Genomic DNA, 57,377 nt, shown 5'->3' on the forward strand with positions numbered 1-57,377 from the left:
GACCACCACCAAGCTCAAGACACCGGTCAAGACGGACGACGGCACCATCACCGACGCCGTCTCCGAGATCACCTGGACCGGCGGCCGCATCCGGCCCAGCGGAAGGGCCGATCGGCCGCAGCTCCGCCTCCGGCGGCTACCGCCGCTTCGCCTGGACGCCCGTCGACGGTGAATGCCGGGCCTGGTTCGAGGAGCAGGCCCGCAGCCGGGGGCTCGGCTACGAGGTCGACCGCAACGGGAACCAGTGGGCCTGGCTCGGCGATCCCGCCGCGGGGGACGCCGTGGTCACCGGGTCGCATCTGGACTCCGTACCCGACGGCGGCGCCTTCGACGGGCCCCTCGGGGTGGTGTCCTCCTTCGCGGCCCACGACGAACTGCGCGACCGGGGCGTCGAGTTCACGAGGCCGCTCGCCATCGTCAACTTCGGGGACGAGGAGGGCGCCCGGTTCGGGCTCGCCTGTGTCGGGTCGCGGCTGGCCGCCGGGCAGCTCACCCGGGAGCAGGCGCACCGGCTGACCGACGGCGACGGCGTCACGCTGCCGAGGGCCATGGAGGCCGCCGGACACGACCCCGACGCCATCGGGCCGGACCCGGAGCGGCTCGGCCGCATCGGCGCGTTCGTCGAACTGCACGTCGAGCAGGGCCGCGCCCTCGACCTGAGCGGCGACCGGGTGGGCGTGGCCAGCGCCATCTGGCCGCACGGCCGGTGGCGGTTCGACTTCCGTGGCGAGGCCAACCACGCGGGGACGACCCGGCTCGTCGACCGCCGCGACCCCATGCTGCCGTACGCCGAGACCGTCCTCGCCGCCCGCCGCGAGGCCGCGCTCGCCGGTGCCGTCGCCACCTTCGGCAAGATCGCCGTCGAGCCCAACGGTGTCAACGCCATCCCCTCGCTGGTCCGTGGCTGGCTCGACTCCCGCGCCGCCGACCAGGAGAGCCTCGACATCGTCGTCGGCGGCATCGAGAAGGCGGCCCGTGAGCACGCCGACGCCCACGGGGTCGACCTCGACGTCGTCCGTGAGTCCTTCACGCCCGTCGTCGAGTTCGACCACGCCCTGCGCGACGAACTCGCGCGCATCCTCGGCAAGGACGCCGGCCTGACCGTTCCCGTCCTGGGTACCGGGGCCGGACACGACGCCGGGATCCTCTCCACGAGCATCCCGACCGCGATGCTGTTCGTGCGCAACCCCACCGGTGTGTCGCACTCCCCGGCCGAGTACGCCGCCGAGGACGACTGCCTGGCCGGGGTGACCGCACTCGCCGACGTACTGGAAGGGCTGATGTCCAGGTGACACGGACGTACTGGCTGGAGCACGCCTGGCTCGACCCGGTCGTCGAGCAGGGTGTGGCCCTCGATGTGGCGGACGGCCGCATCACCGCCGTCCACACTGACGTCGGCACGCCGCCCGCCGGCGCCGAGATCCTGCGCGGACTCACCCTCCCCGGGCTCGCCAACGCCCACTCGCACGCCTTCCACCGCGCCCTGCGCAGCACGGTCCAGGTCGGCTCCGGCACCTTCTGGACCTGGCGGGAGGGCATGTACGCGGTCGCCGACCGGCTGACCCCCGAGACGTACCACGCGCTCGCCCGCGCCGTGTACGCGGAGATGGCGCTGGCCGGGGTCACCGCCGTCGGCGAGTTCCACTATGTGCACCATGCCCCGGGCGGCACCCGGTACGCCGACCCCAACGCCATGGGCGAGGCCCTCATCGACGCCGCCGCCGAGGCCGGCATCCGCATCACCCTCCTGGACACCGCCTATCTGTCCTCCGGCTTCGGACAGCCGCCAAACGCCCACCAGATCCGCTTCTCCGACGGCACCGCGGACGCCTGGGCCGAACGCTGTTCAGTTCTCAAGGAACGGGATCACGCGCGGATCGGTGCGGCCATCCACTCCGTACGGGCCGTGCCCGCGGGGGAGTTGGCCACGGTGGCGCGCTGGGTCGAGGAGCGGCGGGCCCCGCTGCATGTGCACCTGTCCGAGCAGACGGCGGAGAACGACGCCTGCCTGGAGGCCCACGGCTGCACCCCCACGCGCCTCCTGGCCGACCACGGTGTCCTCGGGCCGCGCACCACCGGCGTCCACAACACGCATCTCACCGACGAGGACATCCGGCTGATCGGCTCCACCGGCACGGGCACCTGTATGTGCCCGACCACCGAACGCGACCTCGCCGACGGCATCGGCCCGGCCAAGGCCCTGCAGGCGGCCGGCTCCCCGCTCTCCCTGGGCTCCGACAGCCACGCCGTGATCGACCTCCTGGAGGAGGCGCGCGCGATGGAGCTGAACGAGCGGCTGCGCACCCGTACGCGCGGGCACTGGACGGCCGCGGCCCTGCTGCGCGCCGCCTCCGAGGACGGGCACGCGGCACTCGGCTGGCAGGACGCGGGCGTCCTGGAGCCCGGCGCACTCGCCGACTTCACGACGATCGCGCTCGACTCGGTCAGGACCGCGGGGCCGCTGCCCCGGCAGGGCGCCGAGACGGCCGTATTCGCCGCGACGGCAGCGGATGTGCGCCATACGGTCGTGGGCGGGCGCCATGTCGTACGCGACGGGGTGCACACGCTCGTACCGGATGTGCCGCGGGCGCTGGCGGACGCCGTCGAAGCCCTGCGTGCCTGACGCCCACCACCGGCCCGGCCACCCACGAGGAAACCATGAGCAGCACGGTCATCACGAACATCGCCAGCCTGGTCACCAACGATCCCTCCCTCGGACGGGGGTCCCCCGGCTCGGGCACATCCGAGAACGGGGGAGCCTCCCCCCTCGGACTGATCCAGGACGCGGCCGTCGTCGTCGACGGCGACCGCGTCGCCTGGATCGGTGAGTCAAGCCAAGCACCCGCCACTGACAACCGGGTCGACGCGGGCGGCCGGGCGGTGATCCCGGGCTTCGTGGACTCCCACTCGCACCTCGTCTTCGCGGGCGACCGCACGCAGGAGTTCAACGCCCGTATGTCGGGCCGCAGCTACTCGGCGGGCGGCATCCGGACCACGGTGGCCGCGACCCGGGCGGCGACGGACGCGGACCTCGAGGCCAATCTCGTCCGCTACCTCGCCGAGGCCCTCCGCCAGGGCACCACCACCTTCGAGACCAAGTCCGGCTACGGCCTGACGGTCGAGGACGAGGCGCGCGCCCTGCGCATCGCCTCCGCGCACACGGACGAGGTCACCTATCTCGGCGCCCATGTCGTCTCCCCGGACCACGCCGACGACCCGGCCGCGTACGTGGCACTGGTCACCGGCGAGATGCTCGACGCGTGCGCCCCGTACGCCCGGTGGATCGACGTCTTCTGCGAGAAGGGCGCCTTCGACGGCGACCAGGCCCGCGCGATCCTGACCGCCGGCAAGGAGAAGGGCCTGCACCCGCGCATCCACGCCAACCAGCTCTCGTACGGTCCCGGAGTGCAGCTCGCCGTCGAACTCGACGCGGCCAGCGCCGATCACTGCACGCATCTGACGGACGCCGACGTGGACGCGCTCGCCAACGGCCGGACGGTCGCCACGCTTCTGCCCGGCGCCGAGTTCTCGACCCGCGCGCAGTGGCCCGACGCCCGTCGTCTGCTGGACGCGGGGGTGACGGTGGCCCTGTCGACGGACTGCAACCCGGGTTCGTCCTTCACGTCCTCAGTGCCGTTCTGCATCGCACTGGCCGTCCGGGACATGCACATGACCCCCGACGAGGCGGTCTGGTCGGCCACGGCGGGAGGAGCCGAGGCCCTGCGCCGCACGGACATCGGCCGTCTCACCCCGGGGGCGTACGCGGACCTGGCGATCCTTGACGCCCCGAGCCATGTCCACCTGGCGTACCGGCCGGGGGTACCGCTGGTCACCGAGGTGTGGCGGCGCGGCAGGCGCGTGGTCTGACCGGGCGCGCGCCCCGGCCGCGGTCGCCGTCGGTCAGGGGGCGCCCGCCCGCCAGCGCTGGTCCGCGCCTCCGGTCAGCGGGTCCAGCGACAGGCTGTCGTCGTCGTGCGCGGTGAGCGCCGTCTCGACGGCGATGGCCGGGCGGATGACACCGTCGCTGCCCACGGCGAACTTGAGGTTCTGGCCGTTGGAGCCGTAGACCGAGTGGCAGGTCCAGATGCCGACGCCGTTGTAGACGGAGCCGCGGCTGTCCAGGCAGTAGTCGGGGTCAGCCGCGGACTGCACGACACCGCGTTCCGAGTCGACGCGCCACCGCTGGCTGGGGGAGGACGTGCAGCGGACCATGACCACGTCCGTGCCGTTGTCGAAGTCTCCGGCGACCTCCAGGCACAGACCCGAGGCGGTATTCACCATCTGGGCGAAGGAGCCGTTCGGCGCGTGCGCCGTCGGGGTCGGCTTCGGCGACGGCTTCGGCGGCTTCGAAGTCCGCGAGGGAGAAGGTGACTTGGGGGTCGGCGTGGGTGTGGGGGTGGGGGAGGCCGTCGGCGACGTGGAAGGGTGCACCGAGACCGTCGCGGTGACCGTCACCGCCGGTGGGACGGCCGGAGGGCTGACGGAGGCGCCGGCCGCACTCTGGTCCGGTGAGCCACCCGAGGACAGCAGGAAGATCACCAGCGGCGCCAGTGCCAGTCCGAGAGCCGTGGAGGCCAGGGCGAGCCGGCGGTTCTGCGGCCAGGCGGGCCGCCCTGTCGCGGCCGTGACGCCGAGCGGCTCGCTCGTGCCGTTCCCGATGTACGCCGTGCCGCCCCATGGCAACAGGCCATCGGCCAGCGTGCCACGTGGGTTCTCCCGCAGAGCGGTGAGTTCTTCGTAGGCGGCCGTGCAGTACGCGCAGTGCGCCATATGGGCGTACAGATCGGCGCTGTAACGGGGGCTGTCCGGCCGTACCGACTCCTCGATCAGCCGCCGGAAGTCGCCGCAGCGCGGATCGTCGGATGCGGCGAGGCGCATTCTCAGACAGGCCTGCACCATGGATTGGAGGGCCTGTCCGACGCCGTACTCGACGTCCTGGACCCGGAGGCCGAGGAAACCCGCCGTCCTCGCCGCGGGCTCCTGTTCCACGAGGCCGTACCAGATCAGGCCCTGGGTGCGGGACGGAAGGGACTGGAACGCCGCGAGCATCGGCGGGACGGGACTCTTCGGCCCGGCTGTGTTCAGCACCAGGAGCAAACCGGGGTCGAGGCCCGCGGCCCGCTCGTCGGCGGCCCAGGCCAGCGCCAGCCTGGCGGTCAGCAGCAGGAGCCGGTGCCGCCAGGGGACGCCCGGGTCGACGCCGCGCGCTGTTTCGCGGGTCGCCGCGGTGAAGGCCTGTCCGGCCAGCTGCCGCGCGACCGTTTCGCTTGTGGTGCACAGCCGTGCGTAGGCGAGGACCGGGGCCCGGTGGCGGGCGCGCAGTTCCTGCAGTGCCGTGTACGAGGTCGCGGTGTCCGCCCGCAGCAACTCGGTGAGCCGTGTGTCGGACGGACCCGTGGGTGTCTCACCCCTGTCGTCCGCCGCGGATGTCCCGCCCGCGGCTTCGGCCTCGTTGCCCGTCCCGTCGGACCGAGCCATCCACCTGCCTCCTCGCACCCGCGCGGCGCAGTTCGCCGCTCCGCTGACTTACCGGCCAGTTTGGGGGTGACCCATAGTGGAGGACTGTGGCCCGCGGGGAAAGAGGTTTCCCCTGGTAACCAAGAGGTGGAAGTGAGTCCGTGACGTGCGTCGGGGATGTCCTGGCGGGTCCTCAACATGCGTCCGTCCGGCGCCGATTGGGGCGCCGGACGGAGACATCACGTCAGGTGGGCCGTCACTCCTCGACCGTGAGACCCTTCCGCAGCCGTCCCAGAGTGCGGGTCAGCAGGCGGGACACATGCATCTGCGAGATGCCGAGTTCCTCGCCGATCTCCGACTGCGTCATGTTGGCGACGAAGCGCAGAGACAGGATCTTGCGGTCGCGCGGCGTGAGTTCGGCGATCAGCGGCTTCAGCGACTCGATGTACTCGATGCCCTCGAGCCCGTTGTCCTCGTAGCCGATGCGGTCCGAGAGCGCGCCCTCGGAGTCGTCCTCCTCGGGCTGGGCGTCGAGGGAGCTCGCGGTGTAGGCGTTGGAGGCCGCCATGCCCTCGACGACCTCGTCGTTCGAGATACCGAGGCGCTCCGCCAGCTCGGTCACCGTGGGTGCGCGATCGAGCTTCTGGGCGAGTTCGTCGCCGGCCTTGGCCAGGTCGAGCCGGAGTTCCTGGAGCCGGCGCGGGACCCGCACCGACCACGAGGTGTCGCGGAAGAAGCGCTTGATCTCGCCGATGATCGTCGGCATCGCGAAGGTGGGGAACTCCACACCGCGGCTGAGTTCGAAGCGGTCGATGGCCTTGATCAGGCCGATCGTGCCGACCTGGATGATGTCCTCCATCGGCTCGCTGCGCGTGCGGAAGCGGGAGGCGGCGAACTTCACCAGGGCCAGGTTCAGTTCCACGAGCGTGTTGCGTACGTACGAATATTCGTGCGTGCCTTCTTCGAGCGACTCCAGCCGTTCGAAGAGCGTCTTGGAGAGGGCCCGCGCGTCCACCGCTCCCACCTCGTCGTACGGGGGGATCTCCGGGAGGCCGTACAGGCCGTCGGGCTCGGAGAGACCGTCGAAGCGGGCGAGGTCATGGGTGCCGTCGTGATCCGGTCGTTCCAGGGGGGTTGTCGACGTCGCCCTCTGGGTCTGCGATGCGTCGAGCCGGGGTGACATGATGTCCTCCATCGTTCTCGGCATATGGCTGCCGATGCCAACTACTGCACTGCGGTGTGCGGCGCCTCCGAAGCCGGCCGTGTCGAATGGCTGTCCCTCTAGCCCTACCTGCTTTCGCGAGTCGACCGCAAGTGCTTTCTGTGATGAAATGTCCGAATTGGAAGGGTTGTTCGGGTGTTGAGAGCCGTTTGGAAGGCGTAGTGTTCGAGAGCGTCCACCAACAGGCACGAAGGTCGGGAGAGAGACGGCATGGACCGCGGGACGGTCGGCAGCGCACAGTCGGGCCGGCTTCTGGTCGAGGTGCGGCAGGAGGGCACGAGCGCCGTCGTGACCCCGGCGGGTGAGCTGGATCACCACACCGCCGATCTGCTGCGCGAGCCACTCGAGGACTGCCTCGAGAAGGGGTTCGCGCGCCTTGTCGTGGACTGTTCACGGCTGGAGTTCTGTGACTCCACCGGGCTGAACGTGCTGCTCGCCGCCCGGCTGAAGGCCGAGGCCGCGGGCGGCGGTGTCCATCTGGCGGGAATGCTGCCCGTCGTGGCCCGGGTCTTCGAGATCACCGGGGCGGACGCCGTCTTCGCCGTCCACGACACGCTGGACGCGGCTCTGGCCGAGTAGAGCGGGCGGGGGCTCAGATGTCACTGTGTGACCGGTGCGTTACGCGCGTCACAGTTTCCCGGCCGAATCCATGGGTGTTCCAGCGGCCCGGTCGGGCAGGAGACATGCTGAATATGTCGGCAGCCAGGGCGAAAGCCGCACACGGAGAGCCCCGTACGAACAGCGCAAGCAACTACCGACGGTGACCCCCGTCGGCCCCGTACTGAGTCTTGAATCGTGAACTGGTGAATCGGTGAGGTGAAGCGCTGATGAGCACCACCCGGCCCTACTCGCCGGGCGACCGCGGCCCCGAGCCCAGCGGCGCTTCCGGAACCCCCGCGCAGGGTCCGTCCGCCGGGGGTGCCTCCTCGGGCACACCCGAGGAGGGGGCGCCACCCCCGGGCCGGCAGATGCGCAGGATGAGCTTCGAGGGAGAGAGCGGCGTCGTCCCGCTCGCCCGCGACTTCACCCGCCAGGCGCTCTACGCATGGGGCTGGCTGCCCGCCGGCAGCGCCGACCAGCGTGCCGCGGCCGAGGATGTGCTGCTCGTCGTCTCCGAGCTCGTCACCAACGCGTGTCTGCACGCCGAGGGGCCGGAGGAGCTGTGGATCTCGTGTGACAGGAAGGTGCTTCGCGTCGAGGTCTCCGACCGCGGTGCGGGCCAGCCCACACCGCGCACCCCGCACCGCGCCGGCCGCCCCGGAGGGCACGGGATGTTCATCGTGCAGCGGCTCTGCCTCGACTGGGGGGTCGTGCGCTCACCGGGGGTCGCGGGCAAGAGAGTGTGGGCGGAGCTCGGCGCTCCCGCCTAGCGCTTACCGTCGGTCACCGCAGTTCGAACCCTCCTTCGCACGTCACTCCCGACATCACTTCTCGCCCACCGGATCGCCATGGATCCGGTGCGCACTGTGTCTTCCCTCTGCAGGGCCCCGGGCGTACCTTGACGGCCGATCTGATGTGCCGTCAGGAATGAGGGGACCGTGTCGTACCACAAGCGAACCGTCGCGGTCGCGTCCGCCGCTGCCCTGGCCGGCTCGGCGGTGCTGCTGACCGCCCCCGTGGCCCGGGCCGAGGTCGTCGACGTCAACTACCAGTGCAAGACGCCGATCGGCGCCAAGAGCGCCGTCTCGCCCATCGACATCAAGGCCGTCAAGAACGGCAGCGCCTACAGGATCACGATGTCCTGGCAGAAGGGCGTCTCCTCCAGCCCGGTCGAACTGGGCAAGGGCGCGATGAACCCGAGCGCGACCATCGATCTGGGCGGCGCCGAGAGCGGCACCATGTCGGTGGCGGGCCCGGCCAACCAGGCGGCCATCCCGGCCAACACCCCGATCAAGATCAACGACTTGAGCGGGACGTACACCCCGAAGAAGACCGGCAAGGTCACCTTCACCGCCGGTGTGCTCACCATCAAGGCGCTCGGCACGACGACCACGTGCACGCCCGCCGGCCATCCGGGGCCGTCGCTGACCCTCGACGTCACGGCGGCGGGCGGTGGCTCCGCGGGCTCGGCCCCGAGTGGGGACTCCGCCGGACAGCTTCCGCAGACCGGCCCCGAGGACTCCGCGATCGCTCTGGGCACCTTCGGCGGGACGGTCCTGCTCGCGGGTGCGGCCGGGGTGCTTTGGCTGACACGCCGGAACCAGGCGGTACGCCGCTGAGGCGTACCCCGGTCCCGTACCCGCCGCCCACCGTCCCTGCGAAGCGCTGCGCGCACCTCCCCCCTTTCGCCCCGGGAGCCGCCGATGCCGTACCTCCGCCACGTCCTCCGCCTCTCCGTCGCCGCCCTGGCACTGCTGGGTCTCGCACCCGGCGCGAGCGCCGACGGCGGGTGGTCCGTCGCGCCCGCGACGGGCGGCGCGGGCGGGCGGCCGTACGTCTACGCGGAGGGGGAACCGGGATCGGTCCTGCAGGACGCGGTGTCGGTGCTCAATCCGGGCCGCGGGCCGCTGACCGTCCGGCTGAGCGGGGCCGACGCCGGCGACACCGCGCAGGCCGGCTCCACGGCGCGTACGAGGCCCGTGGAGGCCGGAGCGTGGCTCAGGTTCGCGCGTACGACAGGAGGGCGCAGGGTCGCCGCGCACACGGTCTCGGTCACGGTCCCCGCCCGCACCCGTGCCGACGTGCCGTTCTCGGTGACGGTGCCCACGGACGCAGCCCCCGGCGACCACGCGGCCGCGATCCTGGCGACCGCGGACGGCCGCACGTCCGCGGTCCGTCTCCGGCTCCGCGTGCGGGGACCCGTGTTGTCCGCGGTGACCGTCGAGCACGTGCGGGTGCACGGCGGACGCATCGCGTACGCGTTGGTCAACCGCGGCACCACCGTGCTCGCCCCGAGGCTTGCGGTACATGCCGACGGGATCCTCGGCCCGGTCCTCGACCGCGCCCCGCGCGCGCTGCCTCTCGAACTGCCTCCGGGCCACCGGGTCCGGCTCACCGAACCCTGGCCGCACCACCCGGTGTTCGACTTCGTGAAGGTGCGACTCACCGTCACGGCGGCGGGCGCGGCGTCCGGTTCGGCGTCCGCGTCGGCATGGTTCGTGCCCTGGGGGGCGATGGCCTGGACGGCCGGCGGGCTGCTCGCGGCCCTGGGCGCCGGTGTGGCCGTACGACATCGCGGGCGCCGCCGGGCGGACCGCGAGACGGATGACCGGACGTGTACGGACGCCGAGTTGACGGGAGCGGTGACGTGAAGGGGCGGATCCCGGCGCTGATGGCGGCCCTCGTGCTCGTCCTTGCGCCCCTGTCGGCTCCCGCCTGGGACGCGGACAAACCGGCTGTCGAACTGTCCGCGTCCCAAGCCGGGACGGGGGGTTCGATCACCGTGAGCGGCAGCGGGTGGCGGCCCAGGACCCTGCTGATGATCCTGATCTGCGGGCGGTCCGTGCCCTCCCGGGGGGTGATCGGCGGCACCAACTCCTGCGCCAACGCGGACGGAAAGGCCGTCACGACCGACCCCCAGGGCGCCTTCCGCAGACAGCTGCCGGTGGCCGAGCCACCTGTGCCGTGCCCCTGCGTGGTGCACGTCGCCACCGTCACCGGGGCGAAGGCGGACGTCGACGCGATCTTCCAGGTCGCGGGCCACCCCGTGGAGCCGTTGCCCGCCGAGCCCGCCACCGGGCGCCTCGCGGTGCTGACGGACACCCGCCTGGACGGCACCGGCGGCCTGCTGACCTGGTTCGGGGCACCGCCCGCCCGCACGCTCGTCTTCACCGTGGGCAACGTCGGCTCCTCGCCGGTCAAGGACCCCGTCTTCCGGGTCGGCACCGCCCACGGCGTGTTCGCCCCGCAGTGGGACGAACAGCAGTGGCACGGCGCCGTCGCGCCGGGGCACAAAGCGCGGATCGAGCTGCCGGTGGAGCTGTCGGCGGGGGCCCACGGCGACTACACGGTCTCGCTGGAGTACGGCGGCAAGGTCCTCGCCGAACAACCGTGGGGCGTCGGCCGCCCCTGGGGCGTGACCCTCTTCTGGATCCTGCTCTGCGTGGTCGTCCCGGCCGCCTTCTTCCGCATCGGCATGGCCGTCGTGGACCGGGTGAGGCCGCGCGGAACGGCGAGGCAGACGGCGGGCCCACGGACCCTGCGGCTGCCCCAATTCACCCTGCGCAAGCCGGGGCCGGACGTCTCCTCGCCCGCCCCGGCCACCTCCGTCACTTCGGCCCTGCCGTGGTTCACCCCGGACACCGGTCCGGGTACCGCGGTGAACGGTCGGCTCTCCGCACCGCAACAGAACAGTCCGACGACCCCGACGAAGGGAAACACGTGAGCGCGCAACGGAGAGCCCTTGCGGCAGGGGGCAGGAACAGGAGGGCGGGCGCGGCCGGTCTGGCGCTGATGCTGGGCGGGGCAGGTGTCCTGCTCGGTGTGGCGGCCGCACCCGCACAGGCCGCCGAGGTGGCCTACAAGACCGAGTGCATCCCGCCCGCGATCTCGGGCCTGCCGCCGGTCGAGGGCACCACCAAGGTGCAGATCACGGCGCCCGCCGAGGCGAAGGTGGGCGACGAGGTGACCGTCACCTGGAAGTTCGTGCAGGCCGCCGCCAGGAACCCCGATGTGCTCGACCTGGGCCAGGACACCGTCAAGCCCACGGGGACGCTGAAGGCGGGCGGCGCACAGACCGCGGACATCGCGATGGAGGGCCCGCGGTCGAACCCCGCGATCCCGAAGAACAGCGACATGAAGCTGTCCGACATGACGGGCAAGGTGAAGCTGACCGCGGCCGGAGAGGTGACGCTCACACCGGACGCGTACAACGTCAACGTCAACAAGCCCATCTCGACCGACACCAAGTGCACGCCGAAGGAGATGGTGCAGCCGGCGGCGACCATCAAGGTGACCGACGGCGGCGGCTCGGGCGGCCAGCCGACGATCAACCCCACCTTGCCGACGGGGCTGCCGACGCTGCCGACGAACCTGCCGACCGGCCTGCCCACCGGCTCCTCCCCGTCCACATCCACACCGACGGCGAGCGCGAGCGAGACCGGCGGGAACGGCGGTGACTCCGGCACCGGCGGGCAGAGTGACTTCACCGGCAAGGAGGTCCAGGTCCCGTACGCCTGCAAGACGCCCATCGGCGACAAGAACGCCACGTCACCGGTGCAGATCAACGCCAAGAAGGACGGCGGGAACTTCGCTCTCACGGTCCAGTTCAAGAAGTCGGTGATGAACAGCCCGGCGGACATTCCCAAGGGCTCGGTCAAACCGTCGATGGAGGTCGTGCTGGGCGGCGCGGACAAAGGCACCGTCCATGTCGAGGGCCCGGTGAACGCGAACGACATCAAGTCGGGCGACCCGATCGAGATCCCGGACCTGACGGGCACCTACAAGCCGGGGGCGAGCGGGCAGTCGACGCTGTCGCCCGGTGTGCTGACCATCAAGGCCCTCGGTACGACCACGACCTGCACGCCGACGAAGACCGAGGTGTCGCTGACCCTCGACACCTCGCAGCAGCCGGGCGGGGCGTCCGGCGGCACGTCGACATCGGGAGGAACCTCCGCGGGAACCTCGGGCGGCCTGGCACAGACGGGCGCGGAGGACCACGGCGCCCTGAAGGCGCTGGGCCTGGTGGCCGGGACGGCGATCCTGCTGGGCGGGGCGGTCTTCACGTTCCTGCCCCGGCGCGCCCGCTGACCCGGGTGAACGGCGGAGGGCCGCCGCACCCCCATGGGTGCGGCGGCCCTCCGGAAGCCGGGACCGACGTCAGTGCACGTCGCCCATGAGCTCCTTGACCTTCTTGCGGTACATCACCACCGCGACACCCGCGACCACGGCGATCGCGGCCTCCAGGGTCACGATGCCCGTCGTGTTCAGGTCGACACCCGCGATGGAGAGCAGACCGGTCGTGGCGTCACCGGCGGTGACGGCCAGGAACCAGACACCCATCATCTGGGAGGCGTACTTCGCCGGAGCCATCTTCGTGGTGACGGAGAGGCCGACCGGGGACAGCGTCAGCTCACCGACGGTCTGCACGAAGTAGATCGCGACCAGCCACAGCGCCGCGGCCTTGTGGCCGCCGTCGGCGATCCCCAGCGGGGCGAGGAACAGGAAGAAGGACGCACCGATCAGGACCAGACCCGAGGCGAACTTCACCGCCGTGCTCGGCTCCTTGCCGCGCCGGTTCAGCGACAGCCACATCCAGGCGAAGACCGGGGCCAGCGCCATGATCATGACCGGGTTGACCGACTGATACCAGGAGACGGGGAAGTCCCAGCCGAAGATCGTGTTCTTGGCCGAGGAGTCGGCGAAGATCGACAGGGTCGAGCCACCCTGGTCGTAGATCATCCAGAACACGGCGGCGGCCACGAAGAACCAGATGTAGGCGGTCATCTTGGACTGCTCGACGCGGTCCAGGTCCTTGTCCCGCTTGATCCGCGCGATCACCATGATCGGAATGACCAGACCGGCGACGGTGATCGGGACCAGCAGCCAGTTCAGCGTGTAGACACCGGAGAAGCCGACGATCGCGTAGAAGACGACCGCGATGGCCGCCCAGATCGCCGACTTGCGCAGCGTCGAGGCCTTCTCCGCGGCGGTCAGCGGCGTCGGGACCTCCTTCGAGCGCTCGCTCAGGTGACGGCCGCCGAGCAGGTACTGGCCGAGGCCGAGCGCCATGCCGAGCGCGGCGAGCGCGAAGCCCAGGTGCCAGTTGACGTTCTCACCGACGGTGCCGATGACCAGCGGCGCGGCGAAGGCGCCCAGGTTGATGCCGACGTAGAAGATCGTGAAGCCACCGTCGCGGCGCGCGTCGTCCGGGCCCTCGTAGAGGTGGCCGACCATCGTCGAGATGTTGGCCTTCAGCAGACCTGAGCCGATGGCGACGAGGCCGAGACCGGCGTAGAACGTGCCGGCCGACGGCAGGGCCAGGGTGAGGTGGCCCAGCATGATGACAAAGCCGGCCACGGCGACCGTCTTGCGCGGGCCGAGGACGCGGTCGGCGAACCAGCCGCCCGGTAGGGCGAGCAGGTACACGAGCGACACGTACACCGAGTAGATCGCGGTCGCGGTGGCCGCGTTCAGGTGCAGGCCGCCGGGGGCGACCAGGTACAGCGGGAGCAGGGCCCTCATTCCGTAGTAGGAGAACCTCTCCCACATCTCGGTCATGAAGAGAGTGGCCAGTCCGCGGGGGTGGCCGAAGAAGGTCTTCTCGGGACCGGGGGTGCCCGGGCGGACCGAGTCCTTCGTCAGGCTGGACGCCATGGTCGTTCCTTGCTGTCGGGGCGTGCACGTGGGGTCCCCTGCTCGATCGAGGCCGAGGCTCGGGGGTCGCATGCCCGATGGGGCGGCCGGCACCGGCGGGATCGGTCGTCCACCTCACGCCCACGAGGTGTCCGCTCCAGGTCACGGAGCGCCGGACGTCGACCACCGGGATCCACGCCTCTACGCGCGTCAACGCGCCGAGGCCCGGCCACAGGTCATTCCTTCGAAGGCTGGAGGGGGACCAGCCCGCACGCGAAAGAGACCTTCAGCGTCATGTATCCGCCAAAGGTCCCTCATGGTGCTACAGGCGTTCCGGTCACCATACGTCATCGCACTGCCGGACACGAAAGGACTTGAGACACGGATCACAGGTGACGCGGGAACCGCAAGGAGCATTCCAAGGCGCAAGCGGCGGGCGGGCCTCTGACACGAAAAGGCCGACTCCGCTCCGTGATCGCGGACGGCGCGGGCGCATCATGGCAGCCGAAGGTAAGAATCCGCTTGCGTTGATCACACCTGCGATCACACCTCTGCTCCTGTCGTCGGCGGACTACCATCACCCCCATGACCCGTGTACTGCTCGCCGAGGACGACGCGTCCATCTCGGAGCCGCTGGCCCGTGCCCTGCGCCGGGAGGGTTACGAGGTCGAAGTGCGCGAAGACGGACCCACCGCGCTCGACGCCGGCATGCAGGGCGGTGTCGACCTTGTCGTGCTCGACCTCGGGCTCCCCGGCATGGACGGCCTGGAGGTGGCCCGTCGGCTGCGCGCCGAGGGCCACACCGTGCCGATCCTCATCCTGACCGCGCGTGCCGACGAGGTGGACACCGTCGTCGGACTCGACGCGGGCGCCGACGACTACGTCACCAAGCCCTTCCGGCTCGCCGAGCTGCTCGCCCGGGTCCGGGCGCTGCTGCGGCGCGGCTCCAGCGAGCCGTCGCAGCCGCCCGCCACGCACGGGGTGCGCATCGACGTCGAGTCGCACCGGGCGTGGATGGGGGACGAGGAGCTGCAGCTGACCGCCAAGGAGTTCGACCTGCTGCGCGTCCTCGTCCGGGACGCGGGCCGGGTCGTCACCCGCGACCAGCTGATGCGCGAGGTCTGGGACACGACGTGGTGGTCGTCGACCAAGACGCTGGACATGCACATCTCCTGGCTGCGCAAGAAGCTGGGCGACGACGCGGCGAACCCGCGGTACATCGCGACGGTACGGGGCGTGGGCTTCCGCTTCGAGAAGAACTAGGCGCCGCCGGGGCAGCCCGGCCGAAGGCGTCCGCGGCGCGCAGGCGCTACGCGTGTCACACCGCGACGGTCCGTGTGGTGCGGAGCGTGCGACCGCGCGCCGTCGACGGCCGGTCGCGCGGTTCCCCGCGCTCTTCGGCGCATGCCTCCCCACCACGGGGTGCCGACCGTGCCCGAGGCACACTGGTCGTCGTAAAGCCACCGCCCGGAGGGCCCCGTGCGTCGTCGTCTCATCCAGTCCACCCTCGCGGTCGTCCTTGTGGTGATCGCCGTCTTCGGGGTCTCCCTCGTGATCGTCGAGACCCGGACGATCAGCAACAGCGCCCAGGAGCGCGTCGACTCGGAGGCACTGCGGCTCGCCAGCATCGTGGACAGCAGGCTCCTCGGCGACGAGAAGGTCACTCCCCCGGTCTTCAAGGCCCAGGTCACCGGTGACAGGTACGCGGTGATCGACATCCCCGGCCAGCCTGTCATCCGGGTCGGCGCCAAGCCCACGGCCGACGTGATCCACTCCACCGCCAAGGGCGAGGAGGGCGAGACCGTCCGCGTCGAGGAACCCCGCTCCGCGGTCACCCGGGAAGTCGGCCGTACGCTGCTGATCATCGCCCTGGTCGCGCTGCTCGCGATCATCGCCGCGGTGCTGCTCGCCGTGCGTCAGGCCAATCGCCTCGCCTCCCCGCTCACCGATCTCGCCGAGACCGCGGAGCGCCTCGGCTCCGGTGATCCGCGACCTCGTCACAAGCGCTACGGCGTCCCCGAGCTGGACCGGGTCGCCGACGTCCTCGACTCCTCGGCGGAGCGGATCGCCCGCATGCTCACGGCCGAGCGGCGTCTGGCGGCCGACGCCTCCCACCAGCTGCGCACGCCCCTCACCGCGCTCTCCATGCGCCTGGAGGAGATCACCCTCACCGACGACCCGGACACGGTGAAGGATGAGGCGACCATCGCGCTCACCCAGGTGGAGCGGCTCACGGACGTCGTGGAACGGCTGCTCACCAACGCCCGGGACCCGCGTACCGGGTCCGCCGTCTCCTTCGACCTCGACGAGGTCATCCAGCAGCAGCTCGCCGAGTGGCGCCCCGCCTACCGCAGTGCGGGCCGTGCCATCGTCAGCTCCGGCAAACGGCATCTGCGGGCGGTGGGAACCCCGGGGGCGGTCGCCCAGGTGCTGGCCGCGCTGATCGAGAACTCCCTCATGCACGGCGGCGGCACGGTCGCCCTGCGCACCCGCGTGACCGGCAACCAGGCGGTGGTGGAGGTCACCGACGAAGGCCCGGGCGTGCCCACGGAACTGGGCTCCCGCATCTTCGAGCGCACGATCAGCGGCCGCAACTCCACGGGCATCGGCCTTGCGGTCGCCCGTGACCTCGCGGAGGCCGACGGAGGCCGTCTGGAGATGCTTCAGGCCAAGCCACCGGTCTTCGGCCTGTTCCTGTCCCGCACGCCGCTACGGGTGCCCCCGACGGACGACGACGGGACGGAGTCGACAGTCCGGTAGTAGACGCCGCCGGGCGGTGGGGGACGGTATCGCCGGGCCGGGTGCGGGATGCCCCGCAGGGGCCGCTGGGCGGGCGGTGGGGCGGCTTGCGCGCGGGGGTCGCCGGGCGGCCGTGGGCCGGGATATGCGGGGCCGGCTGGTGTCCGTACGGGGCCGGGCCGAGGTGCGTAGCGGAGGGCCTGGCGGGGCTCGGAACGGACGGCGGGCGGGGCTGGGACGCGCGGGGCCCGGCGAGCGGTCCGGGGGACGTGGCGTCGTCGGTGGCCCAGTGGCCCGGTGGGGCAGGCGGTGGGTGGCCGAGAGGCCGGAGGCCGGCCCGTGAGGGTGTGCGTAGGGTGATGGCCCGTTCAGCGGTTGACGCGCTGCTGCTGCCGGCGCTGGCGCTCCGCCGCCTCGAGTATCGACTCCGCTCCGGCCACGGCCTCACCGGCCGGCAGCGCCTTGAAGACCCAGGAGCGGTACGACCAGAAGCGGAACAGCGTGCCGAGGCCGATGCCGAGGAACTTGAAGATGTTGCTCTGCAGCGGGCTGTCCCAGCCGAACCCGTACGTCGCCACGTACAGCACGCCGTTCTCGATCACCAGGCCCGCCGCGCTGAACAGCAGGAACAGCGTCATCTCACGGGTGCGGCCGCTCTTGTCCCGGTCCCGGTAGGTGAAGTAGCGGAACCCGATGTAGTTGAAGATGATCGCGACGATCGTGGCGACGATGCTGGCTCGGACCACCTGGAGACCGGTGACGTGCCGCACCAGGTTGAACACGAGGAGGTTGACCAGCAACCCCGCGCCGCCGACCGCGCCGAACTTGGCGATCTCGCGCATCAGCTGATCGAACCGCCGGCGCACAGTGCTCTCAGGTTTGACCTTCAGGCCTGTGGAACCACTGCCCATCGTGTTGCCAGCCCCCGTCGCTCGTCCTGATCGGTCGTGTCGGTCCATCGCATCGGCCGGTCGGCAGGTTGCGCCGAGCGGTTCCGTCAACCCCGCCATGCTAACCAGCGGTCGTGAGCCCTGCCCGTGGACCAGTTCATGAGGACGGAAAGAAAGCTCTCACCAGCAGTGTTCCCAGTCGCCTCACACAGCCCACAAAGGGCGAAAAGGGCGGAAACCGGCCGCGGCGGCGCGGCCGATACCCTGGGTGCGTGACATTCCCGGTAGTCGGCATGGTCGGCGGTGGCCAGCTCGCTCGTATGACCCACGAGGCGGGCATCCCGCTCGGCATCAGGTTCAAGCTCCTCAGTGACACCCCTCAGGACTCCGCGGCGCAGGTCGTCAATGACGTCGTCATCGGCGACTACCGCGACCTGGAGACGCTGCGGGCCTTCGCGCGGGGCTGTGACGTGATCACCTTCGATCACGAGCACGTGCCCACCGAGCACCTGCGGGCCCTGGAGGCGGACGGCATCCCCGTGCGCCCCGGCCCGGCGGCGCTTGTGCACGCTCAGGACAAGGGCGTGATGCGCGCGAAGCTCGACGCGATCGGGGTGCCCTGCCCGCGCCACCGGATCGTGGGTGACCCGGAGGACGTCGCCGCCTTCGCGGCGGAGGGCGACGGTTTCCCGGTCGTCCTGAAGACCGTCCGGGGCGGCTACGACGGCAAGGGCGTGTGGGTCGTGCGGTCCGCCGAGGAGGCCGCCGAGCCGTTCCGCGCCGGTGTGCCCGTCCTCGCCGAGGAGAAGGTCGACTTCGTACGTGAGCTGGCCGCCAACGTCGTACGGTCGCCGCACGGCCAGGCCGTGGCCTACCCCGTGGTCGAGTCACAGCAGGTCAACGGGGTCTGCGACACCGTGATCGCACCGGCTCCCGGCCTCGAGGACGAGCTGGCGCTCAAGGCCGAGGAACTGGCGCTGACGATCGCCAAGGAGCTCGGCGTCGTCGGTCACCTGGCCGTCGAGCTGTTCCAGACCCGCGACGGCCGCATCCTCGTCAACGAGCTCGCGATGCGCCCGCACAACTCGGGTCACTGGACCCAGGACGGCTCGATCACCTCGCAGTTCGCCAACCACGTCCGGGCGGTCCTCGATCTGCCGCTCGGCGACCCGCGTCCGCGCGCCAAGTGGACCGTGATGGTGAACGTGCTGGGCGGCGACTACCCCGACATGTACTCCGCGTACCTGCACTGCATGGCCCGCGACCCCCAGCTCAAGATCCACATGTACGGCAAGGACGTGAAACCCGGCCGCAAGGTCGGGCACGTCAACACCTACGGCGACGACCTGGACGACGTGCTGGAGCGCGCCCGTCACGCTGCCGGCTACCTGAGAGGCACCATCACCGAATGAGCCCTGTTGTTGGCATCGTCATGGGGTCGGACTCCGACTGGCCCGTCATGGAGGCCGCCGCCAAGGCCCTCGACGAGTTCGAGATCGAGTACGAGGTCGACGTCGTCTCCGCGCACCGCATGCCGCGCGAGATGATCACGTACGGCGAGCACGCCGCGGACCGCGGTCTGAAGGTGATCATCGCGGGAGCCGGCGGTGCCGCGCACCTGCCCGGCATGCTCGCCTCCGTCACCCCGCTGCCCGTCATCGGCGTCCCCGTCCCGCTGAAGTACCTGGACGGCATGGACTCGCTGATGTCGATCGTGCAGATGCCCGCCGGTGTGCCGGTGGCGACGGTCTCGGTGGGCGGTGCCCGCAACGCAGGGCTGCTCGCGGCGCGCATCCTGGCCGCGCACGACGAGGAACTCCTCGGGCGGATGCGGGACTTCCAGCAGGACCTGCGCGACCAGGCCGCCGAGAAGGGCAAGCGCCTGCGCTCCAAGGTCGAGGGATCGGCGGGCTTCGGCTTCGGCTCGGGGAAGTGACGCGATGACCCCGCCTTCCCTGGAGGCAGCCCGGGAGCTGCTCCGTGCGTTCCCGGTCGTCGACGGGCACAACGACCTGCCCTGGGCGCTGCGTGAGCAGGTCGGCTACGACCTGGCCGCCCGCGACATCGCCCACCACCAGAACGAGCACCTGCACACCGACCTGCCGCGGCTTCGCGAGGGCGGGGTCGGCGCGCAGTTCTGGTCGGTGTACGTGCGCAGCGATCTGCCCGACCCGGTGCCCGCGACACTCGAACAGATCGACTGTGTACGGCAGTTGACCGAGCGCTATCCGTCGGACCTGCGCCGGGCGCTGACGGCGGCCGACATGGAGGCGGCGCGCGCGGACGGCCGCATAGCGTCCCTCATGGGCGCGGAGGGCGGCCACTCGATCGCGAATTCCCTCGGCACCCTGCGCGGGCTGTACGAGCTGGGCGTGCGGTACATGACCCTCACCCACAACGACAACGTCGCCTGGGCGGACTCGGCGACCGACCGGCCGGTGGCGGGCGGCCTCTCGAACTTCGGCCGTGAGGTCGTGCGCGAGATGAACCGCCTCGGCATGCTGGTCGACCTCTCGCACGTGGCGGTGACGACGATGCGGGACGCGCTGGACACCACGGAGTCTCCGGTGATCTTCTCGCACTCCTCCGCCCGCGCGGTGTGCGACCACCCGCGCAACATCCCCGACGACATCCTCGAGCGCCTGCCCGCCAACGGCGGGGTGGCGATGGTGACGTTCGTGCCGAAGTTCGTGCTCCAGGGCGCGGTCGACTGGACAGTCGCGGCGGACGAGAACATGCGCGCGCACGGCTTCCACCACCTCGACACGACCCCGCAGGCGATGAAGGTCCACCGGGCCTTCGAGGAGCGGCATCCGCGCCCGGTCGCCACGGTCTCGACGGTCGCCGACCACCTGGACCACATGCGCGAGGCGGCGGGCGTCGACCACCTCGGCATCGGTGGCGACTACGACGGCACGGCCTTCACTCCGGACGGACTCGGCGATGTCTCGGGCTACCCGAACCTGATCGCCGAACTGCTCGACCGCAGCTGGTCCACATCCGACCTGGCCAAGCTGACCTGGCAGAACGCGGTACGGGTGGTGAGCGCGGCCGAGGACGTGGCCCGCGACCTCCAGGGCAAGCGCAGCCCTTCGAACGCGAAGCTGGAAGAGCTGGATCGCTGAACCGACGGGCGCGCGCCGCGGCCCGCACCCGTCTCACGCCGTCGGTGGGGTGCGGATCCGTTCCGGGCAGCCGGTGCGGATCCGCACCCCACCGGGCCGTCAGGTGTAGTCGGCGTACGCCAGGTGCCTCGCACAGGTGCGGCAGCGGAACAGATACGCGGTGGGCTGTCCGTCGGCGTCCAGGGACGCGAAGAACGTCTCGCCGAGGGTCTCGCGGAGGCTCTCCGCGGCGTCCGGGTGGTTCCTGAGCTCCTTGGTGCCCGCACGGCCGAGATAGGTCGCCGCGTCCCCGCAGTGCGTCAACCAGCGCTCCTGCTGCCAGCCGGAGAAGCCCGGGGTGCGCCGCTCCACGGTGTGGACCACCGACCTCGGTGCGTCACCCGTCACCTCGGTGAACTGCGCCTCGAAGCGCTCCGCCGCGCTGCCGTCCGCGATGCACCAGGGGCACAGCTCGGCGCGGATGTCCGCGACCGCGTAGACGGGGCCCACGTACACATACCCGCGCCGGAGCCCGCAGCACAGGCACTCGGTGTCCCCGGTGACCACCGAGCCGGTGGCCAGGGGGTCCGGGTGGTACGGGAAGGACGGCAGTTCCGCCGTTGTCGCCGGATGGTTCATGTCCCCACCCTGCCGTATCAAGGAAAGGGGCACCCCTGAGGGTGCCCCGGAACCTCCCGCGCGTTGCCGCAACCGGCCGCGCGCTACGGCAGGTTGCGCGCCATGACGATCCGCTGGACCTGGTTCGTGCCCTCGTAGATCTGGGTGATCTTCGCGTCGCGCATCATGCGCTCGACCGGGTAGTCACGGGTGTAGCCGTAGCCGCCGAGCAGCTGGACGGCGTCCGTGGTGACCTCCATCGCCACATCCGAGGCGAAGCACTTGGCAGCGGCGCCCTGGAAGGTCAGGTCGCTGTCGCCGCGCTCCGACTTGGCCGCGGCCGCGTACGTCAGCTGGCGGGCCGCCTCGATCTTCATCGCCATGTCGGCGAGCATGAACTGGATGCCCTGGAAGTCGGCGATCGGCTTGCCGAACTGCTTGCGCTCCTTGACGTAGCCCTTGGCGTAGTCGAAGGCACCCTGGGCGACACCGAGGGCCTGGGCGGCGATGGTGATGCGGGTGTGGTCGAGCGTGCGCATCGCCGTGGCGAAGCCGGTGCCCTCCTCGCCGATCATGCGGTCGGCCGGAATGCGGACGTTGTCGAAGTAGACCTCGCGAGTGGGGGAGCCCTTGATGCCGAGTTTCTTCTCCGGGGCGCCGAAGGAGACACCCGGGTCGGACTTCTCGACGACGAAGGCCGATATGCCCCTGGAGTGCTTCTCGGGGTCGGTCACCGCCATCACCGTGTAGTACTCGGAGACGCCCGCGTTGGTGATCCAGCGCTTCACGCCGTTGAGGACCCAGTCGTCGCCGTCGCGGACCGCCTTGGTCTTCATGCCGGCCGCGTCCGAGCCCGCCTCGGGCTCGGACAGGCAGTACGAGAACATCGCGTCGCCCTTGGCGAGCGGACCCAGGTACTTCTTCTTCAGCTCCTCGGAGCCGGAGAGGATCACCGGGAGAGAGCCGAGCTTGTTCACGGCGGGGATCAGCGAGGACGACACGCAGGCGCGCGCCACCTCCTCGATCACGATCACGGTGGCGAGGGCGTCCGCGCCCGCGCCGCCGTACTCCTCGGGGACGTGCACCGCGTGCAGGTCGTTCGCGACGAGGGCCTCCAGCGCCTCCTGTGGGAAGCGGGCCTCCTCGTCCACCGCGGCGGCGTACGGCGCGATCTTCGCCTCAGCCAGCGAGCGGACGGCGTCGCGGAGCATGTCGTGCTCTTCGGACGGGCGGTACAGGTCGAATTCAGCCGATCCGGCCAAGGTCTCTCACGCTCCAAAACGCTGCGATGCCGACGCTAATTACCGTTAAGTAACCCGAATTTTAGGGGTAGGCCCACACGAGTGATACGTGAGCTTGGCGACAGCGGGAAACCTGCCCGTCAAGTGCCCCGGCTATGCTCGGGCACCGGTTCACCGACGTATCCCCTGGAGCACCCCATGAGCCTGAAGATCACCGTGATCGGCACCGGCTATCTCGGCGCGACGCACGCCGCGGCCATGGCCGAACTCGGCTTCGAGGTGCTCGGGCTCGACGTCGTTCCCGAGAAGATCGAGCTGCTCCGGCGGGGCGAGGTCCCCATGTACGAGCCCGGTCTCGAGGAGCTGCTGCGCAAGCACATCGCGGGCATCGAGGGCTCCACCGGGCGGCTGCGCTTCACCATGGACTGGTCCGAGCTGGCCGAGTTCGGCGACGTCCACTTCGTCTGTGTGAATACTCCCCAGAAGCACGGCGAGTATGCCTGCGACATGTCGTTCGTCGACGCCGCGATCGCCTCCCTCGCTCCGCATCTGACGGGCCCGGCGCTGGTCGTCGGCAAGTCGACCGTGCCCGTCGGCTCCGCGGACCGCCTGGCCGCCTACCTCGCCGAGCACGCGCCCGCCGGCGAGGACGTCGAGCTGGCCTGGAACCCGGAGTTCCTGCGCGAGGGCTTCGCCGTCGAGGACACGCTGCACCCCGACCGGATCGTGGTGGGCGTGCGCAGCGAGCGGGCCGAGAAGCTGCTGCGCGAGGTGTACGCGACACCGGTCGCCGGGGGCTCGCCCTTCGTGGTCACCGACTTCCCGACCGCTGAGCTGGTGAAGACCTCCGCGAACTCCTTCCTCGCCACCAAGATCTCCTTCATCAACGCGATGGCGGAGGTCTGCGAGGCGGCCGGCGGCGACGTGGCCAAGCTGGCGGAGGCCATCGGGCACGACGACCGGATCGGCAAGAAGTTCCTGCGGGCCGGGATCGGTTTCGGCGGCGGCTGTCTGCCGAAGGACATCCGGGCCTTCATGGCGCGGGCCGGTGAGCTCGGAGCCGACCAGGCGCTGACCTTCCTGCGGGAGATCGACTCCATCAACATGCGCCGCCGCGGCCAGATGGTCGAGATGGCGCGTGAGGCACTGGGGGGCGGCTCGTTCCTCGGCAAGCGGGTCGCGGTGCTCGGGGCGTCGTTCAAGCCCGACTCCGACGACGTGCGCGACTCGCCCGCGCTGAACGTGGCGGGTCAGATACACCTTCAGGGCGGTCAGGTGACCGTCTACGACCCCAAGGGCATGGACAACGCCCGGCGGCTCTTCCCGACGCTCGGGTACGCCCCCTCCGCCCTCGCGGCGGTCCGCGGCGCCGATGTGGTGCTGCATCTGACGGAGTGGCGCGAGTTCCGCGAGCTGGACCCGGCCGAGCTGGGCCAGGCTGTGGCCGCGCGCATCGTCCTGGACGGCCGTAACGCGCTCGACCCGGAGCTGTGGCGCCGGGCGGGGTGGACGTACCGGGCGATGGGCCGCCCCACCGCCTAGCGGACGCAAGACGCCGGTCCGGCCGAGGCTCAGTCGGCCGGACCGGCGTCCTGTTGCATTCTGCACCACGGCCGTGACGCGCGAGCGGCGAGTGCCCAACCCTGTGCGCCGTGTGCCTATTTCGCCCGGTATCGCCGCATCTTCGCGCGCGCCCCGCACACCGTCATCGAACACCAGCGGCCCTTTCCGGCCGGGCTGCGGTCGTAGTACGCCCAGTGGCACTCGGGCAGTTCGCAGGCCTTGAGGCGCAGCCAGGTGCCCGCGGTGAGCGCTTCGGCGACGGCCGCCGCGACACGGGAGAGCAGGGGACTCTCGTCGGCGGTTGCGAGGGACGCGGATCCGTCCCGTTCGTCGACGGCCACGTACAGCGGCGCCCGCGCCAGCAGCCCGCCCAGCGGTGTCACTGCGCGGTGCGGGGGATGGCCGGCGTGGGCCAGGAGAACGGCACGCAGCGACTCCCGCAGCTCCCGCGCATCGGCCAGGTCCGCTTCCGCGACACGGAACTCGGCGCGTCCCTCCGGCGTGTCCAGGCGGTCCTCGCCCGTCTCCAGGTCCACGGTGTTGACCAAGGCCTCCACCAGGGCGAGGCCGCCGGGAGCAGGGGCTCTGTCACTCATCTCTGCGACCTCATGCCCGCGACGATTCCTCTCGGTATTTCCGTTGCGACGTTACCCCAAATCCGCAAGCATGGGGTAACGGTTACCGGTTGTCCTGCTCTACAGGTAACCCGTCCCCTGAGAACTCGTACTCCGAGGAGGAAGTCATGGCTCTCGCCAAGTTGGGCGTCGTCGTCCTGGACTGTCCCGACCCGCGCGCGCTCGCCGGTTTCTACGCGGAAGTGCTGGGCGGCACGGTGGAGGGCGACGGTGAGTGGGTCGACCTGAAGGCGCCGGACGGCCGGTCGCTGGCGTTCCAGGCCGCGCCCGGACACGTACCGCCGAAGTGGCCGGCGCCCGACGACTCGCAGCAGTTCCATCTGGACCTCACCGTCGAGGACCTGGACGCGGCCGAAGCGGGCGTCCTCGCGCTCGGCGCCCGCCCGCTGGACGCGGAGGACCGCTCGCGCACCTGGCGGGTTTACGCCGACCCGGCGGGGCACCCGTTCTGCCTCTGCGCCTGCTGACCGGGCGCCCGCTCCTCGAGGAGGTCACGATGGCACAGCCCGTCGCCCGTATGCGGTCCGTCGTCCTGGACTGCCCGGATCCCCGAGCACTCGCCGAGTTCTACGCCGCGGTGCTGGGCGGCACGGTGGAGGGCGAGGGCGACTGGGTCGATGTGCACCTGCCCGGCGGTCCCAAGCTCGCCTTCCAGGAGGCGCCCGAGTACAAGCCGCCGGAGTGGCCGCGGGCCGATGCCGACTCGCAGCAGGTGCACCTCGACCTCGACGTGGGCGCCACCGTGGAGGCGATAGAAGCCGCCGAGGAGCAGGTGCTCGCGCTCGGCGCGCGCCCGCTGGACGTGAACGACCTGAACGGCAAGCGGGACTTCAGGGTGTACGCGGATCCCGCGGGGCATCCCTTCTGCCTCTGCCGGATCGAGCACCCGGAGTCCGCCTGAACGTGCGAGGCCCCGCCGAACCGCTCGGCGGGGCCTCGCACAGCACACCGGCTCAGTTGCCGGTGACCGTCACCTTCTCGTCGTTCTTCAGCTCGTTGACCAGGGTCTTGAGTTTGGACTTGTCCCATACCAGGTTGCCGCCGGTCGAGCCTGATATCGGCATGTTCAGCGACGTGCCGTCACCACCGCTGACGCCCTTCATCGCCCAGAACATGGACCCCAGGTTCCACAGACTCATGTCCTTGTCGACGGTCAGGGAGTCCAGGCCCGCGCTCATGGTCGGGTAGAACTTGAAGGGGTTGAGGATCGTCCCCGGGGTCGCCACCTGGTGGGCCAGCGCGGAGAGGAACTTCTGCTGGTTCTTGGTGCGCTGCAGGTCGCTCGTGGCGAAGGCGTGCCGGGTGCGGACGAAGGCGAGGGCCTGCTCGCCGTTCAGCGTCTGCGTGCCCGCCTTGAAGTCGGCGCCCGAGTACTTGTCCTTGAAGCCCTTGTCGATGGTGAGCTGGACACCGCCGACCGAGTCGACGATGTTGGCGAAGCCGGCGAAGCCGATCTCCACATAGTGGTCGATGTGCAGCCCGGTGTTGTACTCGATCGTGCGGACCAGCAGCGTCGGCCCGTCCTCCGCGTACGCCGCGTTGAGCTTGGTGTGCCGGCCCGTGCCCTTGAAGGTCTTGCCCGAGTCGCTGCCCACGTACGTCGGTATCTCCACGTCCGAGTCGCGGGGCAGGGATATCAGCGTGTCGCCGTTGCCGCCGACGTGAAGGATCATCATCGAGTCCGTTCGCTTGCCCTCGGCGGACCCGGTGTGCAGCTTCTTCTTGTCCTCGGCGGACATCCCCGCGCGGCTGTCGGAGCCGACGATCAGGTAGTTCGTGCCCTCGCCCGCGGCGGGCCGGTCGATGACCTTGGAGAGGTCGACGTCCCGGTGGAGCTTGGAGTCGGCCCAGAAGTACGTGGCCACCGAGGTCACCACCACCACGGTGACCAGGGTGATCACGGTCCACTTGATCCGGCGGCCCCAGTTGGGACGCTGCCGGTAGTGCTGAAGCTGCGGATCGGGGTCATCGTCGTTGGGTACGAAGCCGCCCTGGCGGCCGCCGTAGACCTGCCCCGTGTTGTAGCCGCCGTACCCCTGGTCGTACGTCGGCTGCTGCGGCACCCCGCCGTACGGCGGCGCGCCCTGAGGGCCGCCCGGCGAGCGCCGGACCTGCCGCATCACCCGCGCGTTCTCGGGCTGTGCGCTGCTGCTGCCGCGTCCGTAGTGGTTGCCGCGGCCATCGTCGGACCATCCCTCGGGCCAATCGTTCATGCGCCCCAGTGTGCAGGGTCCTGGTATGGGCCTTACAAGGGCCGACGAAAAACGGGGTCAGGGCTGTTGCGAAGCTGACACAAAATCTCCCGCTTGTCGGCCCGGCATAAGGTGGACGCCATGACAGACCAGGTCTCAGCCCCGGAATCAGAAATTCCGGACGATATCCCGGGTGACATACCCGGGAAGCCCACCTCGGCTTCCCGGACCACCCTCAGCCACATCATGACCCACAACGACACCAACCTGCTGGGCACGGTGCACGGCGGTGTGATCATGAAGCTCGTCGACGACGCGGCGGGAGCCGTGGCCGGCCGGCACTCCGGAGGTCCGGCCGTCACCGCATCGATGGACGAGATGGTCTTCCTCGAGCCGGTCAGGGTCGGGGATCTGGTCCATGTGAAGGCCCAGGTCAACTGGACCGGCCGCACATCGATGGAGGTGGGTGTGCGGGTGCTGGCGGAGCGCTGGAACGAGTCGACGCCGCCCACCCAGGTCGGCTCCGCCTACCTCGTCTTCGCCGCGGTCGACGCCAACGGCACGCCCCGGCCGGTGCCGCCGGTCATCCCGGAGAAGGAGCGCGACAAGCGCCGCTACCAGGAGGCCCAGATCCGCCGCACCCACCGCCTCGCCCGTCGTCGCGCGATCAGGGAGCTGCGGGAGAAGAGGGCGGCCGAGGGCTATGAGGACTGAGGAAGGCCGCGGGGAGCCGGTGCCGTAGGCCCGGGAGGGGGTCAGGGACACACCACCTGGTCCCCGGTCACCACCTCGTCCGGTTTCTGCGGCTCCGCCGCCTTCACCCGCTGCACCGTCTTGAAGTCCGTACCCGCGATCACCTTCAGCGTCGGCCCCTGACCCGGGGCCGCCCGCAGTTCGCTGCCCGGCAGGGCCGCCGACAGCGACTTCGCCGAGCGGTCCCAGCGCGGGTCGTAGACGACGACCGTGCGCCGGACCGTACGGTCCTTCGCGTTCGCCGGCTGATGCGTCGTGCGGAACCCGGCGGCCGCGAGAGCGTCGTCCACGCGTTTGCCGAGCCCGTCCGTGGGCGTCCCGTTCTCGACTCGGACCTGGATCTGCTGCGGCGGCACGTCCACGGTGACCATGGACGGGCCCGGGCCCGGGCCCGGGCCCTTCGCCTTCGGCCGGGGACGGCTGAGCGGCTTGTCGTCGCGCAGCGACCGGAACAGCGCGCGTGCCTTCGCCTCGTCCCACTTCACCGTCGAACCGAGCTCCTTGACCTGGAAGGTCATGTCGCCGATCGGCACGGTCGTGAACTCCGAGGAGCGCGGCGAGAAGTTCCGCATCGCGCGGGCGAGGCCGACCAGATCGTCCGCGCCGAAGTCCCCGTCCGCGCGCACCGAGCCCAGCACGGCCCGTGTCACGTCCCGGAGCTTCATCGGGTTCAGCAGGACGCCCGACGACGTCGCCCGGTCGATCATCGCCGCGAGGAACTTCTGCTGCCGCTGCATCCGGCCCAGGTCGGAGGCGCCGTCGACGTGCCGGGACCGCACGTACTGCAGAGCCTGGCCGCCGCCCAGCACATGCGGGCCGGCGGTCAGGTTCAGCCCGGTGTAGCGGTCCTTCAGCGGCTGCGAGGTGCAGATGCGGACGCCGCCCAGCACGTCGACCGTCTTCATGAAGCTGATGAAGTCGACCTCCATATAGTGGTCGATCTTGAGATCTGTCATGGCCTCGACCGTGCGCACGGTCAGGTTCGGCCCGCCCTCCGCGTAGGCCGCGTTCAACCGGATCGGATGGGCGGGGTGCTGCGCCCCCGTCGCGGGGTCCGGGTACGCCGCGACCTGCGCGTACGAGTCACGCGGCAGGCTGACCACGGTGGCCCGCTCCCGGTCGGCCGAGAGGTGCACGATCATGAGCGTGTCGGTGCAGTGGCACGGATTCCCACCGAGGCGGAACTTCCGGCGCTCCTTCTCCGTGATCCTGTCCCGGCCGTCGGTGCCGACCAGCAGGATGTTCATGCCGTGGCCCGCCGCGGGGCGGTTCTTCATGTCCTTGAACGGGTCGATCCGGGAGATACCCGCGTCCAGGCCGGTCACCACCACGCGCCCGATGCCGGCCGCGGCGAGGACCCCCACGGACAGCGTGGTGATCAGCCGCGCGGCCCAGCCGGACTTTCTCCGCCGCCGCACGGGCGGCCGCCGAGCGGGGGACCGGCGGACCGGCTGCGGGCGCGCGGGCAAGCGGGTCTGCGTGGGCACAGCGGAGACCTCCGCGGGACTGGGCGTGGGATCCCTGAGCACGGTAGGCCGATACGATCTGCGGCCTGCGGCGGCACCCGGGCGGCGCGCACCGCTGTCCCTCGTTCGCGGTAACGTGAGCCACCTATGAACGCCAAGCCCGACGTGCAGCTCCCCGCCGTCTCCGTGATCATGCCCGTGCTCAACGAGGAGCGGCATCTGCGCGGAGCCGTCCAAGCGATTCTCGCTCAGGACTACGGCGGCGAGACGGAGGTCGTGATCGCCCTCGGTCCGTCCACGGACCGCACGGACGAGATCGCGGCCGAGCTGGTCCGCGAGGACCCGCGGGTGCACACGGTCGCGAACCCGACCGGCCGTACGCCCGCCGCGCTGAACGCCGCGATCAAGGCCTCCCGCCACCCGGTCGTGCTCCGCGTCGACGGTCACGGCATGCTGTCGCCCGACTACATGGCGACGGCCGTGCGCCTGCTGGAGGAGACCGGCGCGCAGAACGTCGGCGGCGTCATGCACGCCGAGGGCGAGAACGACTGGGAGCGTGCGGTCGCCGCCGCGATGACCTCGAAGATAGGAGTCGGCAACGCCGCCTTCCACACGGGCGGTGAGGCCGGCCCCGCGCAGACGGTCTACCTCGGGGTCTTCCGGCGCGAGGCCCTGGAGCAACAGGGCGGCTACAACGAGGAGTTCATCCGCGCCCAGGACTGGGAGCTCAACTTCCGGATCCGGGAGGCGGGCGGCCTCATCTGGTTCTCGCCGGAGCTCAGGGTGTCCTACCGCCCCAGGCCCTCGGTGCGCGCCCTCGCCAAGCAGTACAAGGACTACGGGCGTTGGCGGCATGTCGTCGCCCGCTACCACGAGGGCTCCATCAACCTGCGCTACCTCGCCCCGCCGACCGCGGTGTGCGCGATAGCGGCCGGCCTCGTGGTGGGCGCCGCGCTGACGCCCTGGGGCTTCGTGGTCCCCGGCGCCTATCTCGCGGGCATCGCCCTCGGCTCCGTCCCCGCGGGCAAGGGACTGCCGCTGAGGGCGCGTCTGCAGATTCCCGTGGCCCTCGCGACCATGCACATGTCCTGGGGCTGGGGCTTCCTCACCAGCCCGAAGGCGCTGGCCAGGAAGGTCATCGCGTCGCGCAGGCCGGCGGTCGTGGTCCCCGACTGAGCCCCGCGTACCCGGGGCCCTCTCCGCACGAAGAGAGCCCCTTCCCCGCGGTCACCAGGTGTAGTTCGGGTCCACCTGCATGCACTGCTTGGTCGCACCGTTGAGTATGTTCGCGGACTTCGGGGTCGTGTCGTCCTGCTTCGGTGCCGTGTACTCGGAGCCCGACCGCCAGTCGGAGCCCACGACGAGCGTGACGCCGGAGACGTCCGTCGACTGCTCCACCGAACTCGTCGGGACGCCCAGGGCCTTGGCGACCCGCAGGGCGTCGCCCTTCAGGTCCGCGCTCGGATAGCGGATCACCGTCTTGTCCTCGGCGAGCAGAGTCGAGGAGTCGGCCCTGGCCTCGTCGAAGCCCTTGCCGACGAGGAGCCGGGCCACCGCGCCCGCCCGTCCGCCCACCGGCGCGAGCGCCGGCGTGCTGGTGCCGTTCTGCACCTGTACGGCGATCTTGTCGTCGCTGTCCGTCGGGGCCGCGCTCGCCTGGGGGTCGGTCTTCTTCCTGGTGCCCTTACCGTCCAGCGAGATGTCCTCGCGCACCAGACGGAACAGCTTGTCCGCGTCACCCGGCTTGGGCACCACGCGCTCGCCGACGTAGTCGTACGGCATCGTCGTCATCGTGATGCGGTTCGTCGGCACCTTCTTCAGCTCGGTGCTCAGGTTGTAGAGATCCGCGACCGAGCCGAGCCCCTTGTCGACCGTGAGCGCCTGGGTGGCCGTCTCGGCGAGCCTGCGCAGCTTGTCGGGGTTGCTCAGTGTGGCGTTCTCCCGCAGCTGGCGAACCATCGCGCTCATGTACTGGTGCTGCGCCTTCGTCCGCGCTATGTCGCTGCCGTCCTCGAACCCGTAGCGCGTGCGCAGCCACTGCAGGGCCTGTGTGCCCTTCACATAGGTGGTACCCGCCTTGAGCTTCAGGCCCGAGCCATGGCCGGAGGACGTGTGCGAGTAGATGTTCTTGTCCACGCACACCGGGACGCCGCCGATCGCGTCGGCCATCGAGACCACGCCCGCGAAGTCGACCATGATGAAGTGGTCGATGTGGATGTTGGTGAGCTTCTCCCAGGTGGCGACCGTGCAGCCGGGGCCGCCGCGGCCCAGTGAGTCGTTCGTCATGCCCAGTGACGTCGTCGCCGGGTAGATGTGCCCGGTCTTCGGGTCGGTGCACTTGGGCAGGTGCAGCAGCGTGTCGCGCGGCATGCTGACGACCGACATGTTGGTGCGGTCCGCCGAGACGTGCACAAGCATCTGGACGTCCGCGCGGGGAGGCGTCCCGAAGGTGTCCTTCGCGCCGCCCAGCTTCTGGTTCTCCTGGGAGTCACGGCCGTCCGACCCGATGAGAAGGATGTTCAGCGGGGTCTGCCCCGCCGCGTTCGGCCTCGAAGCGGCCGCCCGGTCCTTCTCGTCGCCGATGTTGAGGTCGTCCTTCTTGAGGTTGTCGTTCAGGTGCTGGTAGTAGAGGTATCCCGCTCCGGCGGTCCCGAGTATGACCACCGCCAGTACGGTCGTCGACCAGCGCAGGACACGGCGTCTGCGGCGCGGGTGCCCCTTCGACGCACCACCGCGTCCACGCCCGTCGGAGCCGAGTGGGTCGGTCGGCGGACCGCCGTCGCCGCCCTGAGCGCCATCGCCGTCCTGTTCGTACAGGCTGTCGTCCCAGCCGAGTTCACCGGCCTGCCGCTCCTGCGCCCCCGCGCCACGCACACCGCTCCGCACCAAGTCCCTGCCTCCCCACCCTGAGCCCGACGAACGGGTCCGCCCGCGGTGCCGAAGAACGCCTGCTGGCGTTCTTCGGCACCGTCGCCGTACGGCGGGCCGCACCATCGCGTCCCACCCGAATCTGTCTCGCGTTCAGTAACTAGACGCTCGACACGCCCGGCAGGATGCACAGGCCGGGCGAATGCGTCCTGTTAGACGCGCAACGGACCCGTCAGGTCATCACGTCGAGCACACTTGCTTGTCCGCGGTGGCCTTGACGACGTCGGGTGCCTTGGCCGGTGCCGTAAGGGGCACACCGGCTCCCTTGAAGTCCTTGCCCAGGGTCAGGATGATCGCGGGCAGCCCCTGGTCGTTCGTCTCGCTCTTGCCCGGCTTCAGCGCCGACGCGGGCAGCCCCATGAGGTCCGCCAGTTTGCGTGCCTGGTCGGCCTGGTCGGGAGCGTATTCGAGGGTCGTCTTGGCCAGCTCCGTGCCCGCGTTGCCGAGTTGGCTGGACTTGGTGACGCCCTCGTTGTTCTGCAGCCAGTTGAGAGTCGCCTGTGCGCTGCCGCCCGGGGCGCCGCCGTTGTAGATGTCGACGCGGACGTCGGAGGCGGCCGAGCGGGAGCCCTTGAGACGGGCAGCCGCGGTGTCCTTGGCCGCCTTCGCCTTCTTCTTCACCTCGGTGAAGGAGACGTCGTTGTTGATCGCGTCGAAGACCTGCGGGGCGGCGCTCGGGTCGACGATCACCGTCTTGTGGACGACGCCGTCGGCCGGATTGTCGCGTACGGGCACCGTCAGGAACGAGATGTTCTTCGGCGGCACCTTCTTCAGCTCCAGGGCGACGTCCTTGAGCGTGCTCACGCTGCCGATGCCGGTGTCGACGGTGAGCGCCTTGGTGGCCGCCTCCGCCAGTTCCAGCAGCTTGCTGGGGTTGGTGAGCGTGTCACTGGAGGTCATCTTGCGGGCCAGCGCGCCGAGGAACTGCTGCTGCACCTTGATCCGGTCCAGGTCGCCCGCGTTGCCGAAGCTGTGCCGGGTGCGCACGAAGGCGAGGGCCTGCTCACCCTCGATCTTCGACACGCCCTTGGGCAGCTTGAGGTGCGACTCCTTGTCGTTGATCGGCTTGCCCACGCAGACGTCGACGCCGCCCACGGCCGTGGTCAGCGTCTTCACCGCGTTGAAGTCGGCCATCATGAAGTGGTCGGGCGAGATGCCGGTGACTTCCTTGACCGTGCGCATCGTGCAGCCCGGGTCGCGGCCGTCCTGGCCGAGGCTCGTGTTGAAGCGGACGTTCTCCGTGCCGGGGATGACCTTGGTGCTGCCGTCGGGCTGCTTCGTCGGGCAGTCGGGGACGTTGACGATCAGATCGCGCGGGATGCTGAGTGCCGTCGCGTTGGTCCGGTCCTTGGAGACGTGCAGCAGGATGTTGGTGTCGGCGTGCCCGACGCTCCCCGCGTCGCCGTAGCCGGTGTTGCCCTTGCCGGTGCGCTTGTCGGTGCCGATGATCAGGATGTTGAAGGCCTCGTCCTTGCTGAAGCCGTTCTTGGCGGCGCTGCCGACGTCCGTCGTCGTGACGTTGCCCTCGAGGTGCTTGAGGTAGAGGTAACCGGCGCCCGTGACCGCGATGAGGATGAACGCCATACTGCCGCCGGTCCACAGCAGTACCTTCTTCGCCTTGCCCTTCCTGGGCTTCGTCCGGCCCCGGCGGCGTCCCGGCTGCGGCTCGGGAGGTGCCCCCCGGCGACGGCGCGGCCCAGGCAGGTCATCCGGAGCCGGTTTGTCCACCCCCGGTCCGCGCGGACCGGGGGTGGTGGTGCGCGTGCCCCTCGGTGCGCCCTGGGGAGGCCCCCCTCGCCGCGGTCTCGGCACGGCCGAATGCGGTGCGGAAGGGCTCAGTCGCAATTCGTATTCGCCAGTCTTCGGGTTGAGCACCCACTGGTCTGCGGGGTCGATGTTGTCCGCCCGCCCACGGCCTTGCGCGTCCACGGTTGTCCGAATCCTCCGTCGGGGCCACGCGGCGCCTTCCCCCTCGAGGCGCTCGGGTCTCTTCAACCAGTGCGGAAACCCAGGACGGACCTTATGGGCGTGGCACCGGATCGCTCACACTATCCGCCCAGTTCAGCGTCGAGCGACGACGGTGACAAATTCCACTCCCATACAACCGGGCAATCTGCCCTATACCTCAGCGAGTTCTTAGCTCATACGTTCCCCGCCTTGGTGCGCGCTTTACCCGCAGGCGTCCTGCGCGGCGGTGTTTCCCTTGAAAGTGGGCGGGGGTTCGGGTGATCGCAGAGGAAGAACCGGGTCCGCGGTCCGCCTTTCGACGGACTTTCCGTCGCCGTACGACTCCTTGCCGTCACCAGGACCGGACGCCGTATTGCGGGTTTTCGGCACCGATTCGTCCGAGGTCGCCTTGGTGACCTCGACAGGCCGGTCCGTGCGTAGCCGGGTGAAAAGTCTCTCCGCCTCGGGTTCCACGAGTTGGTCGCGATTGGCGTTGTCCGGGTAGGAGGTGCGCGGTGCCGTAAGGAACTGGACCCGGTCCGTGGGAAGGTTCCGCATCCCGCGCACAAGATCGTAGAGTCCGCGCAGACTCGCCAGGGCCGGGTCCGTGGTGAGGGACGAGGTGGCGGCGTCCAGCACGGGATACAGCTTCACGGGGTTCAGCAGCACGTTGTCGCTGCGCACCTTGCTGACCAGTGCGCCGAGGAAGCGCTGCTGCCGCTCCATCCGCTCGGTGTCGCTGCCGTCCCCGAGGCTCTTGCGGGCGCGTACGTAGCCGAGCGCCTGCTCGCCGTTGAGCGTGACCCTGCCGGCGGGCAGCGTGAGCTTGGCGGCCCTGTCGTCGATCGGCTGCTTCAGGCACACCTCGACGCCGTCGAGCGCGTCGACCATCTTCTTGAAGCCGTTGAAGTCGACCACCATGTGGTGGTCGATCCGGATGTTCGTCAGCTTCTCGACGGTACGGATCGTGCAGGCCGAACCCCCGGTCGCGAAAGCGTAGTTGAACAGCGTGAAGGCGGCCTCGCTGCGACTGCCGTCCGGGCGCCTGCAACTCGGTACGTTCACCATGAGGTCGCGCGGGAGGGAGACGGCGGTGGCGCTGCGCCGGTTGGCCGCGAGGTGGAGCAGGATCGTGGTGTCGGACCGCTCCGTGCCGAAGTCCCGCCCGTAGCGGCTGTTCCCGGTGCCCGACCGCGTGTCGGACCCGATGATCAGGATGTTCAGCGCCCCGCGTACGAGCGCCGTGGGCCGCTCCTTCTCGTACCGGGCGAGCTCGGCGGCTGCGTCGTTGTCCGCGGTGATGTTCGAGTTCAGCTTCTCGTACGCGGCCCACCCGGCCCCGGCGGCCCCGAGCAGCAGCAGGGCGAGGCCGAGTGAGCAGCGGCGTATCCAGCGCCGCCGGCGGTGGCGCAGGAGCCCGGGCCCGGTGGGAGTGGCACCGACGGGCCCGGGACGGCGCGGGCCGCCCGCCCCCGGGCTTCGTGTGGTGCCATCCGTTGCCACTGCCGGGTCCACCGCCTTGTGACGTACGAGCGTGCAGCGCTCTTACGACCATGGCCCGACGCGGACGTCGGGGGCGGCTGGTGCTAGGCCGAACGGGGGACAGGGTGGCGCCCCGGCCGCGCCTTGTCGCGGTGGGGCGTGGGGCCCCGTGACCTCCTGCGACGCCGCAGCAGGAAGCGAGGGGACCGGGAGTGACGGGCGGCGCGTCCGTTGTGCGGACGCCTTCTGGGTGCGGCGGCTGGGTAGCTTGCCGGCGCCTCGTCGCGCGGCGGTCGCTGCTCGCCCGGAGGACCCGTCCGAGGGCGCTCAGCGTGCGGTGGCCGTGACCCTCTCGCTCTCGATCCGCTTGGCGAGCGCGTCCTCGCCGAGCCGCTCGAGATGCCGGCACAGCACCACCGAGCCCCCGGAGGCCAAGGGTGCGTACAGCCCGGCGCTCAGCCCTTCCCATGTGTCGTACGCCAGTCCGGACAGCAGACGTGAGCCCGGACCCGTCAGCCCCAGGGACGGTGCGTCGGCGCGGGCCAGCTCCGTCACCTCAGCGCCCGTGTACTCCGCTCCCGCGACGATCAGCGCCGGCTCCTCCGGGTCGACCGGCGCGTACGGCTGGAAGCGGTCGCCCTGGCTCGGCACTTCGACCGCGTAGTCGACGAAGCCCTGCGGGGTCTGCGGGAAGCGGCCGCCGAGGGGACGCAGGGCCAGGGCGACGCGCTCCCCGGAGCAGGCGCGCGCCACGTCCAGCGTGTCGGGTCCGCTCACCACGAGGTCGGCGGCGCCGGCGTCACCGCCCACGTCCGCGACGACGCCCACGGATGCGCACGCGAGCAGCCACACCGCCGTCTGCCAGTGCGCGGGCAGCAGCAGGGCGACCCGGTCGCCGGGCTCGGCGGCGAGGTCGCCCTGGAGGAGATTGGCGGTCTTGGACACCCAGTTGGCGAACGTGGCCACGGAGAGCTCGACGCGTTCACCCGTGGCGTCGTCGTAGAAGGTCACCAGGGGGCGCGCGGGGTCCGAGGCGAGTGCGGATCGCAGCAGGTCGGCAGGGGTGTGGTCGGTGGCGTTCACGCGCGCAAGAGTACGCGGGGGCGGTCGTCTTGGGGCTCAGCGGCGGGCGGGTGAACGGACCACCGGTTCGGACCACCTCAGCCGACGATCCGTCAATTCGTTAATAGACATTGTATGTCGTTAATGGACATGTATGTATGGCTATGTCCAAGATCGGGGGCATGCGCGGATACCTTGCTTCCTCGATCGGACTCACATGCTCGGCGGTACTGACTCTCTCCTTCGCCGTCCCGGCCACAGCGGCCGGGCCGGTTGTGCGGGGTCCCGCGGCTGCGGCGCACATGCCGGCCGCGTCGCCCGCCGGACCGCTCACCGGGGCGAGCATCCCCGGCGACACCCAGTCCCTGCCCCTCGTACCCCTCCACCCCAGCCGGGCCGCCGGTGCGCTGCCCGAGGCGGGGCTGGCCCCGCAGACCGTACGGTCCTTCTCGCTGGTCGGCGTCGTCTGGGACGACCCGCAAACCGAACTGCACGGCCTGGTCCAGATCCGCACCCGTGCGAGCGGCACGACCCGGTGGTCGGCCTGGCAGGAACTGGAGACGCACAACCACGGCCACGGCCCCGACCCGGACAGCGCGGAGGGCGCCTCGCACCGGATGCGCGGATCGACCGCGCCGCTGTGGGTCGGCAACTCGGACGGCGTGGAGGTGAGAGTGCGCGCCGAGGCGGACCAGACCGGCGGAACCCGTGCGCCGACCCTCCCCGACGGCCTGCGCGTCGAACTGGTCGACCCCGGCAAGGGGCCGCAGGCGGGCGCCCCCGCGCAGACGCATGCCGTCGACGGACAGCCATCGGACGGGGGCGCATCCGCCGAAGTGAGCGGCGCGGGGATCGCCGCGTCCGCCATTGACGCCGTCCTAGCGCCCCCGAATGTCCTCGCGCCCCCGAACGCCCCGGAGATTCCGGCGTTGTCGAAGGAGGCGACGAAGGAAGCGGCCGACGAGCAGAGGGCGGAAGCGATCGGAACGCTCCCGGAAAGGGCGCAGCCGTACATCGGGCCGCGCCCGCGCATCATCACGCGCAGCGGCTGGGGAGCCGACGAGAGCCTGCGTGAGCCGGGCTTCATCTACACGGCGAGTGTGAAGGTGGCCTTCGTCCACCACTCCGCGTCGGGCAACAACTACACCTGCGCGCAAGCGCCTTCCGTCATCCGCAGTATCTACCGCTACCACGTCGTGAGCAGCGGCTGGCGGGACATCGGGTACAACTTCCTCATCGACAAGTGCGGAAACATCTACGAAGGCCGCGCCGGGGGCGTGGACAAGCCCGTGATGGGCGCTCACACCCTCGGGTTCAACACCAACAGCATGGGGGTCGCCGTCCTCGGCACCTACACCAGTACCCAACCGTCGGCCGCCGCCGTGAACGCCATCGCCGCGCTCACGGCGTGGAAGGTGGGCCTCTACGGCATGGATACGCGTGCCAAGACATACCTGCAGTCCGGTGGTGGCAATCTCTACCCGAAGGGCGTCAACGCTCAACTCAATGTGGTCTCCGGCCATCGCGACGGGTTCGCCACGGAATGCCCGGGACAGCTGCTGTACGCCAAACTCGGGTCGATCCGCACCACCGCGGCGCGGTTGCAGGGCCGCTGAGGAAGGGGGCCGTCCCACGAAGCCGTACCGACCACCCGTACGACATCCACGGTGTTCGGTACGCCTGCGCACGACGGTCCCCACGACGCCGTACGCGTCTTTGAGCACGAAGGTGTACGGGGGGCACCCCGCGCACGGCCGTCGAAGGACACCCCACTGTCGTCGAAGGCACCTCTAACGGTTCTCATAACGCCCTTAGCGGTCCTCATAACACGGTCTGCATACACTGGCCGGCCGATGGACAGTTCGGCCGGTCCCGGCAGGAAGCAGAGACGACAGGTGACAGAAGCGATCCTCCTGGTCGGCGGTAGAGGCACCCGGCTGCGGCCGCTCACGGTGCACACCCCCAAGCCCATGGTTCCGGCCGCAGGGGTGCCCTTCCTTACGCATCAGCTGGCGCGGGCGAGGGCGGCGGGTGTGGAGCACATCGTGCTCGCCACCTCCTATCTGGCCGAGGTGTTCGAGCCGTACTTCGGTGACGGCTCGGCCCTCGGCCTCCGACTCGAGTACGTCACGGAGGAGGAACCCCTCGGTACCGGCGGCGCCATCAGGAACGTGGCGAGCCGCCTCCACTCGGGACCCGACGAGCCGGTCCTCATCTTCAACGGGGACATCCTCACGGGCCTGGACATCCGCGCCCTGGTCCGCACCCACGAATCGACGGGCGCGGACGTCTCGCTGCACCTCACGAAGGTGACGGACCCGAGGGCCTTCGGCCTGGTGCCCACGGACGAGACGGGCCGGGTGACGGCGTTCCTGGAGAAGCCGCAGACGCCAGAGGAGATCGTCACCGACCAGATCAACGCCGGCGCCTACGTGTTCCGCCGCTCGGTGATCGACACCATCCCGGAGGGACGCCCGGTCTCGGTGGAACGGGAGACCTTCCCTGGCCTGCTGGCCGCGGGCGCCCATCTGCAGGGCATGGTGGACTCCACGTACTGGCTGGACCTCGGAACCCCGGCGGCGTTCGTGCGCGGTTCGGCGGACCTGGTCCTCGGGCGTGCACCGTCCCCCGCGGTGCCCGGCCGCTGCGGTGACCGGCTGATCCTGCCGACGGCGACGGTCGCCACGGGCGCGAAGCTGACGGGCGGCACGGTGGTCGGTGAGGGCGCCGTCGTCGGGGAAGGTGCCCGGATCTCCGGCAGCACACTGCTCGCCGGCGCGGTCGTGGAACCGGGTGCGGTCATTACCGACTCCCTGATCGGTGCGCGCTCCCGGATCGGCGAACGCTCGGTCGTCTCGGGCGCGGTCATCGGCGACGGCGCGGTGGTCGGCGCGGACAACGAACTCCGTGACGGGGTACGGGTCTGGTGCGACGCGAGGATTCCGGCGGGCGCGGTCCGCTTCTCCTCGGACCAGTAGGTTCCGCACAGCCCGTCCGCAACGCAGGGTGCCCTCCACGGAGGGCACCCGCACTCCTACAACCGCCCGATGTCGCCCCGCCGCATCTTCGGAGCACGCCGGGGCGGCGCGGATCCGCTCAGCAGGATCAGCCGTGCCGCCCGGTGACGCTGCCCCGCGTACGGCTCGAGCAGCGACAGCATCACCTCGTCGTCCGCATTCCGGTCCCCGGCGAGGGCGTAGCCCACGATCCCCGGCAGATGCAGGTCGCCGACGGTCACCGAGTCGGCTGCCCCAAGACTGCGCTGCACGATCTCCGCGGAGGTCCACGGCCCGATCCCGGGCACCACCTCGAGACGTGCCTGCGCCGGGGCCGGCTCCATCCCCGTGGCCTCCTCCAGCCGTGCGGCCACCCGCACCGCCCGCAGGATCGTCGAGGCCCGTTTGTTGTCGACCCCTGCCCGGTGCCACTCCCAGGACGGAATCAGCGCCCAGGTACGCGGCGCCGGCATCACATGCATCCGGGCCGGCGCGGGTCCCGGCGCCGGCTCCCCGAACTTCCGTACCAGCAGCCGCCATGCCCGGTACGCCTCGTCCGTGGTGACCTTCTGTTCCAGGACCGACGGGATCAGCGACTCCATGACGAGGCCGGTCCGTGTCAGCCGCAGCCCCGGCCGCCGCTTCCACGTCAGCGCCACCAGCCGGTGCCGCGGTGCGAACGCGGCGGGATCGTCCAGCGCGCCCAGCATCTCGGGCAGTTGATGCAGCAGCCACTCGGCCCCGGGTCCCCAGGCCTCCGCCTCGGCCACCCCGCTCCGCAGCGCGACCCGCAGGGTGCCCGGCCCCGTCGGCGTTCGGCTGGCCCGCCACACCGAGCCGTCCGGTGTCGTCCGGAACGTGGGATCGCCGGGACCGCGTCGCAGCGGCCCGAGCACCAGCCCGAGGTCCAGCGGCCACGGCAGGGCCCAGGAGCGCCTCCGCCCCGGGGCCATGGCCGGCCGCGGCACACCCCCGGGCACGACGACATCCCCACCACGCACGGTCGTGGAGGTGGGGCGGAGAGGGAAGCGTCCGGCCACGGTTGATGTCCTGGTGATTCTGGGGCTGTGCCATATGAGGGTAGGCGCGCCGGGGCCGTGCCGGGGTGGTTCTGCGCGTTCCGGGGGCCGGGGTCCGGCTCAGCGCACTTCGATGAACGCCTCCGCATCCCGCACCGCACGCGGCTTGGGTTCCTCCGCCGGGTGACCCACCGCGACGGCGCCCATCGGCTCCCAGTTCTGGGGCAGCCCGAGCACCTCGCGCACGACGCCCCGGCAGAACATGGTCGACGACACCCATGCGGAGCCCAGTCGCTCCCCGGCGAGCGCGACGAGCAGGTTCTGCACGCCGGCCCCCGTGGCGACCACGAACATCTCCCGCTCGGCCGCGTCCCGCCGTGCGTCGCCGTAGGTGTGGGACCCGTCCATGACCATGCAGGGCACGACGAGGTACGGCGCGTTGCGCAGCACGTCCCCGCGCCGGATCCGCTTCGCGATCGACTCCTCGGTCTTCGCGTCGCGTCGCAGATCGGCGATCCACGCGTCCCGCATGGCGTCCAGCAGTCGCGTCCGCGATGCAGCGGACTCCAGGAGCACGAACCGCCACGGCGTCGTGTGGTGCGGCGCCGGGGCGGTCACCGCGGCGGCCACGGCGCGTCGTACGGCACCGGGGTCCACGGGCTCGTCGGTGAAGGCCCGCACCGTACGCCGCTGGGTCACCGCCTCCCGTACCGCCTCGGAGGTGCCCAGCCGGAACATGTCGTCGCGTGCGTCGCGCACCATCGCGCGTGCTCCCTCGCCGTCGTCCTGTGAGACCACGTGCGGCAGCCCGCGCACCACGGCGACGGGCAGCCCCGCTGCCTTCCCCTTGACCAGGTCGCCGGCCGCGGCCAGTTCGTCCGCGGTGGCGACGACGGTCGCGCTCAGCGGATTGCCGTGCGCGTCCGTGCCGCCGCGCAGGTCGTCCAAGACCCGTACGCCCGCGGCGCCGACGGCCACATCGGTCAGCCCGGTGCGCCAGGGTCTGCCGAAGGTGTCCGTCACGATGACGCCCACCTCGACCCCCAGCGTGTCCCGCAGTCCCTCCCGGATGAGCCGCGCGGAGGCGTCGGGGTCCTCGGGCAGCAACAGCACCGTCCCCGTCGGGGTGTTGGAGGCGTCGACGCCGGCGGCGGCCATGATGAGCCCCTGCCGGTTCTCCACGATCCTGAGCGGTCCGCGCCGGGCCACGACCCGTACGGTCTCGGCGTCGATGGCGGCCTCGCGGTCGTCCGCCCGGACGATGCGTCCCTCCGCCTTGGACACGATCTTCGAGGTGACGAGCAGGACGTCCCCGTCGACGAGCCCGGGCTCGGTGGCCGCGATCAGCTTGGCCAGGTCGTCACCGGAGCGGACCTCGGGGAGTCCGGCCAGGGCCCAGACCCGGTAGCCGGCTGTTTCGGTCACGACGTCCGCACCTCCTCGGCGAGCGCCAGCGCCTCCTGGGCCATCCGGGCCGTCGCCTCCAGGTCCGTCATCATCAACGGCACCGCGCGGCAGCGGATGCCCGCGGCCTCCACGCGCTCCACGGCGGACGCGTCCACCGTGTCCACGAGCCAGCCGTCCAGCAGCCCCGAGCCGTAGTGCTCGGCGACCGCCGCGGCCGTCGACTCGACGCCGACCGCCGCGAGCACCTTGTCCGCCATCCCGCGCACGGGCGCGTCACCGATGATGGGGGAGAGACCCACCACGGGGACCCCGGCGTCCGCGATCGCCTCGCGTATGCCGGGCACGGCGAGGATCGTGCCGACCGAGACGACGGGATTGGACGGCGGGAAGAGGACGACGTCCGCTTCGGCGATGGCCTCCAGGACACCCGGCGCCGGCTTGGCCTGGTCGGCGCCGACGGGCACGACCGCCTCGGCCGGGACGGAGGCCCGCAGCCGCACCCAGTACTCCTGGAAGTGGATCACCTTGCGCTCGCCGGCCCCTGCGTCGGAGTCACTGTCGGGCAGAGTGACGGCGACATGGGTCTCGACCCGGTCGTCCGACATGGGGATGAGCCGGACCCCCGGCTTCCAGCGGTCGCACAACGCCTCCGTGACCGCACTGAGCGGATAGCCCGCGCCCAGCATCTGCGTCCGCACGATGTGCGTGGCGAAGTCGCGGTCGCCGAGCCCGAACCACTCCGGTCCGACGCCGTACGCCGCGAGTTCCTCCTTGAGGTGGAAGGTCTCGTCGGCCCGGCCCCAGCCCTGTTCCTCGTTGATGCCGCCGCCGAGCGTGTACATCACCGTGTCGAGGTCTGGGCAGACCTTCAGCCCGAAGAGGTGGATGTCGTCGCCGGTGTTGCCGATGACCGTGACGTCCGCGTCTGGCACGGCCCGCTTGAGACCGCGCAGAAACCGGGCACCGCCGATGCCGCCTGCCAGAACCACAATGCGCATTGAAACAGTGTGTCAGCCGCCAGGCCCACTCGTTGAGGGGTGGTGGCCGGTGACGGGAGGGACGGTCCTGCCGGAGGCCACGACAACGTGCGACCCGGCTTGTGGACGGCCCGTCGGCTTTTCGCGGCGCCCCCGCCGGTACCGGCCCGTGCCGTCCGGCAGTCCGCCGTCGACTCAGCGGCTGATGGTGTCGACGGCGCCCCGGTCGGCGGCGCACGCCTCGACGGGGGTTCCTTCGGCCGTGCCCGGCTGGGACTGCGGGAGCATGGCCATCTCGGTCAGACCCGGGAAGTAGACGTGCAGGCTGACGGCCGGCTCCAGCGTGTCGTTCACCACTTCGTGCACATACCCGGGCGCGAAAACCCGTTGCGCACCGGCCTCCAGCGCGCGGGTGCCGTGCTCCGTGCGCTCGGTGAGCGCGCCTTCCAGGACGGTCAGCACGCCGGACGAGCGCCCGTGGTCGTGCAGTCCGCTGCCCTGCCCGGGCACCCAGGACAGCAGCCACACCTCGTAGCCGGGTCCGGTGCGCAGCCGGTGATACCACCGGGACGTCGCGTCGTACTCAACGAGGTGCGCCCACTGGGAGCGGTCGGCGGCGATGGAGCGGGCGAGGCCGGCGAACTCGGCCACGGTGGCCGGGTGCTCGCGCGGCGGCTGGAGCAGGTGCGGTACTTCGAGGATGTCGCCGGCGATCTGGAGGTCGCTGTCGCTGTTCATGGGTGCGGAGTTCCTCGGCGGGAGGGAGCGGGGGCTGGGTGTCGCGTGTCGTCCGCCCGGATCACGGGCGTGGCGCGGGCCCTGGTACGGGCTGAGGGACAGCAGCCGAGTCGTGTGGACTCAGGAGCGGCCGGAGCGGCGGAAGGCTCAACAGCCGGAACAGCAACAGCAACAGCTACAGCGAGCGCGGGCAGCACCGTGGGACCCGGCGGTGCGGGTCTGGGTGAGTGCCGAGTTCGCGAGCATGCCCACAAGGACATCGGTTCATATCCCACCTGTCAACTTGAGGCCTGGAATGTGGGCTCTGTTTCACCTCATCCGGTTCATCTGGCAGGCGAAAGGTTTGTGCAGGGCGAGTCGGGGACACATGGAGCGCACCGCCCGGCGCACGAACGTCGTTGCGATCTCGTGATCCGACTGTGATCAGGTTCGCTCCGCCGTACGTATCGGAACGAGATCGAACTGATGGACGTCCTTCTCTGTGAGGGGTGGGGGGCTCGCGTACACCCCTCTTGAGTGACATGGTTTATGCCGATTTGCACACTTTCCGCATAGCCTTGGTTCCGCAGAGTGAATAAGGGGCCCAATAGCAGATCTCGGCTTGACTGGCCCGGATCGGCACACTTGTAATTTCACTCGTGTCGTTCAGCCGAAATCGGTAACGGCTACATCACGGGGACGCGAAAGACTGACGAGGGGCGCACATGACCGAGCTGGTGCAGCAACTGCTGGTCGACGACGCGGACGAGGAACTCGGCTGGCAGGAGCGCGCGCTGTGCGCCCAGACCGACCCGGAGTCCTTTTTTCCCGAGAAGGGCGGCTCCACCCGCGAGGCCAAGAAGGTCTGCCTCGCCTGCGAGGTCCGCTCCGAGTGCCTTGAGTACGCACTCGCCAACGACGAGCGGTTCGGTATCTGGGGCGGCCTGTCCGAGCGTGAGCGCCGCCGCCTCAAGAAGGCCGCCGTCTGAGTCCGCCGAGCGGCAGGAGTCGTCGAGGACCTCGCAGAACAGCCGCGCGTGCGTCGCGGCCGGACCCTTGGGCGAGAGATGAAATGGCGCACACCGATACGTAAAGAACGGCCCGTCGCAGATGGGTTGTCCACAGGCGGCGGGCCGTGATCTTGTCCAGCCGTTAGTGTGGGCCTCCGTCCGAGACGTCCCGCTGCCCCCAGGGGCACAGGCGTCCACCGCAGTCCAGCGAACCGGGGCCCGTACCTCGATGTCCGTGTACAGCCATACGACGGTCCAACACGACGCCGCCACGTCGCCGTTCGACCCGACCCGCCCGCCCGAGTTTCCGCGTCACGTGGTCACCGCGGTGCTCGTCTCCCATGACGGAGCACGCTGGCTGCCCCACGCGCTCGCCGGGCTGCTCGGCCAGGAGCGGCCCGTGCAGAACGCGGTCGCAGCCGACACCGGCAGCGCGGACGACTCCGCCCAGCAGCTCACCGACGCCCTCGGCGCCGACCGTGTACTGCACCTCGCCCGTCGTACCGGTTTCGGCCAGGCCGTCGAGGAGGCGAACCGCAGCGCGGCCGTACTGACCCCGGACGACCTGCCCTACCTCAAGCGCCCCAGCGGCTGGGACCCCGTCACCCGCACCTGGCGGGACGAGGCGTACGACATGCCGGAGCTGCCGTACGGCGAGCCCGTGGAGTGGCTGTGGCTCCTGCACGACGACTGCGCCCCGGAACCCGACGCCCTGGCCCAGCTGCTGCAGGTCGTGGAGAACGAGCTGGAGCTGGGCCGCGACGACCTGGCCGTCGTTGGCCCCAAGCTCCGCGGCTGGTACGACCGCCGGCAGCTCCTCGAGGTCGGCGTCACCATCGCCAACTCCGGCCGCCGCTGGACCGGCCTCGACCGCCGCGAACAGGACCAGGGCCAGCACGACCACATCCGTACGGTGCTGTCCGTGTCCACGGCCGGCATGCTCATCCGACGCGACGTCTTCGAGGAGCTCGGCGGATTCGACCGTCACCTGCCCCTCATGCGTGACGACGTCGACCTGTGCTGGCGCGCCCATTCCGCGGGATACCGCGTCCTGGTCGCCCCCGATGCGGTGGTACGGCACGCCGAGGCGGCCTCCCGCGAGCGTCGCACCGTCGACTGCGTGAGCCGCACCGCGGCCTCCCCGCACAAGGTCGACAAGGCGGGCGCCGTCTACACCCTGCTGGTCAATGCCCGTTCGGCACAGCTGCCCTGGGTCCTGCTCCGCCTGGTGCTCGGCACCCTGCTGCGCACGCTGGCCTACCTCGTCGGAAAGGTGCCCCGACAGGCCGTCGACGAAATCCGCGGCCTGCTCGGGACCCTGCTCAGGCCCGAACGGATTTTCGCCGCGCGACGCAGGCGCGGCCGGCCGCGGATCGACAAGGACGAGTTGCGCCCGCTCTTCCCGCCGCGCGGGGCGACCGTCCGGGCCACCGTCGAACAGATCGCGAGCAACGTGGTGGGCCGCTCCGACCCCGAGGTCTCCTCGGCCGGCCGGCACGGCGGCGGCATCGAATCCGGACCGGGCGGCGACGACGCCGACTTCCTGCAGGTCGAACAGTTCGCCCGGCTCAAGCGCATCGCCCGCAAGCCGGGGCCGGTGCTCTTCGCCGTCCTGCTGCTGTTCTCTCTCGTCGCCTGCCGCGCCCTGCTCGGCGGAGGCGCGCTCGCGGGCGGCGCGATGCTGCCCGCGCCCCCCGACTCCTCCGACCTGTGGTCCCGGTATCTCGACGCCTGGCACCCGGTGGGTGCGGGCGGCACGCAGTCCGCGCCGCCCTATCTCGTGTTCGTCGCCATGCTCGCGAGCATCCTGTTCGGCTCCACCGGGCTGGCGGTCACGGTCCTGCTCGTCTGCTCGGTGCCGCTGGCCGGGTTCACCGCGTACTTCGCCTCACGACCGCTCGTCGAGTCGCGGCTGGTGCGTGCGTGGGCGTCCGTCGCCTACGCCTTCCTGCCCGCCGCCACCGGTGCCCTCGCCGGCGGCCGCATCGGCACGGCGGTCCTCGCGATCCTGCTGCCGCTCATCGCACGCGCGGGGATCGCGGCCGGCGGGCTCGCCCATGCCTCCCGCGCCCGCGGCAGCTGGCGAGCCACCTGGGCGTACGCCCTGCTGCTGACCGTCACCACCGCGTTCACGCCCATCGTGTGGCCGATCGCCCTGGTCCTCGGTCTCCTGCTGCTCGCCCTGCGCAGGCACGACCTCGTCGCCCGCGGCCTCCGCCTCCTCGTGCAGCTGGGCACCCCGCTGCTGATCCTCGCCCCCTGGTCGCTGTCGCTGCTGCCCTTCGGCTTCTTCAAGGAGGCCGGTCTCGCCTACGGTGCGAGCGCGGCCTCCGCGTCCGACCTGCTCGGCGCCAGCCCCGGTGGTCCCGGCACCGTCAGCGGACTGATGCTCGTCGGTGTCGTCCTCGCCGCGCTGGCCGCCCTGATGCGCGGCGAGCGTCAGGGAGCCATCTGGACGGCGTGGGCGGTCGCCCTGACGGCGCTGGTCTTCGCGGTGCTGTCCAACGGCTCCACATGGCCCGGGCCCGCGACCCTCGTCTACGGCCTCGCACTTCTGGCGGCCGCCTCCATCGGCGCGGAAGGCGCGAAGGAGCGGGTGGCCGAGCAGAACTTCGGCTGGCGCCAGCCGGTCGCCGCGCTCATCGCGTTCGCCTCCGTGGCCGGTCCCCTGCTGATCGCCGCCGGGTGGATGATCCGCGGCGCCGACGGGCCCCTGGAGCGGCGCGACCCCGTGCAGGTGCCGGCATTCGTCGCCGAGGAGGGCGGCACCAGCGACCAGGCCCGCACGCTGGTCCTGGACAGCCAGTCCAGCGCGCGTGTGGGCTACACCCTCGTCCGCGGCTCCGGCGCCCGCCTCGGCGACGGCGAACTCGCCGCGGAGGACGGTGAGAACCAGATGCTCGACAAGGTCGTGGCCAACCTCGTCGCGGGGTCCGGCGCCGACCAGGCGGACGAACTCGGCGGCTTCGCCGTGCGGTACGTCCTCGTCCGCAAGGGCGCGCCGCGCGAGATCAGCCGCGTCCTCGATGCCACGCCCGGCCTGAGCCGGCTCAGCCAGCAGGACGGCAGCGCCCTGTGGCGGGTGGACCGGCAGGTCTCCCGCGCCGCGATCGTCGCGGGTTCCGCCGCACCGCAGTCCGTCGCCTCCGGACCCGTCGAGATCCACACCAAGATCCCGTCCGGCCCAGGCGGCCGTGTGCTGCGGCTCGCCGACACCGCCAGCGCGGGCTGGACCGCGACCCTGGACGGCAGGCCGCTCGCCCGCACCACGGTCGACGGCTGGGCCCAGGGCTTCCAACTGCCGGCTTCCGGCGGCACGTTGGACGTCACCTACGACACGCCGATCACCCACACAGCCTGGCTGTGGGCGCAGGGCTCGCTCGCCGTCGTCCTCGTGGTCCTCGCCCTGCCCGGCCGCCGCCGGGACGTCGACGACGACCTTCCCGAGGAGCGTCCCGTGCCCGCGCAGGAGACCTTGGGCGAGGGCCGCCGGGCCCGCCGGCTGCGGGCTCAGGCCGAGGCGGAGGAGGCCGACCAGGACACCGACGCCCCGCCACCCCCGTCCGAGGAGTCCCCGGCCGACATCCCGCAGCAGCCGGCGTACGGCGAATGGGACACGGCGGGCCAGACGGACGGCGAATACGGCACGTACGGCGGCGAGCAATACCCGGACTACCAGCAGCAGTATGCGCAGGGCGGCTACGAGTACGGGCAGCAGCAGTACCCGGCCGACCCCTATCAGGGCGCCCAGTACGACCCGTACGCCTACGGCACCACGGCGCCGTACGACCCGACGTACGACCAGGGCTACGGCACGCCCTACGACCCGGCGCACGGCACCGACAGTGAGCGCCCCGACGGGAGCCAGCAGTGAACCGCACGACCCTGTCCCTGATCGCCGGCACGACCGCACTCGCCGCCGTCACCGGATTCGCGGCGCTCACCGCACCGGCCGCGTCCAGTGGCGGCACCGCCAAGGCGGCGGCCCGGCTGCCCGTGGAGCAGACCCGGCTGCTGTGCCCGGAGCCGAGCACCTCCGACATAGCCGACACCACGTACACGTCCTTCACCCCTGTCTCGCCCGGCACGAGCAGCAGCGGCAAGGCCGAACTCACCGCGGCGGGCGCGCAGTCCGCGGCCGGCTCGGACTCCTCCGGAAGCGGAAAGTCCGCCAAGAACAAGAAGCAGCCGGACGCTCCCAAGGTGACCCCCAAGGACCCTGGCACCCCCGTCACCGGGACCGCCTCCGGCAGCGACACGCCCGCCCTGCTCGGCACCGCCACCGGCCGTCTCGCGCCCGGCTGGACGGTTCAGGAGACGACCCAGGTCGACGCGGGCACCGGCCGGGGGCTGCTCGGCACCGGCTGCAGCGCCCCGGACACGGAGTTCTGGTTCCCGGGCGCAAGCACCGCCGGGTCCCGCACCGACTATATGCACCTGACCAATCCCGACGACTCCGCCGCGGTCGTCGACATCGAGCTGTACGGCAAGGACGGCAACCTCAAGTCGACGGTCGGCGAAGGCATCACGGTCCAGCCGCACTCCAGTGAGCCGGTCCTGCTGTCCACGCTCAGCAGCGCCCAGGAGAGCGACCTCACGGTCCACGTCGGCGTCCGCAGCGGCCGGGTCGCCGCCGCCGTGCAGGCCCTCGACGACAAGCTGGGCGGCGACTGGCTGGCCGCCTCCACCGACCCCGCGGGCTCCCTGGTGATGCCCGGCATCCCCAAGGACGCCACGGACGTACGCCTGATCGCCTTCGTGCCCGGCGACGCCGACGCCGACCTGAAGGTGCGCCTGGCCTCGCCCTCCGGTGAGATCACCCCGGCGGGGAACGAGACGCTGCATGTGAAGGGCGGCATGACCGCCGCCGTCGACCTCGGCGACATCACGCGCGGGGAGGCGGGCTCCCTGGTGCTGACGCCCAGCGACTCCCCGGTCCCCGTGGTCGCCGCGCTGCGCGTGCTGCGGGGCAAAGGCGACAAGCAGGAGTCGGCGTTCATCCCGGCCACCGCGCCGGTCGGCACGCGCGCCTCGGTGGCCGGCAACTTCGGCAAGGACTCGACGCTCGCGCTGAGCGCCCCGGGCGGCGCGGCCACGGTCAAGGTCACCGCGTCCGCGGGCAGCGAAGGCGGGACCGCCGTCACGAAGCAGTACACGATCAAGGGCGGTACGACACAGGACGTGGACGCGCCCGTGCCGAGCGGTCTCAAGGGCTCGTACGCGCTCACCGTGGAGCCGGTCTCCGGAGGCCCCGTCTACGCCGCCCGCACCCTGCAGACGACCGTCGAGGGCGTACCGGCGTTCACGGTGCAGACCCTCCCGGACGACCGTGGGACGGTCGCGGTGCCCCAGGCGGACCAGGATCTGTCGGTGCTGCTGAAGAAGTGACGGACGGGGCCGTCACCTCCCCCGGTCCGGGCCGCGGGGTGGTGCGGCCCTGCCGGTCAGTCCTCGCCGTAGCGCGGGTCCACCGTCTCCGGGGTCAGCCCGAGCAATTCCGCCACCTGCTCCACGACCACCTCGTGGACGAGGGCCGCGCGCTCGTCGCGGCTCTTCGTCCGGATCTCGACCGGCCGGCGGTAGACGACCACTCGTGCACGGCGGCCCTCGCGGGCCTCGATCGTGGCACCGAGGGGTACCGCCTCGTCGCTCCAGACGTCGCCGGCGCCGTCCAGGCGCGGCACTTCCAGGACCAGGAAATCGATGTCGGCGAGCTGCGGCCAGCGTCGCTCCAGACGCTCCACGGAGTCCTGCACCAGGTCCGCGAACACCTCGGCCCGGCTCGCGGCGAGCGGCACCTGGGGCGGCGCGACGGGGCCACGCATGCCTCTGCCATGGCGGTCACGGCGGCGGGGCCCGGGTGCGGTGGCGCGGGGCGTTACAGGGTTGTCCATCACTGACGAAGAGTAGTCCCCGCAGGGTCCCCACGCCCCGCCCCCACACGGCCGCGCACCCCCTCCGTCGCCTCCGCGTTCGACCACCCCGCAGAGGCGGGCTCCGTGCAGCTGCGCCGGCGCCGGGCCGCCGATGTCGCAGGATGACCATTCCGGCCAAGGTTGGGCTCGATTCCATATACCCCCGAGACCGCCGCCCTCATGAGAATTGACGGCGTTTGTACCGAGTGCTGACCGGTTTCAGGGGTGTCCGGTTCTCTCGCACCGGCCGTCCGTGCAGGTCAGCCTGTCGCGTCGGAAGGGGTGTGTGGGGTGTCTCACAGCACGACACGGTGGAGTGACCTGGGGGAGAGTCGTCGCGGCCCGCTCAAGAGTGCGGTACCGTCCAACGTCGTGAGCCCTGTACGTCGCTGTTCGCGCACTGCTTGCGGCCGACCTGCCGTCGCGACGCTGACGTACGTCTACGCCGACTCGACCGCGGTCCTCGGCCCGCTCGCCACTTACGCCGAACCCCACTGCTACGACCTGTGCGCCGAGCACTCCGAGCGCCTGACCGCGCCGCGCGGCTGGGAGGTCGTTCGGCTGCTGGACGGCTCGGCACCCGCGCGCCCCAGTGGTGACGACCTCGAGGCGCTCGCCAACGCGGTGCGTGAGGCGGCCCGTCCGCAGCAGCGCGCCGCCGGGGCCGGCGGCGGCTACGGGCGCACGGCGGACCCGATGGAGGTCGCCCGCCGCGGCCATCTCCGGGTGCTGCGCTCACCGGACAACTGACCGCCGGTCGACCGGTCTTGGGTCCCGGCTCCCGCCTCGGCGTCCGGGACCGCCGTCAACAGCCGCCGCAGCTCACTCCTTCGAACGACTTCTCGGCTCATCTGGCCCAAGAGCGGGCTTGGTCGGCCCGCGCGGCATCCCGCCCTCGCGAACGTGCCATCGACGCCCGGACGCGTCCGTGCCCCGGCGTGCGCTCCTCGGCGCTCGGCCGGCCGGGCACGCCGGTTCTCAGCCCAGTGCGGCCCCGGCTTCCGGGCGCAGCGCACCGGTGTGCCGGTCGAGCCCCGGTATGAACTCCGTGGGAACTGTCCGCGCTGGGCACCTGGGCCCGTCCGGGTGCCGGAGCAGGCAGGTAGTTTGTGCTCATCATTGAGACTCCAGGAGGGTTTGGCCGTGTCAGCTGATCTGTCGCAGATCGTGAAGGCGTACGACGTACGCGGGGTCGTCCCGGACCAGTGGGACGAATCGCTCGCGGAGCTCTTCGGGGCGGCCTTCGCGCAGACGACCGGCGCGGACGCGATCGTCGTCGGCCATGACATGCGGCCGTCCTCCCCCGGCCTCTCGCGTGCCTTCGCGCGCGGGGCGGCGGCACGCGGCGTCGACGTCACGGAGATCGGCCTGTGCTCGACGGATCAGCTGTACTACGCGTCGGGCGCGTTCGACCTGCCGGGCGCGATGTTCACCGCGTCGCACAACCCGGCGCAGTACAACGGCATCAAGATGTGCCGCGCGGGTGCCGCCCCGGTCGGTCAGGACACCGGTCTCGCCGAGATCCGTGAGCTGGTCGAGCAGTGGCTGGACTCGGGCGCGCCGGGGCCGGTGGAGACGCCCGGGACGATCACCCGGCGGGACACGCTGGAGGACTACGCGGCGTACCTGCGCTCCTTGGTGGACCTGACCTCCATCCGCCGCCTGAAGGTCGTCGTCGACGCGGGCAACGGCATGGGCGGCCACACCGTGCCGACCGTCTTCGCCGGGCTGCCGATCGACCTTGTCCCGATGTACTTCGAGCTGGACGGCACCTTCCCCAACCACGAGGCCAACCCGCTCGACCCGGCGAACATCGTCGACCTCCAGGAGCGGGTGCGCCAGGAGCAGGCGGACATCGGTATCGCCTTCGACGGAGACGCCGACCGCTGCTTCGTCGTCGACGAGCACGGCGACCCGGTCTCGCCGTCCGCCATCACGGCACTGGTCGCTGCCCGCGAGCTCGGCAAGCATGGCGGCAAGGGCATGATCATCCACAACCTGATCACCTCGTGGTCGGCACCCGAGGTCGTACGGGAGCACGGCGGCACGCCGGTGCGCACGCGCGTGGGCCACTCCTTCATCAAGGCCGAGATGGCGCGCACCGGCGCGATCTTCGGCGGGGAGCACTCCGCGCACTACTACTTCAAGGACTTCTGGAACGCCGACACCGGCATGCTGGCCGCCCTCCACGTCCTCGCGGCCCTCGGCGGCCAGAACGGGCCGCTGTCGCGACTCGTCGCCGAATTCGACCGCTATGTGGGCTCCGGCGAGATCAACTCCACGGTCGACGACCAGAAGGCACGCATCGCCGCGGTCAAGGCGGCGTACGAGGGCTTCGAGACCGACGAGCTGGACGGCCTGACCGTCTCGTCCGCCGACTGGTGGTTCAACGTCCGCCCCTCCAACACGGAACCGCTGCTCAGGCTGAACGCGGAGGCGAAGGACGAGGCGGCCATGGCGAAGATCCGGGACGAGGTCCTGGCCATCATCCGGGGCTGACAAACCCCCTCGCCGACGTCCCCCTCCCGCCTGGGGAGGGGGACGGGACCTTGATCAACTCCCGCACGTCGGCCCTCACAGCGGTAATCTGACCAGGCCAAGTGCATCCGCCCGAAGGGACCTTTCATGCCGCTCGAAGCCGGCCTCCTGGAGATTCTCGCCTGCCCGGCGTGCCACGCCCCCCTCAAGGAGGCGGAGAGCGAGCTGGTCTGCACCGGTCAGGACTGCGGCCTCGCCTACCCCGTCCGGGACGGCATCCCGGTCCTGCTCGTGGATGAGGCCCGCCGCCCCGCGTAACGGCCCGGCGATCGGAGGCTGCCGCCCATGCTCGACGAATCGCTGCTCGACGACCCCGAGGCGCTCGCGCGCGCCGACCGCCGTGCGCTGCTGCGTGGCGCCGCCGAGGCAGGCGCCAGGGTCCGCTCCGCCGTGCGGCACGCCGCCGAGGCCGGGGTCAACGAGCTCAAACCCGACGGACGCCCCCGCGCCGTCCTCATGGCGGGCCCCGGCACCGCCTCCGTGGGCGTCGCCGAACTGCTCGGCACACTCGCCGGTGCCGCCTGCCCGGTCACCCGCATCCATCCGACCGGTGTCGCACCGGCCGCGGGGGCCCTGCGCTGGGAGCTGCCCGGCTGGGCGGGACCCGTGGACCTGCTGCTGATCGCCACCCCCGACGGCTCCGAACCAGGGCTGTCGATCCTGGTCGAGCAGGCCTACCGCCGCGGCTGCACCGTCGTGGCCGTGGCCCCTGCCCGCGCCCCGATCACGGACGCGGTGGTCGGCGCCCATGGCTTGTTCGTCCCCATGGCGACCGCCCCCTACGAGCAGGACGAACCCCTCACCGCATCCGCCCCCGGCGTCCTGTGGGCCTTGCTCACCCCGCTGCTCGCCCTCCTGGACCGCACCGGGCTGCTCTCCGCCCCGTCCGACGTCCTGGAGAAGGTCGCGAGCCGTCTCGACCAGGTCGCCGAACGCTGCGGCCCGGCCATCGCCACCTACAGCAACCCCGCCAAGACCCTCGCCGCCGAGCTGGCCGAGTCCCTTCCCGTGATCTGGACCGAGGGCGTCTCCGCCGAGCCGGCCGGCCGCCGGTTCGCCGCCGCGCTCGCCGAGCTGGCCGGCCGGCCCGCGCTCACCGCGCAGCTGCCCGAGGCGCTCGCCTCGCACAGTGTTCTGCTCTCCGGGCCCCTCGCCGCCGGCGCCGACCCCGACGACTTCTTCCGCGACCGTGTCGAGGAGGCACAGGCCCTCCATGCGCGCGTGGTGCTTCTGCGTGACCGCCCGATCGGTGGTCTGAGCTCGGCCCCCGCCGCCCGCGATCTGGCCCTCAGCCACGACACGGCGATCAGCGAACTCGAACCGGAGGACGGCGACGAACTGGAGACCCTCGCGGAGCTGATCGCCATCACAGATTTCGCCGCTGTTTACGTGGCGCTCGCTTCGGGGGCCTGACCTTGGCTCGCAGTATCTGACAGCACGCACCGGCCGACGCCCGACGGCGCCGACCGCAGCGTACGTATGGAGAAAGACACCCACCACATGGATCGCCTCGAGAACACCGTCCGCCCCTACGCCTGGGGCTCGACCACCGCCATCCCCGCGCTCCTCGGCGTGGAGCCGACCGGTGAGCCCCAGGCGGAGATGTGGATGGGCGCCCACCCGGGCGCACCCTCGCGCACCCCGCGCGGCCCGCTCAACGAGGTGATCGACAAGGCGCCGGAGGAGGAGCTGGGCGAGCGGACGGTCGCCAAGTTCGGGCCCCGGCTGCCCTTCCTGCTGAAGATCCTCGCCGCCGGTGCTCCCCTCTCCCTCCAGGTGCACCCCAACCTGGAGCAGGCGAAGGAGGGCTATGCGGACGAGGAGCGCCGCGGTATCCCGGTCGACGCGCCCCACCGCAACTACAAGGACGCCAACCACAAGCCGGAACTGATCTGCGCCCTCACCGAGTTCGACGGTCTGTGCGGCTTCCGTACGCCCGATGACGCCGCCGAACTGCTCGCCGGCCTCGAGGTCGACTCCCTCAAGCCATACGTCGACCTGCTGCGCACCCACCCGGAGGAGGCCGCCCTGCGCGAGGTCCTCACCGCAGTGCTGAGCGCCGACCCCGACGACATGGCCCACACGGTCGGCGAGGCCGCGGCCGCCTGCGCCCGCCTGGGCGGCGCCTACGCCCCGTACGCCGACATCGCCCATCACTACCCCGGCGACCCGGGCGTGATCGCGGCCATGCTGCTCAACTACGTCCAGCTTCAGCCCGGCGAGGCTCTCTTCCTGGGCGCGGGCGTCCCGCACGCCTACCTGAACGGCCTCGGCGTCGAGATCATGGCCAACTCCGACAACGTCCTGCGCTGCGGACTGACCCCCAAGCACGTCGACGTCCCGGAGCTGCTCCGGATCGTCCGCTTCGAGGCCGGCGACCCCGGTGTCCTGCGCCCGGAGGCGTCCTCGGACGGCGAGGAGGTCTACGAGACCCCCATCGACGAGTTCCGCCTCTCCCGGTACGTCCTCGCCGAGGGCGCCGCCCCGCGCGACCTCACGCGCGCCACCCCCCAGATCCTGCTGTGCACGGCGGGTTCCGTACGGGCCGGGGAGCAGCTGCTGGCACCCGGCGAGTCGGTCTTCGTACCGGCGGGTGAGAAGGCCGAGGTGGCCGGGGCCGGCACCGTCTTCCGGGCCACAGTCGTAGCCTGACCCGAACGCCGTACATGGTCATGCTGTCGGTCCGGCGCAACGCCGCCGGACCCGGCTGCAACAATGACCCATCGGCAAAGGACGGGTAAAGCCCTGGACGGAGTACGCCGGCAGGCGCATCCAGGGCGGGACGCTACGAAGGGACAACGCGAACACATGAGCGCGTCAGGCGGCACCAGGGCGATCGTCGCGGCACTCGGAGCCAATCTCGCGATCGCGGCATCCAAGTTCGTGGCGTTCGCCTTCAGCGGCTCCTCCTCGATGCTCGCCGAGGGCGTCCACTCGCTCGCCGACTCCGGCAACCAGTTCCTGCTGCTGATCGGCGGCAAGCGCGCCCAGCGCGACGCGACCCCGCAGCACCCCTTCGGCTACGGGCGCGAGCGCTTCATCTACGCCTTCCTCGTCTCGATCGTCCTCTTCTCGGTCGGCGGCATGTTCGCCATCTACGAGGGCTTCGAGAAGATCAGCCACCCGCACGAGGTCGAGAACTGGTACTGGCCCGTGGGCGTGCTCGTCTTCGCGATCCTGGCCGAGGGCTTCTCCTTCCGCACGGCCATCAAAGAGTCCAACGGCCTGCGCGGCTCGCTGTCCTGGGCGCAGTTCATCCGCCGGGCCAAGGCGCCCGAACTGCCGGTCGTCCTCCTGGAGGACTTCGGCGCCCTCATCGGTCTCGTCCTCGCCCTCGGCGGGGTCGGCCTCGCGCTGCTCACCGGCGACGGCGTCTGGGACGGCATCGGCACCATCTGCATCGGTGTCCTCCTCGTGCTGATCGCCCTCGTCCTCGCCGCCGAGACCAAGTCCCTGCTGCTCGGCGAGGCCGCGGGCCCCGAAGTGGTCAGGAAGATCGAGGCCGCGATCGTGGACGGCGACACGGTGCCTCGCATCATCCACATGCGCACGCTCCACCTCGGCCCCGAGGAGTTGCTGGTCGCCGCCAAGATCGCGGTCCGGCACGACGACACGGCCACACAGGTTGCCGCCGCGATCGACGCCGCCGAGGCCCGCGTCCGGGCCGCCGTCCCGATCGCCCGTGTCATCTACCTTGAACCGGACATCTACAGCGAGGCGGAAGCGGCCAAGGGCCCGGACCCCGAGGCGACCCCCGGCGGGCCCGCCCAGGTGCCCGGCCACTGAGCCCGCGGCCGGCCCCCGGATCCCGCGTGGCACAGTCCCGGGCACCGGCCGAAAGCAGTCCGCAGGCAACCGGACTCCTCCGAGGCGGACTGGGGTACGCGGGGCCGCCCGGTGTAGCTTGGAAGCCGAGCCAGACGTCGCTGCTGATGGCGGTCGGGCGGTCCCACGATGGACCGGCCGAGGGAGAGAGGGCCTCCGACGACTGCGCTGCGCGTACGCGGGCATTCCTGTGTCCTCTTCCGGGCACCCTTGTGTCCGCCGCCGCGCAGACCAGCCGTACCCACCTCGCCCCAACCCCGAGGAGCAGCACGCAATGACGACTGTCGACAACCGACAGGACTTCAAGGTCGCCGACCTCTCGCTGGCCGAATTCGGCCGCAAGGAGATCACCCTCGCCGAGCACGAGATGCCCGGTCTGATGTCGATCCGCAAGGAGTACGCCGAGGCACAGCCGCTGGCCGGCGCCCGCGTCACCGGCTC

49 protein-coding genes and 1 pseudogene (1 of these 50 running past the window's edge) are annotated in these 57,377 nt (G+C 71.0%); 32 read left to right on the forward strand and 18 right to left on the reverse strand.

The genetic code is table 11. From position 1 onward, the window contains the following. The 4 genes and pseudogenes from ACWDA7_RS21685 to hutI form a co-directional block, all read left to right on the forward strand. Positions 1-97, forward strand: a pseudogene (locus ACWDA7_RS21685) (DUF1775 domain-containing protein); the annotation flags it as partial. A 13-nt stretch (positions 98-110) separates the two neighbouring features. Beyond that, positions 111-1,292 (forward strand): allantoate amidohydrolase, encoded by a 1,182-nt coding sequence (locus ACWDA7_RS21690; RefSeq protein ID WP_450605913.1) that lies wholly within the window; start codon positions 111-113, stop codon positions 1,290-1,292. Next, entirely contained in the window at positions 1,289-2,623 is a 1,335-nt protein-coding gene (locus ACWDA7_RS21695; protein ID WP_450605873.1) for a formimidoylglutamate deiminase, read from the forward strand. Before ACWDA7_RS21690 ends, ACWDA7_RS21695 begins: the two co-directional genes overlap by 4 nt. Before the next feature lie 35 nt (positions 2,624-2,658). Next, positions 2,659-3,867, forward strand: a complete 1,209-nt coding sequence (hutI, locus tag ACWDA7_RS21700) for an imidazolonepropionase (RefSeq protein WP_450605874.1) — start codon at positions 2,659-2,661, stop codon at positions 3,865-3,867. A 33-nt stretch (positions 3,868-3,900) separates the two neighbouring features. Here hutI and ACWDA7_RS21705 read toward each other — a convergent pair whose 3' ends face one another. Beyond that, positions 3,901-5,478: a ricin-type beta-trefoil lectin domain protein gene (locus ACWDA7_RS21705; protein ID WP_450605875.1), complete on the reverse strand. Its 1,578-nt coding sequence runs from the start codon at positions 5,476-5,478 to the stop codon at positions 3,901-3,903. Positions 5,479-5,713: 235 nt separating this feature from the next. Further along, positions 5,714-6,652, reverse strand: coding sequence for an RNA polymerase sigma factor SigF (locus ACWDA7_RS21710; protein WP_450605876.1), 939 nt, complete (start codon positions 6,650-6,652; stop codon positions 5,714-5,716). Positions 6,653-6,889: 237 nt separating this feature from the next. Between ACWDA7_RS21710 and ACWDA7_RS21715 the strand changes: the two genes are divergently transcribed. The 6 genes from ACWDA7_RS21715 to ACWDA7_RS21740 all read left to right on the forward strand — a co-directional run bounded on the left by ACWDA7_RS21715 (position 6,890) and on the right by ACWDA7_RS21740 (position 12,367). Then, positions 6,890-7,258, forward strand: a complete 369-nt coding sequence (locus tag ACWDA7_RS21715; RefSeq protein WP_359409433.1) for an STAS domain-containing protein — start codon at positions 6,890-6,892, stop codon at positions 7,256-7,258. 248 nt (positions 7,259-7,506) lie between these two features. Further along, a complete protein-coding gene (locus ACWDA7_RS21720; protein WP_450605877.1) occupies positions 7,507-8,049 on the forward strand; it encodes an ATP-binding protein in 543 nt (180 codons plus the stop codon). A gap of 168 nt (positions 8,050-8,217) precedes the next feature. Further along, positions 8,218-8,898, forward strand: a complete 681-nt coding sequence (locus tag ACWDA7_RS21725) for an LPXTG cell wall anchor domain-containing protein (protein WP_450605878.1) — start codon at positions 8,218-8,220, stop codon at positions 8,896-8,898. An 84-nt stretch (positions 8,899-8,982) separates the two neighbouring features. Further along, positions 8,983-9,930 carry a hypothetical protein gene (locus ACWDA7_RS21730; protein ID WP_450605879.1) on the forward strand — a complete coding sequence of 316 codons (948 nt, stop codon included), beginning with the start codon at positions 8,983-8,985 and terminating at the stop codon, positions 9,928-9,930. Between the two features lie 20 nt (positions 9,931-9,950). Next, positions 9,951-11,003: a hypothetical protein gene (locus ACWDA7_RS21735; RefSeq protein WP_450605914.1), complete on the forward strand. Its 1,053-nt coding sequence runs from the start codon at positions 9,951-9,953 to the stop codon at positions 11,001-11,003. A 68-nt stretch (positions 11,004-11,071) separates the two neighbouring features. After that, positions 11,072-12,367, forward strand: coding sequence for a hypothetical protein (locus ACWDA7_RS21740; RefSeq protein WP_450605915.1), 1,296 nt, complete (start codon positions 11,072-11,074; stop codon positions 12,365-12,367). 69 nt (positions 12,368-12,436) lie between these two features. Here the strand turns inward: ACWDA7_RS21740 and ACWDA7_RS21745 are convergent, their stop codons facing one another. Further along, positions 12,437-13,933, reverse strand: coding sequence for an oligopeptide:H+ symporter (locus ACWDA7_RS21745; protein ID WP_450605880.1), 1,497 nt, complete (start codon positions 13,931-13,933; stop codon positions 12,437-12,439). A gap of 564 nt (positions 13,934-14,497) precedes the next feature. On the opposite strand from ACWDA7_RS21745, the gene ACWDA7_RS21750 reads away from it, so the two are divergent. Together ACWDA7_RS21750 and ACWDA7_RS21755 are read left to right on the forward strand one after the other, a co-directional pair. Further along, a complete protein-coding gene (locus ACWDA7_RS21750; protein WP_359403468.1) occupies positions 14,498-15,175 on the forward strand; it encodes a response regulator transcription factor in 678 nt (225 codons plus the stop codon). 216 nt (positions 15,176-15,391) lie between these two features. Continuing rightward, positions 15,392-16,672 (forward strand): ATP-binding protein, encoded by a 1,281-nt coding sequence (locus ACWDA7_RS21755; protein WP_450605881.1) that lies wholly within the window; start codon positions 15,392-15,394, stop codon positions 16,670-16,672. A gap of 347 nt (positions 16,673-17,019) precedes the next feature. On the opposite strand, the gene ACWDA7_RS21760 is transcribed toward ACWDA7_RS21755, so the two are convergent. Next, positions 17,020-17,562, reverse strand: a complete 543-nt coding sequence (locus ACWDA7_RS21760) for a GtrA family protein (protein ID WP_450605882.1) — start codon at positions 17,560-17,562, stop codon at positions 17,020-17,022. A 251-nt stretch (positions 17,563-17,813) separates the two neighbouring features. Between ACWDA7_RS21760 and ACWDA7_RS21765 the strand changes: the two genes are divergently transcribed. Genes ACWDA7_RS21765 through ACWDA7_RS21775 form a run of 3 tightly spaced genes read left to right on the forward strand, consistent with a single transcriptional unit; the run spans position 17,814 to position 20,666 of the window. Beyond that, positions 17,814-18,953 (forward strand): 5-(carboxyamino)imidazole ribonucleotide synthase, encoded by a 1,140-nt coding sequence (locus ACWDA7_RS21765; protein ID WP_450605883.1) that lies wholly within the window; start codon positions 17,814-17,816, stop codon positions 18,951-18,953. After that, the gene (gene purE, locus ACWDA7_RS21770; RefSeq protein WP_359403456.1) at positions 18,950-19,477 is read left to right on the forward strand and encodes a 5-(carboxyamino)imidazole ribonucleotide mutase; all 528 of its coding nucleotides are present in this window, start codon (positions 18,950-18,952) and stop codon (positions 19,475-19,477) included. The genes ACWDA7_RS21765 and purE overlap by 4 nt, the downstream gene beginning before the upstream one ends. 4 nt (positions 19,478-19,481) lie before the next feature. Next, positions 19,482-20,666: a dipeptidase gene (locus ACWDA7_RS21775; RefSeq protein ID WP_450605884.1), complete on the forward strand. Its 1,185-nt coding sequence runs from the start codon at positions 19,482-19,484 to the stop codon at positions 20,664-20,666. Between the two features lie 99 nt (positions 20,667-20,765). Here the strand turns inward: ACWDA7_RS21775 and ACWDA7_RS21780 are convergent, their stop codons facing one another. After that, the gene (locus tag ACWDA7_RS21780; protein WP_450605885.1) at positions 20,766-21,284 is read right to left on the reverse strand and encodes a CbrC family protein; all 519 of its coding nucleotides are present in this window, start codon (positions 21,282-21,284) and stop codon (positions 20,766-20,768) included. Positions 21,285-21,367: 83 nt separating this feature from the next. Next, a complete protein-coding gene (locus ACWDA7_RS21785) occupies positions 21,368-22,525 on the reverse strand; it encodes an acyl-CoA dehydrogenase (protein WP_450605886.1) in 1,158 nt (385 codons plus the stop codon). Between the two features lie 177 nt (positions 22,526-22,702). Between ACWDA7_RS21785 and ACWDA7_RS21790 the strand changes: the two genes are divergently transcribed. Then, the gene (locus ACWDA7_RS21790) at positions 22,703-24,046 is read left to right on the forward strand and encodes a UDP-glucose dehydrogenase family protein (protein WP_450605887.1); all 1,344 of its coding nucleotides are present in this window, start codon (positions 22,703-22,705) and stop codon (positions 24,044-24,046) included. Between the two features lie 116 nt (positions 24,047-24,162). Here the strand turns inward: ACWDA7_RS21790 and ACWDA7_RS21795 are convergent, their stop codons facing one another. Beyond that, the gene (locus tag ACWDA7_RS21795; RefSeq protein WP_450605888.1) at positions 24,163-24,663 is read right to left on the reverse strand and encodes a CGNR zinc finger domain-containing protein; all 501 of its coding nucleotides are present in this window, start codon (positions 24,661-24,663) and stop codon (positions 24,163-24,165) included. A gap of 146 nt (positions 24,664-24,809) precedes the next feature. Between ACWDA7_RS21795 and ACWDA7_RS21800 the strand changes: the two genes are divergently transcribed. Next, positions 24,810-25,169 carry a VOC family protein gene (locus ACWDA7_RS21800; RefSeq protein WP_432928435.1) on the forward strand — a complete coding sequence of 120 codons (360 nt, stop codon included), beginning with the start codon at positions 24,810-24,812 and terminating at the stop codon, positions 25,167-25,169. 29 nt (positions 25,170-25,198) lie between these two features. Continuing rightward, complete coding sequence (locus tag ACWDA7_RS21805) at positions 25,199-25,603, forward strand: VOC family protein (protein WP_450605889.1); 405 nt, start codon at positions 25,199-25,201, stop codon at positions 25,601-25,603. Between the two features lie 52 nt (positions 25,604-25,655). On the opposite strand, the gene ACWDA7_RS21810 is transcribed toward ACWDA7_RS21805, so the two are convergent. Next, the gene (locus ACWDA7_RS21810; RefSeq protein WP_450605890.1) at positions 25,656-26,915 is read right to left on the reverse strand and encodes an LCP family protein; all 1,260 of its coding nucleotides are present in this window, start codon (positions 26,913-26,915) and stop codon (positions 25,656-25,658) included. 120 nt (positions 26,916-27,035) lie between these two features. On the opposite strand from ACWDA7_RS21810, the gene ACWDA7_RS21815 reads away from it, so the two are divergent. Beyond that, positions 27,036-27,608, forward strand: coding sequence for an acyl-CoA thioesterase (locus tag ACWDA7_RS21815; protein ID WP_359403429.1), 573 nt, complete (start codon positions 27,036-27,038; stop codon positions 27,606-27,608). Between the two features lie 41 nt (positions 27,609-27,649). Here ACWDA7_RS21815 and ACWDA7_RS21820 read toward each other — a convergent pair whose 3' ends face one another. Then, positions 27,650-29,134 carry an LCP family protein gene (locus tag ACWDA7_RS21820; RefSeq protein WP_450605891.1) on the reverse strand — a complete coding sequence of 495 codons (1,485 nt, stop codon included), beginning with the start codon at positions 29,132-29,134 and terminating at the stop codon, positions 27,650-27,652. A 126-nt stretch (positions 29,135-29,260) separates the two neighbouring features. Between ACWDA7_RS21820 and ACWDA7_RS21825 the strand changes: the two genes are divergently transcribed. Then, on the forward strand, positions 29,261-30,289 hold the full coding sequence (locus ACWDA7_RS21825; protein ID WP_450605892.1) for a glycosyltransferase family 2 protein: 1,029 nt from the start codon (positions 29,261-29,263) through the stop codon (positions 30,287-30,289). A 51-nt stretch (positions 30,290-30,340) separates the two neighbouring features. Here ACWDA7_RS21825 and ACWDA7_RS21830 read toward each other — a convergent pair whose 3' ends face one another. The 4 genes from ACWDA7_RS21830 to ACWDA7_RS21845 form a co-directional block, all read right to left on the reverse strand. Beyond that, complete coding sequence (locus tag ACWDA7_RS21830) at positions 30,341-32,002, reverse strand: LCP family protein (protein ID WP_450605893.1); 1,662 nt, start codon at positions 32,000-32,002, stop codon at positions 30,341-30,343. A 219-nt stretch (positions 32,003-32,221) separates the two neighbouring features. After that, the gene (locus tag ACWDA7_RS21835) at positions 32,222-33,970 is read right to left on the reverse strand and encodes an LCP family glycopolymer transferase (RefSeq protein WP_450605894.1); all 1,749 of its coding nucleotides are present in this window, start codon (positions 33,968-33,970) and stop codon (positions 32,222-32,224) included. Positions 33,971-34,210: 240 nt separating this feature from the next. After that, entirely contained in the window at positions 34,211-35,491 is a 1,281-nt protein-coding gene (locus ACWDA7_RS21840; protein WP_450605895.1) for an LCP family protein, read from the reverse strand. Positions 35,492-35,797: 306 nt separating this feature from the next. Further along, positions 35,798-36,553, reverse strand: a complete 756-nt coding sequence (locus tag ACWDA7_RS21845) for a TIGR03089 family protein (protein WP_450605896.1) — start codon at positions 36,551-36,553, stop codon at positions 35,798-35,800. 143 nt (positions 36,554-36,696) lie between these two features. Here ACWDA7_RS21845 and ACWDA7_RS21850 point away from each other — a divergent pair, with 143 nt between their 5' ends. Continuing rightward, positions 36,697-38,148: an N-acetylmuramoyl-L-alanine amidase gene (locus ACWDA7_RS21850; protein WP_450605916.1), complete on the forward strand. Its 1,452-nt coding sequence runs from the start codon at positions 36,697-36,699 to the stop codon at positions 38,146-38,148. Positions 38,149-38,427: 279 nt separating this feature from the next. Then, positions 38,428-39,510, forward strand: a complete 1,083-nt coding sequence (locus ACWDA7_RS21855; protein WP_450605897.1) for a sugar phosphate nucleotidyltransferase — start codon at positions 38,428-38,430, stop codon at positions 39,508-39,510. Positions 39,511-39,566: 56 nt separating this feature from the next. Here the strand turns inward: ACWDA7_RS21855 and ACWDA7_RS21860 are convergent, their stop codons facing one another. From ACWDA7_RS21860 to ACWDA7_RS21875, 4 genes are all read right to left on the reverse strand, one after another. Next, positions 39,567-40,568 carry a DNA-3-methyladenine glycosylase family protein gene (locus ACWDA7_RS21860; RefSeq protein ID WP_450605898.1) on the reverse strand — a complete coding sequence of 334 codons (1,002 nt, stop codon included), beginning with the start codon at positions 40,566-40,568 and terminating at the stop codon, positions 39,567-39,569. A 99-nt stretch (positions 40,569-40,667) separates the two neighbouring features. Continuing rightward, positions 40,668-41,972 (reverse strand): coenzyme F420-0:L-glutamate ligase, encoded by a 1,305-nt coding sequence (locus ACWDA7_RS21865; protein ID WP_450605899.1) that lies wholly within the window; start codon positions 41,970-41,972, stop codon positions 40,668-40,670. After that, positions 41,969-42,952 (reverse strand): 2-phospho-L-lactate transferase, encoded by a 984-nt coding sequence (gene cofD / locus ACWDA7_RS21870; protein ID WP_450605900.1) that lies wholly within the window; start codon positions 42,950-42,952, stop codon positions 41,969-41,971. The genes ACWDA7_RS21865 and cofD overlap by 4 nt, the downstream gene beginning before the upstream one ends. A 174-nt stretch (positions 42,953-43,126) precedes the next feature. After that, a complete protein-coding gene (locus tag ACWDA7_RS21875) occupies positions 43,127-43,669 on the reverse strand; it encodes a cysteine dioxygenase (protein WP_450605901.1) in 543 nt (180 codons plus the stop codon). A 704-nt stretch (positions 43,670-44,373) separates the two neighbouring features. Here ACWDA7_RS21875 and ACWDA7_RS21880 point away from each other — a divergent pair. The 3 genes from ACWDA7_RS21880 to ACWDA7_RS21890 all read left to right on the forward strand — a co-directional run bounded on the left by ACWDA7_RS21880 (position 44,374) and on the right by ACWDA7_RS21890 (position 50,046). Further along, positions 44,374-44,637, forward strand: coding sequence for a WhiB family transcriptional regulator (locus tag ACWDA7_RS21880; protein WP_003975777.1), 264 nt, complete (start codon positions 44,374-44,376; stop codon positions 44,635-44,637). 250 nt (positions 44,638-44,887) lie between these two features. Continuing rightward, on the forward strand, positions 44,888-48,532 hold the full coding sequence (locus ACWDA7_RS21885) for a glycosyltransferase (protein ID WP_450605902.1): 3,645 nt from the start codon (positions 44,888-44,890) through the stop codon (positions 48,530-48,532). Then, positions 48,529-50,046, forward strand: a complete 1,518-nt coding sequence (locus ACWDA7_RS21890; RefSeq protein WP_450605903.1) for a DUF5719 family protein — start codon at positions 48,529-48,531, stop codon at positions 50,044-50,046. Before ACWDA7_RS21885 ends, ACWDA7_RS21890 begins: the two co-directional genes overlap by 4 nt. 56 nt (positions 50,047-50,102) lie before the next feature. Here ACWDA7_RS21890 and ACWDA7_RS21895 read toward each other — a convergent pair whose 3' ends face one another. Then, positions 50,103-50,552 (reverse strand): metallopeptidase family protein, encoded by a 450-nt coding sequence (locus ACWDA7_RS21895; RefSeq protein ID WP_450605904.1) that lies wholly within the window; start codon positions 50,550-50,552, stop codon positions 50,103-50,105. Positions 50,553-50,945: 393 nt separating this feature from the next. Here ACWDA7_RS21895 and ACWDA7_RS21900 point away from each other — a divergent pair, with 393 nt between their 5' ends. The 7 genes from ACWDA7_RS21900 to ahcY all read left to right on the forward strand — a co-directional run. Beyond that, complete coding sequence (locus tag ACWDA7_RS21900) at positions 50,946-51,323, forward strand: DUF3499 domain-containing protein (protein WP_359403384.1); 378 nt, start codon at positions 50,946-50,948, stop codon at positions 51,321-51,323. A 393-nt stretch (positions 51,324-51,716) separates the two neighbouring features. Next, positions 51,717-53,072, forward strand: a complete 1,356-nt coding sequence (locus tag ACWDA7_RS21905) for a phosphomannomutase/phosphoglucomutase (protein ID WP_450605905.1) — start codon at positions 51,717-51,719, stop codon at positions 53,070-53,072. A gap of 126 nt (positions 53,073-53,198) precedes the next feature. Continuing rightward, positions 53,199-53,369: a Trm112 family protein gene (locus tag ACWDA7_RS21910; RefSeq protein ID WP_359403378.1), complete on the forward strand. Its 171-nt coding sequence runs from the start codon at positions 53,199-53,201 to the stop codon at positions 53,367-53,369. Positions 53,370-53,396: 27 nt separating this feature from the next. Further along, the gene (locus ACWDA7_RS21915) at positions 53,397-54,524 is read left to right on the forward strand and encodes an SIS domain-containing protein (protein WP_450605906.1); all 1,128 of its coding nucleotides are present in this window, start codon (positions 53,397-53,399) and stop codon (positions 54,522-54,524) included. Between the two features lie 87 nt (positions 54,525-54,611). Next, a complete protein-coding gene (manA, locus tag ACWDA7_RS21920; protein WP_450605907.1) occupies positions 54,612-55,763 on the forward strand; it encodes a mannose-6-phosphate isomerase, class I in 1,152 nt (383 codons plus the stop codon). Between the two features lie 156 nt (positions 55,764-55,919). Further along, positions 55,920-56,897, forward strand: coding sequence for a cation diffusion facilitator family transporter (locus tag ACWDA7_RS21925; RefSeq protein ID WP_450605908.1), 978 nt, complete (start codon positions 55,920-55,922; stop codon positions 56,895-56,897). Positions 56,898-57,210: 313 nt separating this feature from the next. Further along, a protein-coding gene (gene ahcY, locus ACWDA7_RS21930) for an adenosylhomocysteinase (RefSeq protein WP_450605909.1) crosses the window boundary here: on the forward strand, positions 57,211-57,377 show its start. It continues 1,291 nt past the right edge of the window; the window shows 167 of its 1,458 coding nt (coding positions 1-167); its start codon is at positions 57,211-57,213; its stop codon lies off the right edge, out of view.

The organism is Streptomyces sp. NPDC001156, from assembly GCF_053598275.1.

Coding starts and splice junctions, on each gene's coding strand:
- hutI (WP_450605874.1), top strand. CDS start 2,659: ATGAGCAGCACGGTCATCACGAACATCGCCAGCCTGGTCACCAACGAT.
- ACWDA7_RS21705 (WP_450605875.1), bottom strand. CDS start 5,478: ATGGCTCGGTCCGACGGGACGGGCAACGAGGCCGAAGCCGCGGGCGGG.
- ACWDA7_RS21710 (WP_450605876.1), bottom strand. CDS start 6,652: ATGGAGGACATCATGTCACCCCGGCTCGACGCATCGCAGACCCAGAGG.
- ACWDA7_RS21715 (WP_359409433.1), top strand. CDS start 6,890: ATGGACCGCGGGACGGTCGGCAGCGCACAGTCGGGCCGGCTTCTGGTC.
- ACWDA7_RS21720 (WP_450605877.1), top strand. CDS start 7,507: ATGAGCACCACCCGGCCCTACTCGCCGGGCGACCGCGGCCCCGAGCCC.
- ACWDA7_RS21730 (WP_450605879.1), top strand. CDS start 8,983: ATGCCGTACCTCCGCCACGTCCTCCGCCTCTCCGTCGCCGCCCTGGCA.
- ACWDA7_RS21735 (WP_450605914.1), top strand. CDS start 9,951: ATGGCGGCCCTCGTGCTCGTCCTTGCGCCCCTGTCGGCTCCCGCCTGG.
- ACWDA7_RS21740 (WP_450605915.1), top strand. CDS start 11,072: ATGCTGGGCGGGGCAGGTGTCCTGCTCGGTGTGGCGGCCGCACCCGCA.
- ACWDA7_RS21745 (WP_450605880.1), bottom strand. CDS start 13,933: ATGGCGTCCAGCCTGACGAAGGACTCGGTCCGCCCGGGCACCCCCGGT.
- ACWDA7_RS21750 (WP_359403468.1), top strand. CDS start 14,498: ATGACCCGTGTACTGCTCGCCGAGGACGACGCGTCCATCTCGGAGCCG.
- ACWDA7_RS21760 (WP_450605882.1), bottom strand. CDS start 17,562: ATGGGCAGTGGTTCCACAGGCCTGAAGGTCAAACCTGAGAGCACTGTG.
- purE (WP_359403456.1), top strand. CDS start 18,950: ATGAGCCCTGTTGTTGGCATCGTCATGGGGTCGGACTCCGACTGGCCC.
- ACWDA7_RS21775 (WP_450605884.1), top strand. CDS start 19,482: ATGACCCCGCCTTCCCTGGAGGCAGCCCGGGAGCTGCTCCGTGCGTTC.
- ACWDA7_RS21780 (WP_450605885.1), bottom strand. CDS start 21,284: ATGAACCATCCGGCGACAACGGCGGAACTGCCGTCCTTCCCGTACCAC.
- ACWDA7_RS21790 (WP_450605887.1), top strand. CDS start 22,703: ATGAGCCTGAAGATCACCGTGATCGGCACCGGCTATCTCGGCGCGACG.
- ACWDA7_RS21795 (WP_450605888.1), bottom strand. CDS start 24,663: ATGAGTGACAGAGCCCCTGCTCCCGGCGGCCTCGCCCTGGTGGAGGCC.
- ACWDA7_RS21800 (WP_432928435.1), top strand. CDS start 24,810: ATGGCTCTCGCCAAGTTGGGCGTCGTCGTCCTGGACTGTCCCGACCCG.
- ACWDA7_RS21805 (WP_450605889.1), top strand. CDS start 25,199: ATGGCACAGCCCGTCGCCCGTATGCGGTCCGTCGTCCTGGACTGCCCG.
- ACWDA7_RS21810 (WP_450605890.1), bottom strand. CDS start 26,915: ATGAACGATTGGCCCGAGGGATGGTCCGACGATGGCCGCGGCAACCAC.
- ACWDA7_RS21815 (WP_359403429.1), top strand. CDS start 27,036: ATGACAGACCAGGTCTCAGCCCCGGAATCAGAAATTCCGGACGATATC.
- ACWDA7_RS21825 (WP_450605892.1), top strand. CDS start 29,261: ATGAACGCCAAGCCCGACGTGCAGCTCCCCGCCGTCTCCGTGATCATG.
- ACWDA7_RS21850 (WP_450605916.1), top strand. CDS start 36,697: ATGTCCAAGATCGGGGGCATGCGCGGATACCTTGCTTCCTCGATCGGA.
- cofD (WP_450605900.1), bottom strand. CDS start 42,952: ATGCGCATTGTGGTTCTGGCAGGCGGCATCGGCGGTGCCCGGTTTCTG.
- ACWDA7_RS21875 (WP_450605901.1), bottom strand. CDS start 43,669: ATGAACAGCGACAGCGACCTCCAGATCGCCGGCGACATCCTCGAAGTA.
- ACWDA7_RS21880 (WP_003975777.1), top strand. CDS start 44,374: ATGACCGAGCTGGTGCAGCAACTGCTGGTCGACGACGCGGACGAGGAA.
- ACWDA7_RS21885 (WP_450605902.1), top strand. CDS start 44,888: ATGTCCGTGTACAGCCATACGACGGTCCAACACGACGCCGCCACGTCG.
- ACWDA7_RS21895 (WP_450605904.1), bottom strand. CDS start 50,552: ATGGACAACCCTGTAACGCCCCGCGCCACCGCACCCGGGCCCCGCCGC.
- ACWDA7_RS21910 (WP_359403378.1), top strand. CDS start 53,199: ATGCCGCTCGAAGCCGGCCTCCTGGAGATTCTCGCCTGCCCGGCGTGC.
- ACWDA7_RS21915 (WP_450605906.1), top strand. CDS start 53,397: ATGCTCGACGAATCGCTGCTCGACGACCCCGAGGCGCTCGCGCGCGCC.
- manA (WP_450605907.1), top strand. CDS start 54,612: ATGGATCGCCTCGAGAACACCGTCCGCCCCTACGCCTGGGGCTCGACC.
- ACWDA7_RS21925 (WP_450605908.1), top strand. CDS start 55,920: ATGAGCGCGTCAGGCGGCACCAGGGCGATCGTCGCGGCACTCGGAGCC.